This is a genomic window from Stenotrophomonas sp. TWI587 (assembly GCF_039674145.1).
GTDB lineage: Bacteria > Pseudomonadota > Gammaproteobacteria > Xanthomonadales > Xanthomonadaceae > Stenotrophomonas > Stenotrophomonas maltophilia_AY.
The window spans coordinates 115,344-171,936 of sequence record NZ_JBDJMW010000003.1; the positions used below are offsets into that span (position 1 = coordinate 115,344).

The following is a 56,593-nucleotide window of genomic DNA, read 5'->3' on the forward strand; positions in this document are numbered from 1 at the left end:
TTGCAGTCGCTCGGCCTGGGCTATCTGTCGATGGACCGCGCCACCCCGACGTTGTCGCCGGGCGAACTGCAGCGTCTACGCTTGGCCACCCAGATCCGTTCCAGTCTGTTCGGCGTGGTGTATGTACTCGACGAGCCCACCGCCGGCCTGCATCCCGCCGACGGCGAGGCCCTGTACGACGCACTGGCCCAGCTCAAGGCTGGCGGCAACACGCTGTTCGTGGTGGAGCACGATCTGGAGATGCTGCGCCGCGCGGACTGGCTGGTGGATGTCGGCCCGGGTGCCGGTCAGCACGGCGGCCAGGTGCTCTACAGCGGACCGCCCGAGGGCCTGCGCACGATCAAGGCCTCGGTCACCGCGCCGTATCTGTTCTCGAACAGCGCCGGTCCACGCCGCACGCCGCGCGCGCCGTCCGGCTGGCTGGGGCTGCAGGGCATTCATCGCAACAACCTGCATGGCGTGGATACACGTTTTCCGCTTGGGGCGTTTACGGCGGTGACCGGTGTCTCCGGCTCGGGCAAGTCGAGTCTGGTCAGTCAGGCGCTGGTCGAGCTGGTCGGCGAGCACCTGGGGCAGGAGCCGGTCATCGAAGAGACCGACAGCGAGCTGCCTCAGCCCAGCCGCATCGAACGCACCCGTGGCCGGTTGACCGGCGCCAAGGCAATCAAACGCCTGGTCAACGTCGACCAGAAGCCGATCGGGCGCACGCCGCGCTCCAACCTGGCCACCTATACGGGGCTGTTCGATCACGTGCGCAAGCTGTTCGCCGGCACGCGCGCGGCCAAGGCGCGCCGCTACACCGTTGGCCGCTTCTCCTTCAACGTCGCGGCAGGCCGCTGCGAAACCTGCGAAGGCGAGGGCTTCGTCCATGTGGAGCTGTTGTTCATGCCCAGCGTCTATGCACCGTGCCCGACCTGCCATGGTCAGCGCTACAACGCCAAGACGCTGGAGGTGCAGTGGAACGGCCGCAACATCGCGCAGGTGCTGGCGATGACCGTGGAAGAAGCCTTGGCCTTCTTCGGCGAGGAGCCGCCCATACAGCGGCCGCTGCAGCTGCTGCGGGATATCGGGCTGGGCTATCTGCGCCTGGGCCAGCCGGCGACGGAGCTTTCGGGCGGTGAGGCGCAGCGGATCAAGCTCGCCACCGAGCTGCAGCGCAGCCAGCACGGCAACAGCCTGTATGTGCTGGATGAGCCGACCACCGGCCTGCATCCGGCCGATGTGGACAAGCTGATGACGCAACTGCACGGCCTGGTCGACGCAGGCAACACGGTGGTGGTGGTCGAGCACGACCTGCGCGTGGTGGCCGACGCGGATTGGGTGATCGATGTGGGGCCAGGCGCGGGTGAGGAGGGCGGCCGGATCGTGGCTGAAGGCACGCCCGCCCAGGTCAGTCGCGCCAGGCAGGGTGCCACCGCGCGCTATCTGCGCCGCTGGTTTCCCTGAGCGGCGCAGTACAGCTCAGTACACGTCGCGGCGGTAGCGCCCGTCGTTGAGCAGGGCATCGACCGCGTCGTTGCCCAGCACCTCGCGCAGCACCCTATCGACGCCCTCGGCCATGCCGTGCAGCGAGCCGCACACGTAGATGCTGCCGCCCAGATCCACCCACGCGCGCAGTGCCTCCGGCGCGGCACGCAGGCGGTCCTGCACATAGCCGCCGCCGTCCGGATCGCGCGAGAACGCCAGGTCCACCCGGCGCAGATGCCCCTGCGCCTGCCACGCTTCCATCTCCCCGCGATACAGGAAGTCGTGCGCACGCGTGCGCTCGCCGAACACCAGCCAATGCCCGCGGTCGCCGCGCGCGTCTGCTTCGCGCAGCAGGCTGCGCAGGCCAGCGATGCCGGTACCGTTGCCGATCAACAGCATCGGGGCATGTTCGGGATGGCGATGGAAACCGCTGTTCGGGCGCACCCGCGCGTGGATGCTGTCCGCCTCAGCCGCATGCACGCACAGCCAGCCCGAGCCGAGTCCATGGCGGCCGTCGGGCAGGTCGGTCAGACGGACCACGAGCTGCACGACATCGTCGCCCGGCACCGAGGCAATGGAATACTCACGATGCGGCAGCGCAGGCAGACGCGCCAGCCAGCGTGCGGCGTCGGGCGCTGCAGTTGTATCGGGCGCCTCCGTTGTCTCCGGCAGCACCCGCGCGGCGGCGGCCTCGACCAGCGTCGTAACGCGTCCATCCACCGTCACCGGTGCCTGCGGATCCAGACCGTTGCGGGTCAGCACCGCCAGCACGTGTGCACGCGCATGGCGGGGGGCGATCTCCAGGATGTCGCCGGCCTGCCAACTGGCGTGTGCCGGTGGCCGCAGTGCCACCTGCCAGATCGCACCGGCAGCACTGCCGGCATTGAGCCGGGTGCGCGTCTGCAATGCCCACGGCTGCAGTTCAATCGGCGCGGGCAGCGGCGTGTGGTCCTCCACCCCGGTCACCGTGGCCAACTGCTGCTGCCACTGCCCCAGCGCGACGGCATCGGTGCGGTCCACGTCGATGCTGGCAAACAGGCGCTGGGCGCCCTGCGTGGCCAGCCAGGTGTCCACCTGCCGCGAGAAGCCGCAGAAGCGCGCGTACTCGCGGTCGCCCAGCCCCAGCACGGCGTAGGCCAGCCCCTGCAGCGGCGCCGAATGCGCCAGCACCCGTCGCTCGAACGCACGCGCGGCATCGGGCGCTTCGCCATCGCCGAAGGTGCTGATCACGAACAATGCCTTGTCGGTGTGTGCCAGCAGCGCCGCATCCACCTGCGCGAGCGGGCGCACCTGCACCGGCAGGTCGGCCGCCTGCAACTGGGCGGCAGCACGCCAGGCCAGCTGCTCGGCAAACCCACTCTGGCTGGCGAACGCGACCAGCCATGGCTGCCCGGTGCCGAGGGCCGTGCCCAAGGGCAGGCGTGAGGCGCGCACCTCGCGTTTCCTGCGGCGGCGGTCCAGGTACAACATCCAGCCGGTGATGAAGAACACCAGCATGCCCAAGCTGGACAGCATCACGATGATGCGCCCGGGCAGGCCGAAGAAGCTGCCCGAATGCAGCGCAAACATGCTGACGATGATCTTGCCGCCGGGGTTTTTGGCGGCGTATGGCTCCAGCGAGAGCAGTGCGCCAGTCGCCGGATCCAGTTGCACGATGTCCTGCGCGCGGTCATGCACGGCATTCCCGCCCTGCACGCGGCTGGTCAGTGCACGCCCGGGCTTGGCCGGGAAGCGCAGGTCGATGTAACCACGGCGCACGCCGTCCAGTCCGTACAGGGTGGCCTGCACCTTGTGCAGATCCAGTGGGCCGCCATGGGTGCTCGGTGGAGTCTGCTCGGCTGTTGCGCCGCCAAGCAATGCAGTCACGCCCTTGCGGTACCAGTCGAACGACCACCACAGCCCGGTGAGCGCGATCAGCAGGTACACCAGCAGCACCCAGGTGCCGACCACCGAGTGCAGGCTCCACAGGAAGCTGCGCCCACTGCGCGACCACTCCACCGCCAACCAGGTGCGCCAGTGCCACCAGCGCCGCGGCCAGCGCAGATACAGCCCGGACAGGCAGAAAAACACCAAGGCGATCGCGCAGCTGCCGGTGATCAGGCTGCCACGCTTGCCGCTGACCAGGTGGCGGTGCAGGTCTTCGACGAAGGCGAAGAACGCCAGCCCCCGCAACCCGGTGAGTACGGTGCCGGTGTACGGATCGAAGTAGCGCCAGCTGGCTTGGCCGCCTTCGAAACGCGCGACCGACAGGCGCTGCCCGGTGGCATCCACGCGCAGCCGCTGCAGCGCGTGCGGCATGTCCTGCTGCAACCGGGGCAGCAGCTCGGTGAGCGCCAGCGGCTGATCACCGGCTGCATGGCGTTCCACGACCTGGGCAAGCGCCGGATTGGCCGCGCGCATCAGCTCATCTTCAAAGGACAGCGTGGCGCCGCTCAGCCCCATCACCGCCAGCACGGTGCCGGCGGTGATGCCCAGCAGCCAATGCAGCTGGAAAAGAACGGTCTTCAACATGGGGCGGTTCCGGCGGCAGAAGGCAGCGCGGTCAGCCACGCAGGCGGCGTGACACTGCCCGGCAGCAGATGAGAATGAATCTCGTCATTGTTGGGTGTGGTGCAACGGCGGTCAATACCTTCGGCGCTGATGAACCCCTGTTATGACGATGACGGGCGGCCGGTGAGGCCCTCGCATCAGTGCAGTGCCCACGCCTCAATTTCGCCAGCCGCGAACGGTCCCAGCTTCTGTTTCACGATGCGCCCCTCGGCATCGACCAGCACCGAATACGGCAGCAGGCCCTGCGCATTGCCCAAGCGCACGCTGGCATCGGCAGGGCCGGGCGTGTCGAGCACGATCGGGTAGGTCACGGGTATGCGGGCCAGGAAATCGCGGACGCCTTCAGGCGTATCCAGCGCCAGCCCGAGCACCTGCACACCGCTGTCACCCTGGGCGTCGGCAAACGCGGTCAGCGCGGGCATCTCTTCCACGCAGGGGCCGCACCAGCTGGCCCAGACGTTGATCAACAGCGGGCGGCCACGGAAGCCAGCCAGATCCACCGCTTGCCCGTGCACATCCGGCAGGGTGATCGCCGGCATCGGATCGCCCGGCTGGGCCGCGGCCACCACCGGGCGCGGCGGCAACGGGGCGACCGCCGGGCCGATGTCATGCCCGGCAAACCATACCCCCGCGCCGATGCCCAGCACGGCCGCGATCACGACCACCACGATCGTCCGCCGTGGTGGCCGCAGGCTCATCGCGCGGTCCGCAGCAGGGCTTCTTCCACCAGCGCCTGGGTCAGCACGGTCGGCAGCACGGTCGGCGGTGCGCCGGGGCCGTAAACCACATACAGCGGCACGCCGACGGCTTTGTGCTCATCCAGGAAGGCGGTGATCTGCGGGTCGACATTGGTGTAGTCACCGCGCATGTAGACCGCGTTGGTCCGCCGCAACGTATCGCGGAAGGCATCAGTGCCCAGCACCGCGCGCTCGTTGGCCTTGCAGGTCACGCACCAGTCGGCGGTCATGTTGACGAACACCACGCGGTTGTCCTGGCGCAGGCGGTCCAGCATCTGCGGCGAGTACTCCACCACGTTGTCGCTGGCCGGCTGGGCGGCCTTGGCCGGCGGATCCAGGCGGGTCACGCCCCAGATCGGGTACAGCGCGCCAAGCACCAACAGCAGGGCCAGCAGGCCGCCCACGCGCTGGCTGCGCCAGCGGCTGCGCTCGAACCACCACAGTGCCAGCGACAGGATCACCAGGCCGCCGAGCACCAGCGCCATCGCATCCACGCCGCGCTGCTTGCCCAGCACCCACAGCAGCCAGATCGCCGTGCCGTACATCGGGAAGGCCAGCACCAGCTTGAGCGTTTCCATCCACGCGCCGGGGCGCGGCAGGCGGCGGGCCAGCGAGGGCACGAAGCCGATCAACAGGAACGGCAGCGCCAGGCCCAGGCCGAGTGCCAGGAACACCAGCATGGCCTGGAGGCCGGGCGCGGCGAAGGCGTAGGCCAGGGCCGGGCCCATGAAGGGGGCCACGCACGGGCTGGCCACCACGCAGGCGAGCACGCCGGTGAAGAAATCGCCGACCGGGCCACTGCGCGAGGCCAGCGACTGGCCGACACCGCCCATGCTGCCACCCAGCGTGAACACGCCCGACAGGCTCAGGCCGACGGCGAACATCAGATACACCAGCGCGGCGATGAACCACGGGTGCTGCAGCTGGAAGCCCCAGCCTGCGGCCTGGCCCGCGGCACGCAGCGCGATCACCAATGCGCCGATGGCGGCGAAGGCGACCAGCACACCGGCGGTGTACCAGAGCGCATGGCTGCGCGCACGCTGGCGGCTCTCGCCGCTCTGCGCCACGCCCAGCACCTTCAGTGACAGGATCGGCAGCACGCATGGCATCAGGTTGAGGATCAGGCCACCGGCCACGGCAAACAGCAGCAGCACCAGCAGGTTGCCCGGTGCGGCAGCCGGTGCGGTCGGTGGCGGCGTGCGCTGTGCGTTGTCGGCGCTGGCATCCGGAATGGCGGCCGTGTCGCCCGGCACGACCAGGGCCGGCTCATTCGGGCGGATCAGCATTGGCTGGCTGCCGGTGCCACCGTCGCCGCGGGCCAGTGCGCGCTTGTCGCGGTTGGGCAGCGGCGCGATGACCTCGGTCTTCTGTGCGACCTCATCAGCCTTGGCATTGATCGCGCCGGCCGGCAGCGCCAGCTTTACCCGCCGCGTCATCGGGGGGTAGCAGATGCCATCGGTCTGGCAGCCCTGGAAGGTGATCACCAGGGTGGCATCGGTGGCATCGGCACGGCTGCGGCGCAGCGGCAGGGGCACGTCGATCTGGTCGAAATACACCGCCACATCGCCGAAGTGCTCATCGCGGTGCGATTTCGCCGCCGGCCACCTGGGCTTGTCCGCGCGGATGCCCGGTGCGCCTTCCAGCGCCAGCGAGGTGCGGTCGCGATACAGGTAGTAGCCCGGTGCCGGGGTGAAGCGCAGCAGCACGGTGTTGCCATCGCCGACGATGGCATCGAAGCCGAACGCGCGCTCGGACGGAAGCGGCAGCGCCTGGCTGTTATCGGTGCCGGGCAGGCGCAGGCCAGTGCCGGTGTTGCCTGCCAGCGGGTTGTTGAACGGTGAGGTGGCGCTGCTGGCGGCGGCAGGTGCCGCGCTGGCAGTGCCACTTCCACCGGCCGGCAGCTTCACCTGCAGCGTGCGCTTCTGCGGCGGGTAGCAGACGCCCGCATCGGCGCAGCCCTGGTAGCGCACTTCCAGCGTGACGGTGTCGGTGCCATCGGCGGCCTTGCCTGGCAGCACGCCGGTCAGGCGTTCGCGGTAGGTCTCGACCTCGCCGAAGAAATCATCGTGGTGCTTCTTGCCGGCCGGCAGCTGCAGCGCCTCGGCGTCGAAGCCGGCATCGGCTTTGACCGTGGTGCGATGGCGATACAGGTAATAGCCCGGGGCGATCTTCCAGCTGATCTCCACGCGGTCACGGTCGCGTGCCTGCGCAGTGAGCCCGAAGGCCTCATCTACCGGGAGCAGGTCCTTTTCGCTGACTGCCCAGGCCGGCAGGGAGACCACGAGCAACGCGCACAGCGCGGCAACACGACGAAACAGCGTCATCAATCACTTTCCTCACGGGTCTGCGCCCGAATCCAATCCAGATACGCCGGCAGGCCGGCGCGGGTTTCGACCGCGATGCACTCGGGGAGTTCATACGGGTGCAGGGCCTGTACGCGCGCGATCGCCGCGTCCAGGCGGCTGCCGGTGGTCTTGATCAACAGTTGGACCTCATGGTCCTCGGTGACCTCGCCCTGCCAGCGGTAGGTCGAGTGCGCCCCGTCCAGGCGCGTCACGCAGGCCGCCAGGCGTTCGTCCACCAATGCGTGTGCGAGCCGCGTGGCGCAGGCCACGTCGGGGCAGGTGGTGAACAGCAGGAAGACGGGATCGGCAATCGACATGACCGCCGAGTATAGGACCGCCAGAGGCCAATGGTCCGACCGGCGCCGCGAGGGGGCGCCGGTCGGCCGGGCTCAGTTGGCCAGCTGGCAGGTGGCCGGCTTGGCCGAGGTGAACAGGGCCGGGGTCGCCCATTCGGGGTGGTCGATGAACGGATTGCGGTTGCCCTGGAAACTGAAGATCACCTCGTTGCGAGCGCGTTCTGCCGCGTCCGGCGGGTCGGACAGGTGCCAGTCGATCAGGGTCGAGAGCAGGCCCATGTACGCCGGCGAGGCCGACGTTTTGACGATCTTGCTGCGGTCGTCGGTCAGCTCCAGGTCCGGCTCGGACTGCCCGGTTTTGGCATCTTTACCGCCTTCATAACGGATCGCCATGTACATCACCGCACGCGCCATATCGCCTTTGCGGTGGCCCCACACTTCGAACGAGCCGCCATTGCCATCCGGCGTACGCACCCAGTTGGAGGTGCCCGGGTAGCCGCCGCTGCCGCCGCCGAAGCCATTGTTGGCCTCGGTCGCGCGTTCACCGCAGTTGCTGTCGCATTTGGCAAACGGCTTGTTGCCGCGGTCTGCATTCCACTGCGCATCGGTCAGATACAGCATGTGGGTGTCGGTGTAGGGCGCATACGGCAGGCCCTTGTCGCCGGTGGTGCTGGCAAAGCCCAGCGAGTTCGGCCAGGTGTGCTCGCGGTTGTAGGTCAGCCCGCTGCCGGTGCCCGCGCGGCCGCTGACCTTGGTGTAGCTGCGGTTGCGGTAGGCATCGAGAATCTTGCCGCTGTTGTTGGGATCCTCGTCGGCGATCTCCAGGATGGTCCAGGTGCTGGTGCCCGAGCCGCTGTAGGGGTAGGCGGTGTGCCCCTTGATGGTCTCGTGCAGCGAGCAGCGCAACTGGCTGGGGGTGGAGGTATTGACCCGGGCGTAGTACTCGCCGGGAGTGCCAGGGTTGCCCGGATCGGGCGTGCTGGCGGTGGCCACGGTGAAGGCGATGCGCGTATCGGCGGCCGGGCGTGCGCCCTGGGCATCCTTCACGCGGGTGGCGCGGATGTCGAAGCGGCAGGCTTCCCCCGCCACCAGCGCGATGTTGGTGGCCAGCGTGAAGCGGGTGCCGGTGGTCGGGTGGCTCAGTGCCACCGTGCCGGACTGCCCACAGCTGAGCGCGAACGCGCCGCTGGACAGGGTGACCGGCTCACTGAACGTGACGCTCAGGTCGGCGGCGGCCGGGAAGGTGCTGGCGCCCTGCTCGGGCGTGGTGGCGGTAACCGAGGGCGCCGTATTCGGGCCGGTCGGGCCGCCGCCGCTGAAGGTCTGGCCAGTATTGCAGGCGCCGAAGGTCTGCGGGGCCGATTCGGCCCAGGTGAAATGGGCGTACTGGCTGCCGCTGCCGGTCAGCTGCAGGGAGGTGCCCGGGGCGGTGCTGTTGGTCTCGCTGACCGGAATGTTCTGGCTGGTCAGGCCCGCGGCGGGGCCGCCGGCGGCCGTGATGGTGCCCTCATAGCTGAGGAACTGGACCACCTTGCCGGTGGGATCGACCACCGCGATGCCGTCGTTGGGACCGTTCTGGATCCCGTTGGTCGGGTAGCTGACCGTGGCCAGCCGGGCGCCGCCGCAACTCGCTGTGGCCGCCGGGACCGCGTTGTTGGCGTAGACCGTGGCGGCCGAGGGAGTGCTGCCGTTGTAGAGATAGAGCCGGTAGCCGGACAGATCTTCACCGGCGGTGGCGACCACTTCGATCGCCTCGCCGACGTCCCCGGCCGGGGTGCTGTCGTCGTAATGCAGTTCATTGATGAATACATCGGCCCGGGCCGGGCTGGTGGCCAGCACCAGCAGGCAGGCCAGGGACAGCGGCGTCAGCAACCTCATCTACGGCTCCTTGTGATTGGTCAGTGCCGCTCGAATCTACGCACTCCAGATGACACATCCGTAGGTCTGTCGGATTCGACCTTTCGCATTGAGAACTGCGTCAAACATTCACATCCAGGCCGGGGTCGGCGAAAAAATCCGGCCGACTGCCCTTGAAAGGGGAGGGGCCAGCACCATCTCTGCTCTGTCCCGCACCGTCGGGTTTTTTCGTGAGCGTGGCTGGCAGTCGCCCTGTGCGAGTGCTAACATCGCCAGACTTTCCTAGACCAATCAACAACTTAAAAGGGTCTCACATGAGCATCAAGCCGCTTCATGACCGCGTCGTAGTCAAGCCGATCGAAGCCGACGAAATCTCGTCCGGCGGCATCGTGATTCCGGATTCCGCCAAGGAAAAGTCGACCAAGGGTGAAGTCGTGGCCGTCGGCCCGGGCAAGCCCCTGGACAACGGCAGCGTGCGCGCGCCGTCGCTGAAGGTCGGTGACAAGGTCATCTACGGCCAGTACGCCGGCAGCAGCTACAAGTCCGAAGGCGTCGAGTTCAAGGTTCTGCGCGAAGACGACATCCTCGCCATCGTCGGCTGAGTGGGCCGCGCCGGGCCTTGCCCGGTGCTGCCGGATGTTGCTTCGTTCCGTCATTCATGAAGCCGGGCATCGCCCGGCTCTACAAAAAAGGTAATCGCAATGGCTGCCAAAGATATTCGTTTCGGTGAAGACGCCCGCGCCCGCATGGTTCGCGGCGTCAACGTTCTCGCCAATGCCGTCAAGGCTACCCTGGGCCCGAAGGGCCGCAACGTCGTGCTCGAAAAGAGCTTCGGCGCGCCGACCATCACCAAGGACGGCGTGTCTGTCGCCAAGGAAATCGAACTGGCTGACAAGTTCGAGAACATGGGCGCGCAGATGGTGAAGGAAGTTGCGTCGCGCACCAACGATGACGCCGGCGACGGCACCACCACCGCCACCGTGCTGGCCCAGGCCCTGATCCGCGAAGGCGCCAAGGCCGTCGCTGCCGGCATGAACCCGATGGACCTCAAGCGCGGTATCGACAAGGCCGTGATCGCCGCCGTCGCCGAGCTGAAGAACATCTCCAAGCCGACCGCTGACGACAAGGCGATTGCCCAGGTCGGTACGATCTCGGCCAACTCGGACGAGTCGATCGGCAACATCATCGCCGAAGCGATGCGCCGCGTGACCAAGGAAGGCGTCATCACCGTTGAAGAAGGCTCGGGCCTGGACAACGAGCTGGACGTCGTGGAAGGCATGCAGTTCGACCGTGGCTACCTGTCCCCGTACTTCATCAACAACCAGCAGTCGCAGACCGCTGACCTGGACGATCCGTACGTGCTGCTGCACGACAAGAAGATCTCCAACGTGCGCGACCTGCTGCCCGTGCTGGAAGGCGTCGCCAAGGCCGGCAAGCCGCTGCTGATCATCGCTGAAGACATCGAAGGCGAAGCGCTGGCCACCCTGGTGGTCAACACCATCCGTGGCATCGTGAAGGTCGTGGCCGTCAAGGCACCGGGCTTCGGCGATCGTCGCAAGGCGATGCTGGAAGACATGGCCGTGCTGACCGGCGGCACCGTGATCTCCGAGGAAATCGGTCTGTCGCTGGAAAAGGCGACGATCAAGGACCTGGGCCGCGCCAAGAAGGTGCAGGTCTCCAAGGAAAACACCACGATCATCGATGGCGCCGGCGAGAAGGCCAACATCGAAGCGCGTGTCACCCAGATCAAGACCCAGATCGAAGACACCTCCTCGGATTACGACCGCGAAAAGCTGCAGGAACGCGTGGCCAAGCTGGCCGGCGGCGTTGCCGTGATCAAGGTCGGTGCCTCGACCGAAATCGAAATGAAGGAAAAGAAGGATCGCGTCGACGACGCCCTGCACGCGACCCGTGCAGCCGTTGAAGAAGGCGTGGTCCCGGGCGGCGGCGTTGCGCTGGTCCGTGCGGTCACCGCGCTGAGCGGCCTGAAGGGTGCCAACGAAGACCAGAATCACGGCATCCAGATCGCCCTGCGCGCGATGGAAGCCCCGCTGCGCGAAATCGTGGCCAATGCTGGCGAAGAGCCGTCCGTGATCGTCAACAAGGTCAAGGAAGGCACCGGCAGCTTCGGCTACAACGCCGCCACCGGCGAGTTCGGCGACATGCTGGAATTCGGCATCCTGGACCCGACCAAGGTGACCCGTTCGGCGCTGCAGAACGCTGCCTCGATCGCTGGCCTGATGATCACCACCGAAGCGATGGTTGCCGAAGCCCCGAAGAAGGACGACGGCGCTGGCGCAGCTGGCGGCGGCATGGGCGGCATGGGTGGCATGGGCGGCATGGACTTCTGATGTAGATGCCGGCCTTCGGTCGGCACGCATCGGAGCGGTAGGTGCGGACCGTTTGTCGGCACCCGCCATGCGCCAACGCAGTACGAAAAACCCCGCCGGAAGGCGGGGTTTTTTTGTGCGCGTATCACGGGCTCACAGCGCGCTGGTCGGCGCCTCGACCTCCTCCTGCAGCCAGTTCAGGAACGCCGCGATGGCCGGGTTTTCCTCGGCGCCGGGCAGGGTGACGGCGTAGTAGGCGAACCGCGTCGGCCAGGGCTGATCCAGCACCACCGCCAGCCGCCCGCTGGCCACCTCCGATTCCACATACAGGTCACGCACCAGCGCGATGCCCTGGCCTGACTCCGCGGCGCGGATCAGCAACACGTCGTCATCGAACGCAGGGCCACGCTCGACGCGTGGATCCGGTGGCAGACCGAGCGCGCGGAACCACAGTGCCCAGTCGCTGCGGTCTGAATCCTGCAGCAGCGGGTACTGCAGGCAGTCCACGGCCGAATGGATCGGCGGACCGTCGGCAAGCAGCGCGGGGCAGGCCACCGGCAACAGTACCGGCGCCGCCAGCGGGCGTGAGACCAGCCCGGGATACTCACCGAGACCGTGGCGGATGGCGATGTCGATGCGATCACGGCGCAGATCCACCAGTGCGGACGAGGCCTCCACGCGGACCTCGATGTCCGGGTGGCGTTCGGTGAACCGCCCCAATCGCGGCACCAGCCAGGACGCGGCGAAGGTCGGCACGGTGCTGATGGTCAGCGTCTGCCGGGCATGGATGGCCTCCAGCGTGGCCATGCTGTCCTGGATCTGATCGAACGCGCGCAACAGGGCAGGGTGCACCTGCGCGCCGGCCGGCGTGAGCGCAACACCCTGTGGGGTGCGGGTGAACAGCGCAACGCCGGTGCGCGCCTGCAGCAGCTTGAGCTGCTGGCTGATCGCCCCCGGGGTGACGCCCATCACCGCGGCAGCGGCCTTGAGGCTGCCATGACGCCCGGTTTCGACGAAGGCGCGCAGTGCGAGCAGGGGAAGGACGGCGCCCATGACCTTAGATTTTCTCTCTTGGTAGTGCAGGAAGAATCGTTCTACAGGGCGCGTTTGCCTGCGTAGCATCGTGATCATGTTGAATCAATGCCGTTTAGTCCAGCTGCGTTGATTCAACACCGCTACGCGAACCCCGCCCACTGTTCCGCCTGCCAAGGAGACCGATGTGTCCCCCGCTTCGCTGCACCTGTACACCGACAGCTCGCCTAACGGCTTCAAGATCACCATCGCGCTGGAAGAGCTCGGCATCCCTTACGTACTGCACCACGTGCGCATCGACGAAAGTGAGCACCGTCAGCCCGATTTCCTGCAGCTGCATCCGCACGGTCGCATTCCGGTGCTGGTCGATGACGCGACCGGTATCACCGTATTCGAATCCGCGGCCATCCTGCTGTACCTGGCCGAGCAGAGCGGACGCCTGTTGCCCGACGCGCCACGCGCGCGCTGGGAGGCGATCACCTGGTTGATGTTCCACTCCGCCAGCGTCGGCCCGATTCTGGGGCAGCGCGTGCACTTCGAGATGTTCGCCGAGGAGCGGTATGCGCCTGCGATCGAACGCTACCGGCGCCTGAGTGCCGAGTTCTTCGCCACGCTGGATCAGCGCCTCGCAGACCGTCCATGGCTGGCAGGTGAGGCGTACTCCATCGCCGATATCGCCGGCTACGGCTGGACCCACATCGCCACGCTCATTGATTTCGACTTCAGTGCCTACCCGCACCTGAGTGCGTGGCACGCGCGCATGTCGCAGCGGCCCGCCGTACAGCGTGGGGTCCTGCTCCCCGAACCGGCCACCGGCCCCTGACCCAGGAACGACCACGATGACCCTGTTGACTGATATCACCCCGACGCAGGCGCCACTGACCGGCGCATCCGCACCGACGTTCGCCCGCCATGCCGGCTACCAGCGCATGTTCCGCGAAGGCGCACTCACGCTTGGCGTGTTCCTGCCGTTGCGCTTCTACCAGGGCGAGATGGAGGTGCTGGCCGGGCAGGCGGATCTGGTGAGCCAGCTGGACCGCGATGGTTTTGCCGCGACCTGGGTACGCGATGTACCCCTGTTTGATCCGTTGTTCGGCGATGCCGGGCAGGTGTTCGACCCCTTTACCTACCTGGCCTTCCTGGCCGCGCGCACCGAGCGGCTGGCACTGGCCACGGGCAGTGCGATCTTCTCGCTGCGGCACCCGATCGATCTGGCCAAGTCGGCGGCCTCGATCGACCAGCTCTCTGGTGGGCGCCTGGTGCTGGGCATCGCCTCCGGCGACCGACCGGTCGAGTTCCCGGCATACGGCCTGGAGCATGCAGACCGTGGCGAGCGCTTCGCCGCATCGGTGGCGTATGTCCGCCAACTCGTGCAGCACGGTTCCTTGCGTATCGATTCACCCCTGGGTGTGCTGCAGGGCGTGGAGCTGCTGCCCAAGCCGGTGGCCGGTGCGATTCCGCTGCTGGTGACCGGCACCTCGCGGCAGACGCTGGACTGGGTCGGGCAGCATGCCGATGGCTGGCTGACCTATCCCGAGGCGACCCATCATGCCGGTGGACCGCAGCGCCTGGCCGACAAGATCCGGGCATGGCGCCGTCTGATCCCCGACGGTGGCTTCCGCCCGCACGTCACCAACGAATGGCTGGATCTGGTCGACGATCCGAACCATCCGCGCACCCCGATCAATGGGGGTTACACATTGAAGACGGGGCGCAACGGGTTGATCGATCTGCTGGGCGAGTGGCAGCGCGCCGGGGTGAACCATGCCGCGCTGGGCATCCAGTTCTCGCAGCGCCCGGCGGCAGAGGTGCTGCAGGAACTGGCCGAGTACGTGCTGCCGTTGTTCCCTTCGCATGACGGGCCGTTGCCGGCATGTGTGCGCTGGTAAAAGGGGCCGGCAGGATTTCCTGGGCTATGGCTGGGCGTGCTCGCCGCTGCGGATCGCGGCGTCCGCGCTGCGTGCGCGCCGGTCCAGCCAGAGTTTGGTGGGGAAATACGTCAGCGCCGCGCCGATCACCACGCCCTGCGAAAACGCCATCGGAAACTGGCTGGCCACCACAGCGCTGGTTGCCATACCGATCAGGCTGGCCCCTGCAGCCACGCGCTGACGCTTCAGTTGTGCGACGTTGACAAGATGCCGCGCCCGCACGGCCTCGCGCCGCGGATCAGGTTGCAGCATGGCGTGGGCAACGGCGTCAGCTTGAGAGCGGTCCATCGGCGTGTCCTTGCGTCGGTGGTAGTGGTTCCATGCTGCCGCGTGACGGTTCCCGCGTAAAGCCCTCGGCCCATCCCTCAGTGGGTTGAGTGACGCTGAAGGCAGATGCGCGCCGCCCCCGCACGGATGTCCACCTGACTGTCGAGCATCGCATCGGCGCCCAGGATCAGCGCAGGCTGGTCCTCCAACCCGATCGCCTTGAACACCGGCAGCGCACTGATCCGTACCTCGAACGCGGGATGCTGCCACGTGCCGCTGCGCAATGCAGGCAGGGTGTACAGCCAGCTTGGCTGAGGCTGTCCGCCCAACCCTTCCGTGCCCTTCTCGCGAGGCGTGACCCGCGCATCGCTGCCATCGGTGCGCAGCCCCAATGCGCGTGCGGCCGCGGCATTGAGCACGGTCTGCGCTGCACCGGTATCCACTACCGCGATGGCATCGATGGCGGTGTCGCCCAGCCGCGTGGTGATGAAGCCGAAGCCCTCCAGCCCACGACGGCGATCCGGCAACGCATTGGCCTGGCAGTGAGGTCCGTCGGCCAGTTGCCCCGGTGTCCACAGTTGCAGCTCATGCACGAGGAAATCCCATCGGGTATCCCAGCGGCGGGTGAGGTCGTTGCCGAGGATGCCATCGACGGTGATCGCTTTTTCGGCATTGGAGAGCCGCGACAGGTCCGAGTGCATGCCGACGATCGTGAGATTCAGCGTGCCGATCGCCCAAGCGGTCTGTCGCATCCGGTTCGCCGTAGCGCTGCTGGCTGACGCACCGCGGATCTGGCCGGTGGTCGCATCGTCGGTATTGTCCAGGCCGTAGCGACGGGCGACCCGGCTGTCGACCAGCGTAGCGCCCGCCGCGCTGTCCACCACGAATCGAAGGGGTTCGGCCTGGCCATCCAGGCGCACGGCAACGCTGGGATGCATGGCCTGCATCCACATCGGCAGGACATGTTCGGGTACAGGTGCCGATGCCGGTGCCGCGTCCGCAGCAGGGATGACCGCGATCGTGGAGGCGAGGAGCGGGAGCAGGGCAGGATGCATGGGGAAGCGCCGTGAGGAGGAGCTGCCATTGATCCCTGTCGACGTATCGCAGGAATGTCCGCATTGATACCGTGCGGATACAGACCTGCCCGATACTGCCTGCATGAACACTGCCGCCGACATCATCGTGGTCGACGATGACACCAGCATCCGTGATGCACTCGCCGAGTGTCTGGAGCGGCATGGTTTCCGTGTGCGCGTGGCGGCCGACGCGGTCGGCCTGGACCTCCTGCTGCAGTCTCATCGACCCGATGCGATCATCCTGGATTGGATGATGCCGGGTGAGGACGGCCTGTCGGTCTGCAGACGGTTGCAGACACGTGCGATCCCGATCCTGATGCTGTCCGCGATGGGGGCGACGCCCGATCGCGTGATCGGTCTGGAGATGGGCGCCGACGACTACCTTGCCAAGCCGTTCGATCCGCGCGAACTGATCGCGCGTGTGCGCGCGCTGTTGCGCAGGCAGGAGAAGCTGCGGGGACGGACCGTCGCTGAACTGCGTTTTGCGGGCTGGCGTCTGCTGCCGGACCAGCGCCGCCTGCTCGCGCCTGATGGCGCCGACGTGGTGCTGAGCCGGGGTGAGTTCGCGCTGCTGCAGGCCTTGGCTGAGCGCCCGGGGCGGGTACTGGATCGCGAGCGCTTGATGCAGCTCACGCGCGGCGATGCGCACGACAGTGTCGATCGCGCGGTAGACCTGGCGATCAGCCGTCTGCGCCGCAAGTTGGCGCAGGCAGCGGCCGGTGGCGATGCACTCGTGCAGACACTGCGCGGCGAGGGCTACCGGTTCGATGCGACGGTGGAGGCGCTGTGACCCGGCGCTGGTCCACCACCACCTGGATCGTGATGCTGGCCGTGAGCAGTCTGCTGCTGGCCACGTTGGTCAGTCTGGCGGTGATCGGCTGGATGCCCCGGCCGGCGCCGCCCCAGATGCGCCTGGATCACGCGGTGCAGGTGCTGCGCGGTGAACGGTCGGCGGAGGCCGAGGGCATGCGGGTGACGGTGCGTGATGCGCCCCCCAACGGCCATGCCAGTCCCTGGCTGACACAGTTGACCGCGTACCAGCTGACGCAGCCTGTCGAGCAGGTCAGGCTGGTCTGGACAGGGGCGGGGAACGCACCGGATATCAAAGTGTATTCGCGTGGCGCATCGGTGGAGGCGCAGGCCGATCCAGAAGTGCTGCGCGCGCAGGGCCTGGCACTGGCGACGCTGCAATGGCCTCCCTTCGAGCTTGGCGTGCGGCGCGGCGATGGCCGCTGGCAGGTGGTGAGCAGTGACCACGGCGACGTGGTGGCCTGGCGACGCCAGGTGCTGTTGGCGCTGCTCGGTGGCACGCTCCTGCTGGCCCCCCTGACGGCATGGGCGGCGCTCCGGATCGGCCGTCCGCTGCGCCGGCTGGCCGATGCCAGCGCTGCTGTAACGCTGCAATCGAGTACGCCGCTACCGGACGACGGTCCGCGCGATGTCCAGATGTTGGCCAAGGCCATCAATGCAGGCCGTGATCGTCTCCGTGACCAGGCACAGGACATGACGCGCATGCTGGCCGCGGTCGCGCACGATCTGCGCACGCCATTGACCGGCCTGCGCCTGCGCGCCGAGTTCGCGCCGCCAGTGCAGGCGGCGCGGATGGTGGCCGATATCGAGCGCATGAACGCGATGATCGAACAGGTGCTCGACTACGCCCGTGGCGAACTGGAGCCCGCCTCGATGCAGCCGCTGGACATGGCGGCGTTGCTGGATGAGTGCGTGCAGTCCGCGCGACTTCGCGGAGTGGACATCCACAGCGCTCTGCCCGGGCCTCTGCCGTGGCGCGGTGATGCCCTCCTGCTGAGGCGCGCACTGGACAACCTCATCGACAACGCGGCGCGCTACGCCGGCACGGTGGAATTGGGCGTGCACCACAAGGGCGACGCGCTGTGGCTGGAGGTCGCCGACCGTGGGCCAGGCATACCCGAGCAGGAAAAGGTGCGGTTGCTGCAGCCGTTCCAACGGCATGAAACGTCACGCAATCGCAGTACCGGAGGCACCGGCTTGGGGCTGGCGGTCGTCCAAGGGGCGGTTCGTCAGCATGGCGGACACCTGGACCTGCTGGATCGCCCGGGTGGCGGGCTGATCGTGCGGATGCAGCTGCCGCTGAAGTGGCCAGAGTAGGCGTCCGCCTTCCGCTACGACGTTGATGGCGATATAGTTAGCCGCCGTACTATTCCGGATCCGCCTGCATGCTGGAAACCAAACACCAGGCCTTTCTGACCGAATTGGAGCGTCGCGGCCAGCCGGATACGGGTGAGTTGGCGCTATGTTTCCAGGTGTTGTCGCTGGCCAGCGCGATCGATCAGGACTGCGCGAGTCGTCTGGCACCGCTGGGCCTGAGCGAAGGACGTTTCGTACTGCTGTTCCTGCTGCGTGGTGCGGATACGGCCTTGTCGCCTCACCAGTTGGCCGAGCGCGCTGGCGTCACCCGTGCCACCGTGACCGGCCTGCTGGATGGCCTGGAGCGCGAGCACCTGGTGAGCCGCCACAGTGATCCGGACGACAAACGCCGCATCCACGTGCGGCTGACCCCGGCGGGTCAGGCACTCGCTGCGCAACTGTTCGACCAGCAGACCGACTGGATCGCCTCGCTGTTCGCCGACATCAGCCCCAGGGAACGGCGCACGCTCAGTACGCTGCTGCAACGCGTGTGGTCGCGCACCGACGCAGGGCGTGCCGTATGAAGCAGCCCGTCAACCGCGAGCGACGCGGTCAGCTGGATCGCGGTGAAGCCGAAGCCACGCATCTGGCCGAAGTGCTGGCCGTCGATTTCGCCAAGCTGATGGCCAATGTCGCCCCTGGTTTGCCCGCTTCGGCGATCACCCCGATGCGCAACGCAGCCAAGCGCGGCATCACCCTGCGCATGCAGGGCGCCGCCACGCTGCTGCGCGTGCATGGCCACGGCGATCATGCGCAATGGTCGCGCCATGCCAGCGACACGGTACGTGGCTGGGCCTGCTATCTGATCGGCAGCGACCCGGCGTTGTCACTGGAGCACAAGCTGGATGCGCTGCGCGCGCTGGCCGACGATGCGCACTTTGGCGTGCGCGAGTGGGCGTGGCTGGCCGTGCGACCGCATATCGTCTGCGAACCGCTGCGCGTGCTCACGCACCTGCACGGCTGGACCACCGACGCCTCACCCAACGTGCGCCGCTTCGCCTGCGAAGCGCTGCGTCCGCGGGGTGTGTGGGCCGCCCACATCACGCTGTTCAAGCAGGAGCCCCACCACGCCCTGCCGCTGCTGCAGGCGCTGTGCTGCGATGCCTCGCGCTACGTGCAGGATTCGGTGGGCAACTGGCTCAACGACGCCGGCAAAAGCCAGCCCGACTGGGTCCGCGCGCTGTGCAGCGAATGGCAGCAGCGCCACGCCGATGATCCGGCCAACACCTATATCCGCAAGCGCGCACTGCGCTCGCTCTGACCTCAAGGAATGCCATGTCGCACATGTTGATCGAGCTGTATACCGCCACCCCTGCCTGGACCGCGCTGGACCCGGTATCACGCGGGGCGCTCTTCGCCCGCATCGGAGCGGGTATGCAGAACGTGGACCCCGCACGCGTCACACCGGTAGCGATGGGCCGTATCGAGCAGGACGTGCCGCACACCACGGCCGAGCAGTTCTATGCGGTGTGGCAGTGCGCCGAACGGCTCGATGCCGATGCCTTGCTGGCCGCGATCGGCGCCACCGGCTGGCATGAGTACTTCACCACGACGCACGCGGTGGGTGCAGCGGGCACCCTGCAGCAGCATCTGGCTGAGCTGGCGGCGTTGCCGCGGGGGTGAGCGTGCATGGAGGATCGGTGGCGGCTGCATGCTCTTCGCAGTTGCGAATGAAACAGTTGGCACCTCCAAACCCCTGTGTTATCAATACTCCCCAATGAACGCACGCCCCGCCAATTCCTACTTTTGGTATTACTTTCCGAAGCCACCGGCGGAGGAAGGCATGCGCTCACCCTGAAGAAACCTTCAGACGCATTCCCGAAAGCCGCCAGCGCACCTGGCGGCTTTTTTGTTGCCGCCGCGCTGGGGACCCCCACTTCCAAGGAGTTACCCCATGCCCCCCCATACCGACGACCTGCGCATCCGCAAGATTGAACCGTTGACCCCGCCGGCGCAGCTGCTGGCGATGCTGCCCTGCGACGACGAAGCCTCCGATACGGTCAGCGCCTCCCGCGCGGCCCTGCATGAGATCCTGCACGGCCGCGATGACCGCCTCGCGGTGGTGATCGGCCCGTGCTCGATTCACGACCCGGTGGCCGCCATCGAATACGCCCAGCGCCTCAAGCCGCTGCGCGACGCCTATGCCGATGAGCTGGAAATCGTCATGCGCGTGTACTTCGAAAAGCCCCGCACCACGGTGGGCTGGAAGGGTCTGATCAACGATCCGGACCTGGACGGCAGCTTCAACATCAACAAGGGCCTGCGCGTGGCGCGTGGTCTGCTGCGCGACATCAACAAGCTGGGCCTGCCCGCCGGCGTCGAGTTCCTCGATGTGATCTCGCCGCAGTACATCGCCGATCTCGTGGCATGGGGCGCCATCGGCGCGCGCACCACCGAAAGCCAGGTGCACCGCGAACTGGCGTCGGGGTTGTCGTGCCCGGTCGGGTTCAAGAACGGCACCGACGGCAACATCAAGATCGCCGCCGATGCGATTGGTGCCGCGTCGAATCCGCATCACTTCCTGTCGGTGACCAAGGAAGGCGGCACCGCCATCGTCGCCACTGCCGGTAATCCGGACTGCCACGTGATCCTGCGCGGCGGCAAGACGCCGAACTACGATGCCACTCACGTGGAAGCGACCAGCCAGACCCTGGCCAAGTCGCACCTGGCCGCGCGCATCATGATCGATGCCAGCCATGCCAACAGCAGCAAGAATCCGGAAAACCAGCCCAAGGTCATCGCCGACATCAACGCGCAGCTGGCCAACGGCGAAGAGCGCATCGTCGGTGTGATGGTCGAGAGCCATCTGGTGGCGGGCCGACAGGACCTGGTCGACGGTCAGCCACTGACCTACGGCCAGAGCATCACCGACGGCTGCATCGGCTGGGAGAGCTCGCTGGCGGTGCTGGAGAGTCTCGCTGAGGCAGTGCGGGCACGGCGGGCAGTGCGGATCAGCGAAGCGGCATGAGGGTGGGTGCGCCCCCCCTGCGCGGGGTGCTCCGGCCTGCGGCTTTCCGGGGAAAATCCCTATTTTTCATGGCAAACCAACGGCATACCCTTGCCTCACCGTTTGGAACGAGGGCGTGCCGTTGAGCGATCATCCGCGTGTGTGTACATTGTATGCACAGACCTCCGGAGTGCTTCCCATGGCCCTCGCCAGCAAAGTCATCAATTTCCGGGCGCCCGCCGACAAGCAGGCGCTGATAGATCGTGCCGTCGAGGTTGCCGGCGTAAGCCGAACCGAGTTCATCCTGGACGCTGCCTGTGAGAAGGCGCGGGAGGTACTGGCGGACCAGACACAGTTCTCCCTGAGTCCTCAGGAGCTGCGACGCTTCAATGCGTTGCTGGATGCACCGCTGGAAAACAACGCGGCCATCAGGAAGCTGTTGAGTACGCCTGCACCTTGGGAGCGCTGAACATTGCGGTTGTCTGCGCCGCAAGCGCTTGCCCAAAGGCATCGACTGGAGCAGTTCCGATGCAGCGCGGTGGAGCTGACCTCGTGGTTGGTGGAGCGTGCGCATCAGAACCAGGCGTCGGGTGGATCGCGGTGCTTTGTTGTCTGTGACGCGCATCACCACGTGGTCGGTTACTACGCACTTGCCGCCGGTGGCGTTTCACATCACCTGGCTCCCGGCCGCATTCGCCGGAACATGCCGCATCCCATTCCGGTCGTCGTGCTGTGCAGGTTGGCCGTCCATGCTGACTGGGTCGGCCAAGGCGTCGGCGCGGGGCTGCTGAAGGACGCTGTACAACGCACGCTGCAGGTGTGCGGGCAGATCGGCGCGCGTGCCTTGTTGTGCTATGCGTTCGATGAGACGGCCAAAGCGTTCTATCTCAAGCACGGCTTCATCGAGTCGCCGATGGAAGGGATGACGCTGATGCTCCCGGTGGCATAGGGCGTCCAGCCGAGTAGCCACCCCATGGGTGGCTGCGCGCAGTACCGCAACGCCGTATGCAGAGGCAGCCACGCATGGCGTGGCCCTACCCCTGGGGTGTCGTGCGTCCGATGATCACGCCACCCGTCGCAGCTTCGCCAACGCCAGATAGATTGCCGGCGTGGTGTAAAGGGTCAGCCACTGGCTGACCAGCAGGCCACCGACAATCGCGATGCCCAACGGCTGGCGCATCTCCCAGCCTTCGCCGGTTGCCAGCATCAGCGGCAACGTACCCAGCAACGCGGCCACGCTGGTCATCAGGATCGGCCGGAACCGCAGCCGTGCGGCTTCGCAGATGGCCTCATACGACGACAGCCCGCGCTCGCGTTCGGCCGACAGCGCGAAATCGATGATCAGGATGGTGTTCTTCATCACCACGCCCACCAGCAGGAACAGGCCGAGCAGCGAGATCAGGTTCAACTCGTTGCCGAAGGCCATCAGCGCCAGCAAGGCGCCAACGCCCGCCGAGGGCAGCGTGGACAGGATCGCCAGCGGCTGCACGAAGCTTTCGTACAGCACGCCCAGCACCAGATACACCGCCAGCATCGCGCCCAGGATCAGCCACAGCTGGCGCTCGCGCAGCTTCTCGAAGCCACCGGCCTCGCCACTGAGCCGCGCCTGCACATGGGTGGGCAGCATGATCCCGGCCATCGCGCGGTCCACGGCTTTCACGGCCTGGTCCAGGGTTACGCCGGGTGCGAGCGCGAACTCGATCCACACCGAGGCGAACTGCTGGCTGTGGTAAATGCGGTCCGGTGCCATGCCGTAGGACCAGCTGGCAATGGAGGATAGGGGCAGGCGCTGACCGTCCTTGCCGATCACGTGGATCTGGTCCAGCGTGGACGGGTCCTGGGTATAGCGCGGGTCCAGTTCCATCACCACGCGGTACTGGTTGAGCGTGTCGTACAACGTGGCCACCTGGCGCTGGCTGAAGGCGTTGTTGAGCACCGAGGCGATCATGCGCATGTCCACGCCCAGCCGTGCGGCGGCGTCGCGGTCGATGTCCAGCACCACCTGGCGCATGCCTTCATCGCCCTTGGATTCCACGTCCACCAGCTCGGGCAGGGCGCGCAGGGCGTCGGCCACCCTGGGGGCCCATTGCCGCAGGGGCTCCAGCTCGCCGGACAGCAGCTGGAACTCGTATTGGCCACTGTCGCCGCTGCCTTCCAGCTTGATGTCCTGGTCCACCCACAGGAACATGCCGCCGCCGGGAATCTTCGGCATGTTGCTGCGCAGGCGGTCGATCACCTGCTGGCTGGACACCTTGCGCTCGGCCAGTGGCTTCATCTTGATCATGATGAAGGCGTTGTTGACCCCGCTGCGCCCGCCGATGTACCCGATGATGTCGCTGATCGCCGGATCGGCCAGCAGCAGTTTGCGGTACGCCTCGATCTTGGGCTGCATGACCTGGAACGAGAGGCCGTCGTCGCCACGCGCGAAGCCACGCAGCTGGGCGGTGTCCTGCTTGGGCACGATGCCCTTGGGCACCTGCTGGAACAGCCACACGTTCAACGCGATCACGCCGGCGAACAGCAGCAACGGCACCGCCAGCCAGCGCAGCATCGTCTGCAGGCTGCCCACATAGGCGCCGCGCAGGCGTTCGAACAGCGCGGTACCGGCGCGCTGCAGCCCATTGCCCGGGCCGGGTCGCGGCTGCCCGAGCAGGCGTGCGCACAGCATCGGGGTCAGGCTGAGCGAGACCAGCAGCGAGACGCCCATCGCCGCCACCAGGGTCAGCGAGAACTCGCGGAACAGCTTCTCGACGAAGTCATCCAGGAACAGGATCGAGATGAACACCACGGCCAGCGCGATGTTCATCGACAGCAGCGTGGCACCGACTTCCCCCGCGCCCCGCAGCGCGGCGGTCATCGGCGAAGCGCCTTCTTCGCGGTGGCGGGCGATGTTCTCCAGCACCACGATCGCATCGTCGACCACCAGCACCGCTGCCACGATCAGCGCCATCAGCGAAAGCGTGTTGAGCGAGAACCCGAGCAGGGCGATGATCGCCAGCGCGCCCAGCAGCGAGACCGGAATCGCCACGGTCGGCACCAGCGCCGCGCGCCAGTGGCCGAGGAAGGCCAACACCACCAGCACCACCAGCGCGATCGCCAGCAGCAGCGTCAGCTCGGCCTCGCGCAGGGTGGCGCGGATCACCGGCGAGCGGTCCATCACCACCTGCATGTCGATGGCGGCCGGCAGCAGTGCCTGCAGCGTGTCCATCTGCGCCTGGATGGCATCGACGGTCTCGATGATGTTCGCGTCCGGCTGGCGGCTGACGATCAGCAGCACCGCCGGGCGCTCGTTGTGGAAGCCGCTGGCATAGCGATCCTCCACGCCTTCGCTGATCCCGGCCACATCCTCCAGGTACACCGGGCGGCCGTCGCGCATCGCCACGATCAGGCGGCGGTACTCAGCCGCGGTGCGCAGCTGCAGCGTGGCCTCCAGCTGCCACTGCTGGGCCTGGCTGGCCACCGTGCCCAGTGGCTTGAGCGCGTTGGCGTTGCGGATCGCCGCAGCGATGTCGTCCAGCGCGATGCGGTGATGGTTCAGGGCATTGGGATCGAGCGAGACGCGTACCGCGGGCAGTGAGCTGCCGCCCACCTGCACCTCGCCGACGCCGGGAATCTGCGCCAGCTTCTGTGCGATCACGGTGGAGGCCACGTCGTAGATCTGGCCCGGCGCGAGGCTGTCCGAGCTCAGCGCCAGCGCCATGATCGGCGCCTGCGAGGGATTCACCTTGCGGTACTGGGGCATGCCCGGCATGCCGCTGGGCAGCTGCGCGCGCGCGGCATTGATCGCCGCCTGCACGTCGCGCGCGGCATCGTCCACGTTGCGGCCGAGCGCGAACTTGAGCTCGACCTGGGTCGAGCCCTGGGTGCTGGCCGAGTCGATCCCGGTCAATCCCGGGATGGTGCCCAGGGCACGCTCCAGCGGCGTGGCGACGTTGGCCGCCATCGATTCCGGACTCGCGCCCGGCAGGCTGGCACTGACGTTGATCGCCGGGTAATCAACCTGCGGCAATGGCGCGACCGGCAGCAGGCGCAGCCCGAGCAGGCCGGCCAGCACCACCGCGACCGCCAGCAGCACGGTCGCGACGGGATGCTGCACGAACCAGCCGATCGCCCGCGACAGCGGACTCACGCCAGCGCCTCGTCAGCCTCGTCGCTCACCGGCGCGGGGCGCTGGCGGAAGCGGTCGAAGAACAGGTAGATCACCGGCGTGGTGAACAGGGTCAGCACCTGGCTGACGATCAGCCCGCCCACCATCACCAGGCCCAGCGGCTGGCGCAGCTCCGCGCCCGAGCCACTGGCGAACATCAGCGGGATCGCGCCGAACAGCGCGGCCAGCGTGGTCATCAGGATCGGACGGAAGCGCAGCAGCGCGGCCTGGTGGATCGCCTGGCGCGGCGCCATGCCGTACTCGCGCTCGGCCTCCAGCGCGAAGTCGATCATCATGATCGCGTTCTTCTTGACCAGCCCGATCAGCAGCACGATGCCGATCACCGCGATCAGGTCCAGGCTGCGCCCGCTGACCAGCAGCGCCAGCAGCGCACCCACCGTGGCCGAGGGCAGGGTGGAGAGGATGGTGATCGGGTGGATGAAGCTCTCGTAGAGCACGCCCAGCACCAGGTACATCACCACCACCGCCGCCAGCACCAGCCACAAGGTGCTCGACAGCGACGCGCGGAACGCATCGGCCGCGCCCTGCAGGCGCAGTTCGACGCTGGTCGGCAGGCCGATCGCGGCGCGCGCGCCCTCGATGGCATCCACCGCTTCGCCCAGCGATGCCTCCGGGGCGAGGTTGAACGAGAACGTCACCGCCGGGAACTGGCCGACGTGGTTGATCAGCAGCTGCGCGGGCCGCTGCTCGATCCGCGCGATGCCGCCCAGCGGCACCTGCTGTCCGTCCGGACCGGTGACGTGCAGGCGCGCGATCGCATCTGGGCCGAAGGCTACGTCCGGGCGCGCTTCCAGCACCACGCGGTACTGGTTGGCCTGGGTGAAGATGGTCGAGATCTGCCGTTGCCCGAACGCGTCGTACAGCGCATCGGCGATGGTCTCCACGCTGATTCCCAGGCGCGCCGCGGCGACCCGGTCGATCACCACATGCGCCTGCAGGCCCTGGTTCTGCAGATCGCTGGCGACGTCGGCCAGCGCCGGTGCCTGCTGCAGATGCTCGAGCAGGCGCGGCGTCCACGTTTCCAGCTGCGCGATATCCGGGCTGGTCAGGGTGAACTGGTACTGGGTCCGGCTGATCCGGTCTTCGATGCCCAGTTCCTGCACAGGCTGCAGATACAGTTTGATGCCCGGAACATGCGCCACGCGCTGCTGCAGCCGCGCGATGATCGCCTGCGCATCGGCAGCGCGTTGTGCGTGCGGTTTCAACTCGATCAGCAGCCGCCCGCTGTTGAGCGTGGCGTTGTTGCCGTCCACGCCGATGAACGAGGACAGGCTGGCCACGTCCTCATCCTCCAGTAACGCTGCGGACAGCGCCTGCTGGCGCTGCGCCATCGCCTGGAAGGAGATCGATTGCGGTGCCTCGCTGATGCCCTGGATCAGCCCGGCATCCTGCACCGGGAAGAAGCCCTTGGGCACCCACACGTACAGCAGTGCCGTCAGCACCAGCGTGGCGACGGTGGCGGCCAGCATGAGCGGCTGGCGTTGCAGCACCCAGTGCAGCTGCCGATCGTAGACCGCTACGACGCGATCGAACGGGTCACCCTGCTGCGCCGATTCCTGCCCATCCGCGTCGCGGCGGGTGGCGTGACCCGCCTTGAGCAGGCGCGCGCACATCATCGGCGTCAGCGTCAGCGAGACCAGCAACGAGATGCCGATCGCCACCGCGAGCGTGATCGCAAACTCGTGGAACAGCTTGCCGACCACATCGGCCATGAACAGCAGCGGGATCAACACCGCGATCAACGACAGCGTCAGCGAGATCAGGGTGAAGCCGATCTGCCTGGCGCCCTTCAGTGCTGCCTGCATCGGCGTGGCACCGCGCTCCAGGTGGCGGGCGATGTTCTCCAGCATGACAATCGCATCGTCCACCACGAAGCCGGTGGCGATGGTCAGCGCCATCAGGGTGAGATTGTTGAGCGAGAAGCCGGCCAGCAGCATCACCCCGAACGTGCCGACCAGCGACAGCGGGACCGCGATGCTGGGAATGATCGTGGCCGGAATGTTGCGCAGGAACAGGAAGGTGACCATCACCACCAGGGCGATCGCGATCAGCAGCTCGTGCTGTACGCCGCGGATGGATGCGCGGATCGATTCGGTGCGATCGCTCAGGATGGTCACATCCACCCCGGCCGGCAGTGAGGCCTGCAGCTGCGGCAGCAGCGCACGCACCTGGTCGACCACGGCGATCACGTTCGCGCCTGGCTGACGCTGGGTGTTGATCAGCACCGCCGGGGTGGTGCCCGACCACGCGGCCAGCTGGCGGTTCTCGGCGCCATCCTCGATGGTGGCGACATCGCCCAGGCGCAGCGGTGCGCCGTCCTTCCAGGCCAGGATCAGGGCGCGATACTCGGCCACCGAGCGCATCTGATCGTTGGCATCGAGCATGATCGCGCGGGTCGGGCCGTCGAAGCTGCCCTTGGGCATGTTGACGTTGGCCGTGCCGATCGCGGTGCGGATGCTGGCCATGCTCAGGCCGTTGGCGGCGAGCGCGGAAGGATTGACCTGGATGCGCACCGCCGGGCGCTGCCCACCGGCCAGGCTGACCAGGCCGACGCCGGGCAGCTGCGAGAGCCGCTGCGCCATGCGCGTATCGACCAGGTCGTGCACCTGCGGCAGCGAGAGGCCCTGTGAGGTCACCGCCAGGGTCAGGATCGGTGTATCGGCCGGATTGACCTTGCGATACACCGGTGGCACCGGCAGGTCGTCGGGCAGGAAGCTGTCGGCGGCGTTGATCGCGGCCTGCACTTCCTGCTCGGCCACGCCGAGCGCCACCTCCAGCGAGAACTGCAGCGTGATCACCGATGCGCCGCCCGAACTGGTCGAGGACATCTGCTTCAGGCCCGGGATCTGGCCCAGCTGTCGTTCCAGCGGCGCGGTGACCGCGCTGGTGGTGACATCCGGGCTGGCGCCGGGATACAGCGTGGTGATCTGGATGATCGGGTAATCGACCTGCGGCAGTGCCGCGACCGGCAGCAAGCGGTAGGCCATCACGCCGGACAGCAGCAGCGCCACCATCAGCAGCGTGGTCGCGACCGGGCGCTCGATGAAGGGGCGCGAGAGGTTCATGCGCCGGTCCGCGGCGGGTCCTGCTCCACCACCTCGACCTTGGCGCCTTCGCGCAGCCCGTCGATGCCTTCCACCACCACACGCTCGCCGGCCTTGAGGCCTTCGCGCACCGAGACGCGTTCGCCATCGGCCGGGCCGAGCACCACGCTGCGCAGGGACGAGGTGTCATCGGCCGCGATCACGTAGACGTAGCTGCCCTTGCTGCCGAACTGCACGGCGGCATTGGGAATGACCACCGCATCGCTGCTGCTGACCTGCAGGCGCACGTTGACGAACTGGTTGGGGAACAGCGACTCATCCGCATTGGCGAACTGCGCGCGCAGCTTCAGCGTACCGGTGGCGGTATCGATGCGGTTGTCCAGGCTGGAGAGCACGCCGTCACCCAGCGCGGTGCGCTCCTCGCGGTCCCAGGCTTCCACGGTCAACCGGGGATCGGCGCGTGCGGCAGCGACCACCGCCGGCAGGTCCGGCTCTGGCACGGTGAACAGCACGCTGATCGGGGTGGTCTGGGTGATGGTTGCCAGCGGCTCGGTATCGCCACTGCGCACCAGGTTGCCGACATCCACATTGCGCAGGCCCATGCGCCCGGCCACCGGCGCGGTGATGCGGGTGTACTGCAGCTGCAGGCGTGCTTCATCCACCGCCGCCTGGTCGGTCTGGCGGCGGCCCTGCAGCTGGCGCACCTTGCTCTGCTGATCACTGAGGTCCTGCGCGGAGACGAAGTGCTTGCTCTGCAGTTCGGCGAAGCGCTTGAGCTGGCTTTCGGCATTGTCCAGCTCGGCCAGGTTCTGCTGCTGGGTACCCAGCGCACGCGAGAGCTGCACCTGGAACGGGCGCGGATCGATCTCGGCCAGCAGCTCGCCGGCGGTGACGTGCTGGCCCTCGGAGAAGGCCAACCGAAGCAGTTCGCCATCCACGCGGCTGCGGATGCTCACCGTATGCAGCGGGGTCACCGTGCCGAGCGCTTTCAGACGCACCACCAGATCTTCCTGCGTCGCGGTGGCCACACGCACCGGGGTCGGCTGCGGACCCCCGGACGGGCCGGCGGCGGGGGCGGGCGAGAGCAGCTTCCATGCAGCGATGGCGGCCAGGCTGACAGCGGCAGCGATCAACAGCGGTTTGGCCAAACGACGGCGAGACGACGGGGGCGTTGAAGCGGACATACGCATCCTGCGCACCCTCCACCGGAGCAGTGCGTCCATGGGGACCGGCCGACGGCGGCAGGTCAACGGGGGAGAGGGTGTCTGGCGGGGCAGCGGGTGGAACACCGCCGCGTGGCTGGATGCCGTTCGAAGGGAACGGGAGCGCCATGATACAGGGCCGGGCCGCTCAAGCTCCCGTGACCTTGGTCATGCCCGCCGGTGCGTCAATGTACCTCGTCGCGATACACGAACTTCGGCATTTCCCATTTGAAGTGGATCGCCAGCAGGCGGAACAGGAAGCCACCGCCCAGGCACCACAGCGTGGCCGCGTTGAGTGACACACCGAGTTCCAGCAGGGTCAGGTAGGCCGCGCCGGTGAGCAGGGTGATCACCGCATACAGTTCTTTCTGGAAGATCAGCGGCACCTCGTTGCACAGCACATCGCGCAGCACGCCGCCGAACGCACCGGTGAGCATGCCGGCGATCAGGATGATCGGCACCGTGTGCCCGCCCTCGCGCGCGACCGCGCAGCCGATCAGGGTGAACGCGATCAGGCCCAGCCCATCGAGCACCAGGAAGGTGCGCCGGAAGTGGTGCATCCAGCGTGCCACCCAGGTCGCGATCAGCGCCGCGCAGATGGTAAAGCCCAGGTACTCCGGGTGCTTCACCCAGCCCAGCGGGTAATGGCCGAGCACGATGTCGCGCAGCGAGCCGCCGCCGAGCGCGGTCACGCAGGCGATGATGACCACGCCGAACAGGTCCATGCGGCGGCGGCCGGCCGACAGCGCGCCGGTCATGGCTTCGGCCGAGATGGCGATGAGGTAGATCAGGGAGAGCAGCATGGGGTGGCTCCGGGGGACACATCAGGCGGGGACGGAAACGCACACGCATCACGCCAGCGCCGCTGCACTGTCGTGAGGTGGGATTCCGTTGCCGCTCCCGCTGTCCTTTTGCCTGAGAGTTCGGTGGCCAAGGCCACGTGCCCCTTCGGCGGGTCATTGAAGACCTCTCTCCAGATCGGCGTGTCGGATGCATGGTTGGTGGCTGTGCAGCCACCGGCCTGAGCGATTATGGGAGCCTGCGCCTTCGGCGGGCGCCAGCGCGGCGCCTCTCTCCTGCATCCGGGGCGGATTCTAGCAGCCGCCGGGCCCGTGCCGGGGGATAATCCCGGTATGCCCGCTGAACCCGCCCTCTGGTACCTGTACCTGCTTGAATGCCGCAACGGCAGCTATTACGCCGGCATCAGCAACGACGTGGACGCGCGCTTCCAGGCCCATCTCGCCGGCAAAGGGGCGAAATACACCCGCGCCAACCCACCGGTGAAGGTGCTGGCGATGCGCGCCTACCCGGACCGGGCAGCGGCGTCGAAGGCCGAGTGGCAGCTCAAGCGGCAACCGCGGGAGCGCAAGCTGGCGTGGCTGCAGTTGGGCGACCCCATGTAGCGCGGCACCCGGCTTGTTCGCGCCTTCGCCGGCGGCATACCATCGACCCTCGTTTGTTGATCCGCTTGCCCAAGCCCTGGAGTGCCATGTCCCGCGATCTGTCGTTGTACCCGGAAGATGAGAATGGCGATGTGCTCTGGAACATGCTGCAGGACGGCGATGACCTGTCGGTTCCGCGCGAGGTGGATTTCGCGTTGATCTTCCCGACCCAGGACGTGGCGATCGCCTTCGCCGTGCACCTGCTCAAGAACGACCAGAAGGTGTCCTTCGCCGCGTATGAGGGCAACGATGAGTTCCCGTGGCAGGTGGTGGTGCATCCGCTGATGCTGCCGACCCACCAGAACATCGCCGGCTTCGAAGGTCTGCTCGCGAGTGAGGCGGTGTCCTACAGCGGTCAGGTGGATGGCTGGGGATGCCTGTCGCAGGGCTGATCAGGGCGTCGGCGGCCGTTTCGGCCGGCGATCCTCCTGAGCATCGCCGAAGATGATCCGCGCGCTGCGCTGGTAGCTCCAGTACGCCACTGCCCAGTTCAGCAGCACCACCACGCGGTTGCGGAAGCCGATCAGGAAGAACACGTGCGCGGCCAGCCAGAACCACCACGCCAGCACGCCGGAGAGCTGCAGGCGGCCAAGGTGGACGATCGCGGCCATGCGCCCGATGGTCGCCAGGTTGCCGAAGTCCTGGTACTTGAACGGGCCCGGCGCAGGCTTGCCGGCCAGACGCGCCTGGATCGTGGTCGCCACGTGCTTGCCCATCTGCTTGGCCGCCGGGGCGACCCCGGGTACCGGCTTGCCATCGGCCTGGGTCAACGCAGCCAGATCACCGGCAACGAAGATCTCCGGGTGGCCCTCCAGTGTGAGATCGGGCTGTACCGGCACGCGGCCGGCGCGGTCCAGTGGCACGTCCAAGGTGCGTGCCAGCGGAGAGGCGGCGACACCCGCGGCCCAGACCACGGTACGGGCCTCGACGAAGCGTTCGCCCAGCTGGAAGCCTTCCGCATTGATGTCGCTGACCGGCATGCCGGTGAGCACTTCCACGCCCAGCTTTTCCAGCTGCCGCCGCGCCTTGAGCGAGAGCACCTCGGGGAAGGTGGACAGCACGCGCGGGCCGGCCTCGACCAGGCGGACCTTGGCCGAGGCGGGATCGATATGGCGGAACTCATTGCGCAGCGTATGCCGTGCGATTTCGGCCAACGTGCCGGCCAGCTCCACGCCGGTGGGGCCGCCACCGACGACGGCGAAGCTGAGCCAAGCGGCTTTGCGCGCGGGATCGGGTTCGGCCTCGGCGCGCTCGAAGGCGAGCAGCAGCTTGCGGCGCAGCGCGATGGCATCGTCCAGCGTTTTCAGGCCCGGCGCATCGGCGGCCCATTCGTCGTGACCGAAGTAGGCGTGAGTGGCGCCGGTGCACAGCATCAGGGTGTCGTAGGTGATCTGCGTGCCATCGGCCAGCGTCGCAGTGCGTGCGGCCTTGTCGATGTCAGTGACTTCACCCAGGCGCACTTCAACGTTGCGCTGGTGACCGAGGATGTGGCGCAGCGGGGCGGCGATATCCGGCGCCGACAGGCCCGCGGTGGCCACCTGGTAGAGCAGCGGCTGGAACAGATGGTGGTTGCGACGGTCCACCAGGGTGATGCGCACGTGCGCCGAAGCCAAGGCACGGGTGGCCCAGAGGCCGGCAAAACCACCACCGATGATGAGCAGGTGGGGCGTGGGATCGCGGGTCATGCTTCACTCCTTGGCGGGCGCCGGAGGGGGGCGGCGCAGGTCGTCTCGTGATGCCGCCCATGGTCGCACGTGATGCGCGATGTTCACGTCGATGGCCGATACTGGGTTCAGGGGCCATAGCGCTTGCCCGATGGCCGATCCGATTCCGCCCTGGAGACCGAGATGTCCGAACCGGAAAAGCGCATCGCCCTGTTGATCGATGCCGACAACGCACCTTCTTCCAAGATCGACGCGGTGCTGGCTGAAGTCGCCCGCTACGGCGTGGCCAATGTCCGCCGTGCCTACGGCAACTGGAAGAGCCCTCGGTTGAAAGGGTGGGAGTCCGTGCTGCACGAATACGCGATCCGCCCGATCCAGCAGTTCGCCTACAGCCGGGGCAAGAATGCCTCGGACATGGCGATGGTGATCGATGCGATGGACATGCTGTACGCCCGCAATCTGGACGGCTTTGCGATCGTCTCCAGCGATGCGGATTTCACCCCGCTGGTGATGCGCCTGCTGACCGACGGGGTGAAGGTGTACGGCTTCGGCGAGAAGAAAACGCCCGAGCCGTTCGTCAACGCCTGCTCGAAGTTCACCTACATCGAAGCCCTGGGTCAGCCGCATCCGGCCGACCAGGAGGTGGAGCAGGACAACGAGGAAACCCGCCCGCGCAAGAGCGGCCCGGAGCTGCGCAACGATACCCGGCTGGTGCAGATGCTGCGCCGCGCGGTGACCTCGGCCGAAGCCGAGGATGGCTGGTCGCACCTAGGCCCGGTCGGCAGCCAGATCGGCAACCAGGCCTCGTTCGATTCGCGCAATTACGGGTACAGCAAACTCAGCGATCTGTTGGCCGCGACCGGCCTGTTCGAGATGAAAAAAGAGGGCAAGTCGACCTATGTACGCGCCCTGCCCAAGAAGAATGCGGCGAAGGCGGCGAAGTAACCGCCGGCCTCAGCGCAGCAGCACGGCCAACGGGCGGGCCGTGCTGCCGTTGAAGCCATCGGAGAAGCCCCGGACAGCCTCCGGCAGCGCGCCGCTGGCCAGCAGCAACAGGGCAGCGCTGAGCATCAGATTGCGATGGTGGCGGCGATAACCAACCACGAGCGTGCCGATCCCGGCAATGAGCAACACGATTTCGAGCGCGTAAAGGATCATTGTTTTTCATCCATGAAATGACGGTCGGCCCGCCTATAGGCGTATCGTAGCGGCACCGCGCGGCCCCGTGGCGCGCCTCGCCCGATACGAGACACCGATCATGCTGAAAATCTGGGGCCGTCGCAATTCCAGCAACGTGCGCAAAGTGCTGTGGTGTGCCGAGGAGATCGGAGCGCCGTACGAGTCGATCGAGGTCGGCGGCGCATTCGGCGGCACGCAGTCGCCGGAATACCGTGCGATGAACCCGAACGGGCTGGTGCCGGTGATCGAAGACCACGGCTTGCCGCTGTGGGAATCCAACACGATCGTGCGCTACCTCTCGGCGCGCTATGCGCTGGGCACGCTGTACCCGGAAGACGTGGTGGCGCGCGCGCAGTCGGAAAAGTGGATGGACTGGACCACCTCGACCTTCGCCGGCGTGTTCCGCGATCTGTTCTGGGGCACGTTGCGGACCGCGCCGGCCGATCGCGATGAGGCGCGTATCGCCGCCGCGCTGGTGCGTTCGGGCGAGTTGCTGGCGATGGCCGATGAGGCCTTGTCGCGGCAGCCGTATCTGTCCGGTGAGCAGTTCGCCATGGGCGATATCCCGCTGGGCGCCTTCATCTATGCTTGGTTCGAGATGCCGATCCAGCGCCCCGACCTGCCACATCTGGCCGCCTGGTACGAACGGCTGAAACAGCGGCCGGCGTATCAGCGTGGGGTCATGACGGCGTTGACCTGAGCAGCCGTGCCGACCCACGGTCGGCACCTGCCGGGCTAATACAGATCCATCGGATCCACATCCAGCGACCAGCGCACCTTGCGTGCCTGAGGCAGTCCGGAAATCTGCGGTGTCACCTGATCCAGTACGCCGTGCAGCGGGCGCCGCGCGGGTGAGGACAACAGCAGCTGGGTGCGCTGGTAGCCGGCGCGGCGTGGCATCGGTGCCGGCATCGGGCCATAGCGCTCTACCGCGGCATCGTCGGGAATCAACGCACGCACCGCACTGAGCATCGCATTGGCATGCTCCACCTGCTGCGCTTCGGCACGCAGCAGCGCCAGATGCGCGAAGGGCGGGAAACCGGCCGCCTCGCGCTGCTGCAGCTCGGCCTCGGCGAAAGCGTGATACCCACCGTTGACCAGTGTTTCCAGCAGCGGATGCCCCGGGTGATGCGTCTGCAGCCAGACCTCGCCGGCATCCACCGCCCGCCCGGCGCGGCCGGCGACCTGAATCAGCTGCTGGGCGAGCTTTTCACTTGCGCGGAAGTCGGCCGAGAACAGGCCTTCATCGATCCCCACCACCACCACCAGGGTCAGCTTCGGCAGGTCGTGGCCCTTGGCCAGGATCTGCGTGCCGACCAAGATGCCCGCGCGATCGCCGAGCGAGGCCAACTGGGTTTCCAGCGCATCGCGCTTGCCGGTGGTGCCGCGGTCGATGCGGATCACCGGGAACTCCGGAAAGGCCTCCACCAGGTGTTCTTCCAGCCGCTCGGTACCAATGCCCTGCGGCTGCAACGCCAGGCTGCCGCACTCCGGGCAGGCCAGCGGCGCGGACTGGCGCGCGCCACAGTGGTGGCACTGCAGGCGGCGGCCGCCGGCATGCACCGTCATCGGCGCATCGCAGCGCTGGCACGGCGCGGTCCAGCCGCAGTCATGGCAGAGCAGCACGGGCGCATAGCCGCGGCGGTTCTTGAACACCAGAACCTGGTGCCCCGCCTGCAGATGCTGGGTGATGCCGGCCAGCACTTCTGGCGAGAGCCCATCGCGCAGCGGTCGTTTGCGCACATCCAGCACGCGCACCACGGGCGGACGCGCGGCGCCCGCGCGCTGCTTCAGGCGCAGATGGGTGTAACGACCGGCATGTGCGTTGTGCAGCGATTCCAGTGATGGCGTCGCGCTGCCGAGCACCACGGCCACGTCCAGCGCCTTGGCGCGCACCAACGCGAAATCGCGTGCGTGATAGCGGATGCCGTCCTGTTGTTTGTAACTGCCGTCGTGCTCTTCGTCGATCACGATCAGGCCCGCATTGGGCAGCGGGGTGAACACCGCCGAGCGTGTGCCGACGATGACCTGCGCTTCGCCCCGCGATGCGGCCGCCCACACGCGGGCACGCTCGTTGTCGTTCAAGCCGGAGTGCAGCACATGCACCGGAATGCCCAGGCGGTTGCGGAAGCGCGACAGCGTCTGCGGCGTCAGCCCGATCTCCGGCACCAGCACCAGCGCCTGCTTGCCACGCGCCAGGCAGTCGACGATGGCCTGCAGGTAGACCTCGGTCTTGCCGCTGCCGGTCACGCCATCGAGCAGGTAGGCGGCAAAGCCGTCGGCGGAGGTGATCGCGGCGATCGCCTCGGCCTGTTCAGCGTTGGGTGCGGGGCCGCTGGCCGGCGAGGCGACCGCCGGTGCATGCGCCAGCGCGATCCGTTCGACCAGATCGCGCTTGGCCAGCGCGCGCGCGGCGCTGCGCCAGTCGTCCATCAAGGTGTCGAGGCGGTCTTCATTCACTACACCCTCGGCCAGGCACTCGGCCAGGCGCTGCGGGCGGGTACCGCTGCGCAGCTTGGGCTGCGGGTCGCGCCCGGCCGCCGTGAGCTGCCAGCCCCACTGATGGGTGTCCGGCACCGCCTCACCCCGCCGCAGCGGACCGGGCAGGGCGGTGCTGATCACCTCCCCCAGTGGCGCATGGGTGTAGCGCGCCAGCCACTGCAGCGAACGCCACAGTTCACCGGTCACCAGCGGCGTGGTATCGATCCACTCGATCGCGGCGCGCAGGGTCCCCGGATCCTCGACCTGGCCGATCCCGGCCACCACCCCGACCAGCTCGCGGGAGCCGAAGGGCACCCGGATCCGTTGCCCGGTCATCTGCGCATCCGGGGCCGGGCCGGGCGGCGGAGCGTAGTCGAACAATTGCGGCAGCGGCACCGGCAGGGCGACGCGCAGGGTGGAAGACAAGGAGGTCATCGGGTCAGTGTAGCGGGCAGGAGCGGGCCCGATCACGCCCATTCACCGTCTCAACCGGGTACGCGCCGAATCATAAATCCCACCTAAATATCCGACTTGATTGGAGATTCAGGCTTATCCACATCTTCTGTGGATAAGTCTGTGTGCCACTGCGTATGTGACCGCCTTGCGTCAGGAACTTCCGACGTTCTCCTCAGGTTGGTCAAAAAATAGCCACGCAACAATGATCAATAAAAACAACAAGATAGCTGTGAAACAAAGTTGAAACAGACTTGACGGGAGCCTCGCCTCTCGTTCCGCCCCGGTTTTACGTGGTGCTGTGCACAACCTTTTGGGCCGGAAGGCTTTGCAGACCGTGGCCGCTCACAGGAAGTGAACATCCGCGCGCCGCTGGAGTGACGCAATCGCTATCATTTCCACACAATGATGGAGTTGCTATGACGGCTGCGCCCGCCCCCGTTTCTTCTACCGCAGCCGGCGCGCTGTCGGCGTTTCTTCGTGGCGTTGAACGCCGCGCCCTGGTCGTGGCCGAGCTGCAGTGCGGTGATCCGACGGTGGCCGAGCAGGCCCTGGTCGCGGTGATGCGCGCCTTCGCCGGGATCGCCAGCGACCTGCCCATGGCCCAGTGGCCGGAACGGTTCTGGTCGTTGCTGGTACACCGTGCGCCGTTGCGTGAGCCGGCTGGAGGCCATTGGCCGGCCCCCTTGGAGCACCTGGCCGGGCTGGCCCCGTCGGCGCGATTGGCGTTTCTGCTGCGGATCGGCGGCGGTCTGGATGAAGCCGCAGCCGCGCAGATCCTGGATCTGCCCATGGCTGACTACCAGCACGCGCTGGCCGATGCCTGCCCGCGCGATGCCCATGGCAACCCCGATGCCGCCGGCTGGCGCGCGCTGGCCGAACAGGTCCAACTGCGCATCCGTGATCTGCCGGCCACCCGCCTGCAGCGTCTGCAGCAGCCGGTGGCCGCTCCGGCCAGCCAGCAGCCCGATGCCGCCTCCTGGCGCACCCCGGTCAAGTCCGATGCCCCCACGCAGCGCCGCCCGCTCAAGCGCCAGCGTGGCCGTCGCTTCCCCTGGAAGGGCGTGCTGATCGTCGCGGTGACGGTGGGCGTGCTGCTTGGCGGGGCGGCCTGGTGGAAGCACGCCCGCCAGGCCGGTGAGCCCGCAGCAGAGATCCCCGAGGGCGCGGTCGCCGATGACGCCCAGGTCACCGTGGAAGACCTGCCTGCCGACGACCTGCCGACCGTGGCCCCGACCGCTTCGCCCTACGCAGCCACGGACGCGGCCATGCTGGCCGATCCGGATCTGCCGACGGCCCGCGATGCCGATCTGTACGCCTGGTTCGCCGCAGGCGGTCCCGTGCCCGTGGACGAATCCCAAGCCCAGCCAAGCCGCCCTGAACCCGCTACCGCCGGCCTGGAGACGGCTGCCGCCGATGAGTAAGCCTGCCTTCCTGCTGATCGCCCTTGGGCTCTCCAGTGCGGCGCTCGCCGCCCCCAACCGGGTCGAGGTGCCGCTGGCGGTGCCGGCCCCGCCGAGCGCCACCGCGCCGGCCATCCCGGCAACCCCGGCGGCGCTTGATCCGGCCCAGCTGCGCGAGCTGCGCAGCCGCTATGCCGCCTGGCAGGCCATGAGCGAGAGCGAGCGCGCCCGCGTCCGTGCGGCAGCGGCACGCGTGGCAGCACTGCCGCCCGCCCAGCAGCAGGCCCTGCGCCAGCGCTTCGCCGAGCAGGACCAGCGCTTCCGCGACGGCTGGCTGCTCGGTCCCCAGCTTGGCCATGAATTCACCAAGCTGCAGGGACTGTTCGGCTATCTGCCGGCCGAACAGCGCCCGGCCGCGTTGGCGGTGCTGCGCCAGCTCACGCCCTCCCAGCTCACCCAGCTCACCTTGGTGGCCCAGCGCACTCCGCCGCAGGACCGCGACCGCGTGCGCGCCGAGTTCCTGGGCGTGGCCCCGGCCGCACGGGACACCTGGCTGCGCGAGAACGTGGGCCACTGACGGCATCGCCCCGTTTACCTCAAAGCGCGGCTTTTCCCCGGCCGCGCGCGTAAGATGTCGGGCCGCAACCCGGTGCCTGTGCCTTCCGCGCGCGACCGTAGTTGCCGTCTGTGACGTCCATGTCTACCGCTTCCTCCACGCCGCGCCTCTCCCGGGAAGTGCGCGCCACCGGTCTGCTCGCGCTGCCGCTGGTTCTGGGCCATGTCTCCACCGGCCTGATCTCCTTCGTCGACAACGTGATCGCCGGTCACCACGGCACCCACACGCTCGCCGCCGTCACCATCGGTACGGCGCTGCTGTGGCTGCCGATGCTCATCCCGATCGGCACCCTGATCTCGCTGACCGCCTCGGTCTCGCAGCTGCACGGCGCGGGCCGCGAGCGCGAGATCGGCCCGCTGTTCCGGCAGGCGTTGTGGCTGGCGCTGGGGCTGGGCCTGATCATGTTCACCTTCCTCACGGTGGTGCCGCCGCTGCTGCCGGCGTTCGGCATTGCGCCGGACATCGTGCCCGGTGCGACCGCGTTCCTGCACGCGGTGCGCTGGGGCGGCCCGGCGCTGACGCTGTATTTCTGCATGCGCTACCTCAGCGAGGGCATGCACTGGACGCTGCCGACGATGCTGCTCGGCTTTGGCGGCCTGCTGGTGCTGGCACCACTGGGTTACGTGCTCTGCTACGGCAAACTCGGCTTCCCCGAGCTGGGTGCCGAAGGCCTGGGCATGGCCTCGGCGATCATGATGTGGCTGCAGGCGCTGTGCTTTGCCGGCTATCTCTGGAAGACCAAGCGCTTCGCCCACCTGCAGCTGTTCTCGCACTTCGAGGCGCCACGCTGGAGCGCGATCTGGGACCTGCTGAGGACCGGACTGCCGATCGGCATCACCGTGCTCATGGAAGGCGGGCTGTTCATCGTTACCGCACTGCTGATCGGTCGCCTCGGTGCCACCGAAGCAGCCTCGCACCAGATCGCCATCAACGTCGCGCAGCTGTGCTTCATGATCCCGATGGGCGTGGCCGAGGCCACCACGGTGCGGGTCGGCCATGCGGTCGGCAGCGGCGATGGGCTGGGCGTGCGCCGCGCAGCGATCGCCGGGCTGCTGATCATCCTGGGCACACAGACGCTGTCGGCGCTGGTGCTGCTGTTCGGCCATGACGCCATCGTCGGCGTCTACACGAACGATCTGGGCGTGGCCGCACTGGCCTCGACCCTGCTGTTGTACGCGGCGGCGTTCCAGTTCCCGGATGGCATCCAGGTGCTCTCGGCCGGCGCGTTGCGCGGGCTCAAGGACACCCGCGTGCCGATGTTCATCGCCATGTTCTCGTACTGGGGCCTGGGCATGCCGCTCGGCGCCGGGCTGGGCCTGGGGCTGGGCATGGGCCCGCAGGGCATGTGGCTGGGGCTCATCCTGGGCCTGACTGCCGCCGCCATCCTGATGGCCTGGCGCCTGCGCGTGAGCAGCGCCCGCGCCGGTCTCCCTTCGACACCCTGACTTGTGTCCGATGCCGGCGCGCCCGGCACCGGCTATTCTGGCACCACGGCAAGAAGCCACTTTGGAGTTACCCCATGAATCAACCCGCGCGTCGCAATCCCGTCGCCAGCTTCTTCATCGGGCTGTGGGATGTGATGAACTTTACCCGCCGGCTCATCCTCAACCTGGTGTTCTTCGGGCTGCTGTTCCTGATCCTGATCGTGTTCATCGTCGCGATGGGCAAGAGCGCGACCTCGAAGACATCGCTGCAGGACCGCACCACGCTTGTGATCGCACCGGAAGGCCGCCTGGTCGAGCAGTTCAGTGCTGATCCGGTCAGCCGCGCGCTGGGCAAGGCCGTGGGCGACAAGAGCGCCGAAGAGATCCAGCTGCGCGATCTGATCCGCGCCTTGGAGGCTGCCAAGACCGACAAGAAGATCGAGCGCGTGGTGCTGGAGCTGGACAAGCTGCAGCCGAGCGGTTTCGCCTCGATGCGCGAAGTGACGGTCGCGCTGCAGGAACTGCGCGCCGCCGGCAAGCAGGTCGTGGCCTTCAGCGAGAACATGAGCCAGTCGCAGTACCTGCTCGCCGCGCAGGCCAATGAGGTCTACCTGGACCCGATGGGCGGCGTGGTGCTCGAGGGCCTGGGCCGCTACCGCCAGTACTTCCGCACCGGCCTGCAGGACAAACTCGGCGTGGACGTGCACCTGTTCAAGGTGGGCGAGTACAAGTCGGCCGCCGAGCCGTATGTGCTGGATGCTGCCTCGCCGCAGGCCAAGGAAGCCGATCTGTTCTGGATGAACGACGTGTGGCAGCGCTATCTGGCCGACATCGCCAAGGCGCGCAAGCTCGACCCGGCACAGCTGGCCGCCGGCATCGACACCATGCCCGAGGGCATCGCCGCCGCCGGTGGCGACCTGGCCAAGTTCGCCCTGCAGCAGAAGCTGGTGGACGGCCTGAAGACGCGCGAGGAAGTGGACACGCTGCTGACCGAGCGCGGCATCGCCGACGATGACGCCGACGGTGGCTACCGCAACGTCAACCTCGATGCGTACCTGAGCGTGCTCGACAGCCGTCGTTCGCCGATGGATTCGCGGCCGCAGGTGGCCGTGATCGTGGCGTCCGGTGAAATCTCCGGTGGCGATCTGCCGGCCGGGCGCATCGGTGGCGAGTCGACCTCGGCGCTGCTGCGTGAAGCACGCGACGACAAGGACGTGAAGGCCGTGGTGCTGCGCGTCAGCTCGCCGGGCGGTGAAGTGTTCGCCTCCGAGCAGATCCGCCGCGAAGTGGTCGCGCTGAAGGAAGCCGGCAAGCCGGTGGTGGTGTCGATGGGTGATCTGGCCGCCTCGGGCGGGTACTGGATCAGCATGAATGCCGACCGCATCTACGCCGACCCGTCCACGATCACCGGTTCGATCGGCATCTTCGGCATGATCCCGAACGTGGCCCGCTCGCTGGACAAGATCGGCGTGCATACCGATGGCGTGGGCACCACCCGCTTCGCCGGTGCGTTCGACATCACCCGCCCCATGGACCCGGCCGTGGGCCAAGTCATCCAGTCGGTGATCAACAAGGGCTACGCCGATTTCACCGGCAAGGTCGCCGCCGCGCGCAACAAGCCGGTGGAAGCGGTCGATGAAGTCGCCCGCGGTCGCGTGTGGAGCGGTGCGCAGGCCAAGGAACGTGGCCTGGTCGATGACTTCGGTGGCCTGAAGGCCGCCGTGGCCGATGCCGCCAGCCGTGCCAAGCTGGGCGCGGATGACAAGTTCCGTGTGCGCTACATCGAGAAGGGCGCGACCCCGTTCGCGCAGTTCCTCAGCGGCTTCGCGGGCAGCCATGCTGGTGCCTGGATGCTGGGCGAGTCGGGCATGGCCCGCCTGATGCTGGCCCGTTCGATGCCGGAGCTGGATACCCAGCTGCGCTTCGTGGAAGAGGCTGCACGTGACCCGCGCAACAATGCGGCGCCGGTCAAGACGCTGGTGTACTGCTTCTGCGGTCTGTAACCGGCATCAGCGGTTCTGTGTGACACAAGAACGCCCGGCCTGTGCCGGGCGTTCTGCTATCTGGCCGTTGGCATCACGGGCTGGGGGGCGGCGTATCGCCGCTGGCGCGGTCGGCTTCGGCGGCGCGGGCATCGGCGGACTGCTGCAGGGTGTCGCTGACCGACCTGGCGCGGTCGATCGGTTCCTGGATCGCCTTGCGCAGTTCGGTGGCCTGCGGTTCCGGCGGTGTATCCGGTGCCGGGGGCACCGGGCGGTTGCAGGCGCTCAACACGATCATCGCGAGCAGCGGCAGGACAGTACGGATCATCATGGCAACCTCCCTCGTTCAGCCGGTGGCGGAGGACCAGTGTCCCACCGCCTCGCGCAACGCGCGTGATGGCGTCCGGCGTGCCGGCCATCGCGCGTTATCCTATCCGGGCTGCACCGTGGGTGCTGCATCCCATGGATCACCGCAGGAGAAGCACGTGAGCGCGCAACGTTGGCGACTGGATGGACAGACCGCATTGATCACCGGTGCGAGTGCCGGCATCGGCTTGGCGATCGCACGCGAACTGCTCGGCTTCGGCGCGGACCTGCTGATCGTCGGCCGCGATGCGGATGCGCTGGAGATGGCGCGCGATGAACTGGCCGATGCCTTCCCGGACCGTGAGATCCATGGCTTGGCTGCTGATGTGTCCGATGACGAAGACCGCCGCGAAATCCTCGACTGGGTGGAAGACCACAGCGATGGCCTGCACATCCTGGTCAACAATGCCGGCGGCAACATCAGCAAGCCGGCCACCGAATACACCGAAGACGAGTGGCGCGGGATCTTCGAGACCAACCTGTTCTCGGCATTTGAACTCTCGCGCTATGCGCACCCGCTGCTGGCCCGGCACGCGGCCTCGGCGATCGTCAACGTCGGCAGCGTGTCCGGGCTGACACACGTGCGCAGCGGCGCGGTCTACGGCATGACCAAGGCCGCCATGCACCAGATGACCCGCAACCTGGCGGTGGAGTGGGCCGAGGACGGCATCCGCGTCAACGCCGTGGCGCCGTGGTACATCCGCACCCGGCGCACGTCCGGCCCGTTGTCCGATCCGGACTACTACGAGCAGGTGATCGAGCGGACCCCGATGCGCCGCATCGGCGAACCGGAAGAGGTGGCGGCGGCAGTTGGGTTCCTGTGCCTGCCGGCCTCCAGCTACGTCACCGGTGAGTGCATCGCGGTGGATGGCGGATTTCTGCGTTACGGGTTCTGAGCCGGCCAGCGGCCGGCACTACCGGTTACAGGGGGCGCGGCAGAACCCTGTCATGGCACCGCGCAATCGCTCTCGGCCAACACCGCTTCAAGACGCGCGCGCTCGGTGGTCGCGGCGGCCTGATTGTCCGGCGTGGCGAAACGCTCGCGGCCCCGTGCATCGCGGAAACGCTGCTGCCAGCTGCTGCAGCGCTGTGCTTCGGCTACGGGCTCGCAGGCATCGCGCACCACTTCGCAGCTGGCCGCATTGCTCGGCGCATGGCTGCCCCCCAGGCCGGTGAGGGCCAGCGATTCGCAGCGTGACGGGGCGGGCTCGCGTTCGTGCAGGTAGCGGCCGCCATCGGCGGCGATGCACTGATAGATCTCCGGCAACGGTGGCTTGGGCGGGGCGGTCTGGTCATGTTCGGCCGCCGACGTCTGCGGGCGCAGCGCTGCGCTGTCGAGCAGGCCGCTGTCCTCGTCACCGGCCTGCGGCAGCGGCGGCATGGTGTGTTCGGTGGTGGGGGCCGCCGGGGCACTGTCGACCACGGCCGGGGCACGCACCGGCGCACTGATCCGTTGCATGCGCTGTTCGCTGCCAGCCGGACAGGCCACGCTCTGGATGGTCAGGTTGCCGCCCGCATCGGTGCAGCGGAAGAACACCGCCTCGTCGGCGGCGGCGGGCAGGGTCACAAGCAGCAGGGACAGCAGGTACCGTCGTTTCATCGCATCAGTGTAGGGCGCGGCGCGCTCAGTGGCCGCCGCAGTCCTGGTCCAGACGCGCGTCGATCCCGCGCTGCTCGCGGGTCAGCGCATCGCGCTCACTCTGCAGCGCACTGTTGTAGCGGCGGATCAGGTCCCAGCGCCGGTCTTTCAACCGCGAGCAGACCTCCTGCGCAGGCAGGGCATGGCACTCATCGCGCACCAGCACGTTGCCGGCCGGCACCACCACGCTGTTCTCCACACCCGGGTACGGATAGCCCCCACCTTGCCACTGCGAGCTGCCACCGCCGATGTTGATGCTGCCGCCGACCCGTGAGCCGCCGCCGCTGACCGAGAGCGAGCCGCCACTGCTGCGCACCGAACCGCTGCCCATCGGCATGATCGGTGGCAGCGGACGCGACGGTGGATAGCCACCCGATGGCGGCCGCGGGCCGGGCCGATAGGGCAGATAGGCATTCGTCCAGATCGGCACCCAGCGCGGATTGCCTTCGTTGCTGTCGCTGACGTAGGTATCGCCCTCGCTGGTGGTGCACTCGTACATCGGCTGCGGTGGCTGCACGTGCACGTAGCGCACCTCGCGCTCGGGTGCCCGCGCTGCAGGCGTCGGGTCGGGCGCGCGGTCGCTGCGTATCACGCGCGGGGCAGGATCGCGTGGGCGCTGCATGTCGCGCACTTCCTGGCGACCCTCGCGGCACGGGGCATCCTGCAGCGAGACGGCGCCGTTGCTGCCGACGCAGCGGTACACGCGCACGTTGTCGCTCTGCGCTGCGGCAGGCGTGACAGGGCCGAGCACGGCGAACAGGGACAGCCACAGGGCGGGGCGCAGGGTCATGCGCGCAGTGTGCGGGTTTGCCCGCCGCCACGCAAAAGCACGCTCAGCTGCGCAGCACCTGGCCAGTGAGTGCATCGCGGATCGGGGTGGGCTGTGCGAGACCACCGGTCTGGCCGTCGATCAGGCCATCCAGCAGGGCCAGCAGGCGTGGGTCCAGTTCGGCGCGGGTGCGTGCCGGTGGCTCGCCCGCGAGGTTGGCACTGGTGGAGACCAGCGGGCCGCCCCAGGCGCGGCACAGCGCGGCAACCAGCGGATGTGCGCTGATCCGCACCGCGATGCCACTGTGTTCGCCGGTGATCCATCGCGGCGCACGTTCGCCGGCGGGCAGGATCCAGGTGTTGGCCCCGGGCCAACTGGCCAGTACCGCGCCTTGGCGATCCAGCGGCAGGGCGTCCATCCGCACCCAGCCATCCAGCTGGGCCGGATCGGCGGCGACCAGGATCATCCCCTTCTCGACGGGGCGCTGCTTGAGCTGCAGCAGCTTCATCACCGCGGCCTCGTGCGCGGGGTCGCAGCCCAACCCCCAGACCGCTTCGGTGGGATAGGCGATCACCCCGCCGGCGCGCAGCGCAGGCAGGGCAGTGTCCACAGTGAGTTCGTTCATGACAGGCGGGCCGGATGCATGGCCGGCATTATCCTCCCGCCGTGGCGGGAGGGGTCAACCAGACTCAGCTGGCAGCGACCTTCTTGACGGCCTTCTTCACGGCTTTCTTGGCCACCTTCTTGGTCGCTTTCTTCGCCGTGGCCTTCTTGGTGGCGGTCTTCTTGGTCGCTTCGCCAGCGGCGGCTTTCTTGGCCGGTGCCTTCTTGGCCACCACCTTCTTGGCGGCCTTCTTGCCGAAGCCCTTGCGTACCGGCTTGCCGGTTTCTTCCATCAGCTTCTGCACTTCTGGCAGGGTCAGCGAGGCCGGCTCGCGATCCTTCGGGATCTTGCCGTTCATCTTGCCATCGCTGATGTACGGGCCGAAGCGACCATTGAGGACCTGGATCTCGCTGCCCTCGAACTCCTTGATGATCCGGTTGCGCGCGATCTCTTCCTTCTCTTCGATCAGGAACACGGCGCGGGCCAGATCGATGGTGTAGGGGTCGTCTTCCTTCTTCAGCGAGGCATAGGTGCTGCCACGCTTGGCGAACGGACCGAAGCGACCGATGCCGACGCTGACGTCCTCCTCCTTGTCCTGGCCGAGCGCACGCGGCATCAGGAACAGCTCCAGCGCGTCTTCCAGGGAGATGGTGTGCATCGACTGGCCGGGGCGCAGCGAGGCGAACTTGGGCTTGTCCTCGGCGTCCTCGGCGGTGCTGCCGATCGCCGCGTACGGCCCGAAACGGCCCAGGCGCACGCTGACCGGCTTGCCGGTCTTGGGATCGGTGCCGAGCTCGCGCGCGCCACTGGCCTCGGCGCGGTCGACCGATTCGTTCTTTTCGCCGACCAGCTTGTGGAACGGCTCCCAGAAGCGTGCCATCAGCGGGATCCAGTCTTCCTCGCCACGCGACACCGCATCGAGCTCATCTTCGAGCTTGGCGGTGAAGTCGTAATCCACGTACTGGGTGAAGTGGCTGGACAGGAACTTGGAGACAGCACGGCCCACGTCGGACGGGCGGAAGCTGCGGCCTTCCATCTCCACGTACTTGCGGAACAGCAGGGTCTGGATGATCGAGGCGTAGGTCGAGGGGCGGCCGATGCCGTACTCCTCGAGCGCCTTGACCAGCGCCGCTTCGGTGAAGCGCGGCGGCGGCTGGGTGAAGTGCTGTTCGGCCAGGATGCGCTCGAGCGGCACGCGGTCGCCGGGCTTCATCGCCGGCAGCTTGCGGCCTTCATCGTCATCCTCGGCACTCTTGTTGTCCTTGCCTTCTTCGTACACGGCCAGGAAGCCGGGCACGACCACGGTGGTGCCGCTGGCGCGGAACACATGCTCGCTGCCGGCCGACAGGTCCACGCTGACGGTGTTGAGCGTGGCCGGGATCATCTGGCAGGCGACAGCGCGCTTCCAGATCAGCTCGTACAGCTTGCGCTCGTCATCGGTCAGGAAGCGCGCCACCTGGGCCGGTGTGCGCAGCGCCGAGGTCGGACGCACGGCTTCGTGCGCTTCCTGGGCGTTCTTGGATTTGGTCTGGTAGGTGTTCGGCTGGTCCGGCAGCGAGGCGATGCCGAAGTCGCGCGCGATCACGTCGCGGATCTCGGCCAGCGCGTCCTGCGAGAGGTTCACCGAGTCGGTACGCATGTACGAGATCAAGCCGACGGTGCCTTCTTCCTCACCGATCGCCACGCCTTCGTACAGCTTCTGTGCGACCTGCATGGTCTTGCGCGTGGTGAAGCCCAGCTTGCGCGAGGCTTCCTGCTGCAGCGTGGAGGTGGTGAACGGCGGGGCCGGGCGACGCTTGCGCTCCTTGCTGACCACGTCGGTGACGTGCAGGGCGCCCTGGGCGGCCTGTTGGATGCGCATGCGCGCGGCCTCGGCGGTGTCGCCGTCGGTCACGGTGAACTGTTCGAACTTCTGGCCGTCCAGCTTGATCAGGCGCGCATTGAAGTGCTGCGAAGGATGCGCGCACAGCGCATCGATGCTCCAGTACTCGCGGGCGATGAAGGCTTCGATCTCTTCTTCGCGCTCGACGATCATGCGCAGTGCCGGGCTCTGCACGCGGCCGGCGGACAGGCCGCGCTGCACTTTGCGCCACAGCACCGGGGACAGGTTGAAGCCGACCAGATAGTCCAGCGCGCGGCGCGCCTGCTGGGCATCGACCAGGTCGCCGGCGATCTCGCGCGGGTGACCCATCGCTTCCTTGATCGCGCGCGGGGTGATCTCGGTGAAGACCACGCGCTGCATCGGCTTGTCCTTGACCAGCCCGCGCTCGCGCAGGATCTCGGCGATGTGCCAGCTGATCGCTTCTCCCTCGCGATCCGGATCGGTCGCCAGGAAGATGTCGTCGGCGCCCTTGGCGGCCTTGACGATGGCATCGACGTGCTTTTCGTTCTTCTCGATGAGGTCGTAGCGCATCGCGAAGTTGTTGTCGGGATCGACCGCACCTTCCTTGGGCACCAGGTCACGCACATGCCCATACGAGGCCAGGACGGTGAAGTCCTTGCCGAGGTATTTGTTGATCGTCTTGGCCTTGGCGGGCGATTCGACGATGAGCAGGTGCTTGGGCATGGCGTCAGGATTCTATGGGCAGGGCCCCGGGGAGGGCCGCTAGGGTGGAGCAAATGGCCGCATTAGTGAAGCGGCGCGGGCGATATACATAAACCGAACGCCCGGGGGTGGGCCGGGCGTTCAGCTTTCTTGCCTATTAGTGGAATCACGCCGGGGCCGCTCGTGTCAAGCGGCCCGGTGTGAGGATTGCCCGGTTCAGGACATCGACGCGATCACGCCGATCATGGCCAGCATCACGCCGAACAGGGCCACCACGGCCAGTGCGGCAATCACCAGGATCACGATGGTGACCGTGCCCAGACCACGCTGCTGAAGCTCCGGATGCTCGGTGAACGCCCACTTGTCGACCACCAGGGTGTCGCACATCATGTCGTGGAGCGCCTGCTTGCGCTCGGTGAAGGCCGCCATGATGAAGCCGATCATCAGAATCAGGCTGCTGACGATGGTGGCCAGGTAGCGGCAGAACGCCCGCAGGAAGCTGATGCGCTCGCCGTTGCCGCGCACGACCTTGATGCCGACGGCCATCTTGCCCAGCGTGGCACCACCGCGCGAGGCGTGGAAGCCGGCGTAGTAGCCGATGCTGATCACCATGCTGAGCAGCATCACCACCAGCGTCAGCGCGACCTGTACACCTTCGTTGCCGGAGCTGACCCCCATCACGTTGATGATCATGCTCAGCGGCAGGGTGACCACGGTCAGCAGGATGTAGTCGATGAAGTAGGCCGCGTAACGCTTCCAGAAGCCGGCATAGACCACGTCCTGGCCGCTGACCACGGCCGTGCTGGCATAGCCGGTGGCTGCGGCAGGTGCGGTGTACGGCGAGTAGGTGCCGCCACCGGTGCCCGGCAGCGGCGCGGTGCCGTTGTCGATGGCGGTGTAATCGCCGCGCAGGTCGATGCCATTGCCGACCGTGCTGGCCGCGCTGGCCAGATGCTGCAGCTGCAGCTCATCGACGGCCTCGGACAGCGGTGCCCACTGCGCGAACCCTTCCCGCCACACCAGCGTGGTCAGGGCGATCTCACCCTGCTGGAAGCGCTGGCGCATATCGTCTGCGCTCAGCGGTCCCTGACGTTCCTGGCCATCGGCGAAATACCACTCAGTCATTGCTTCAATCCCCTGTTGGGTGCATCCATGGACGTGTGTCCGTTATCAGCCGCGGCAATCCAGCGGCAGGTACGTGTCATCAGGCTCGCCACTGCATGTCCAGTGCTGTTGCTCGCCGTCGTAATCCAGCCACAGCAGCTTGCCGTCCAGCGAGGTGCTGCCCGGCACGGTCAGTTCGGCTTCGACGCCGCAGTGGCCATTGTCGAAACGACCGATCCGCACAGCGCCGACCGCACCAGCGGCGTAGCCTTCGGCCGGCTGGAAACCCTCGTCATCGTTGACCGGGCAGCGGCCATGTTCGCTGGCGAACTCGGCCACGGCGGACTTGATCGGGGCCAGCGTGGCGAGCGCCTCGGTGGTCTTGCCACGCGCGACATAGTCGCGGTATGCCGGTACCGCTAGCACCGCCAGCACGCCGCCGACGATCAGCACCAGCACGGCGAACACGGCCGCGATGATGCCCACGATCGCACAGCCGCTCAGGCCCTTGCGGGGCGGCGGCACGACGGTAGGGTCGATGCTCGGAGCGGGCGTGATGGGCGCGGCTGGCAGTGCCGGCGGGACAGCGGGATCAGACGTAATCGCCTCCACCGCCTCGGCGGCAGGAGCGATGTCCAAACCGATCTCAGCCGCCACGGATTCCAAGGGCTGCCACTGCGCCATGCCGTCGCGCCACACCAACGTATCCAGTGCGATGCGGCTGGAACGGTAGAGCGCGATCAACTCGTCAGCAGGCAGCGGACCGCGCTGCTGACTGTTTCCTTCTGCAAAGAACCACTGGTCCACCGGCCCGCTCCTGAATGCGCAAGGCGCTCAGTGTAAGGTCAGTGGAGCGGTTCCGGTTCGTCCACGAACATCTGGGTTTCCATCCAGGCGTACGCGGCTTCGGCCCCGGGCTGGTTGAACAGCACCATCAGCACGACCCATTTGAGGTCGTCCAGGTCCAGTTCGTCCTGGTCCAGCGCCATCGCGCGGTCCAGCACCAGCTCACGCTGGCTGGCATCGAGGATGCCGTGTTGTTCCAGGAACATCAAAAAGCCACGGCCTTCCACGTCGAGCTTGTCCAGCTCGGGCCCATGGAAAATCCGCACCGGGCCATTGACGCGGCCCAGCACCACGGCCGGGCGCTGCTCGGCGAGCGCGTCCAGCCAATCGAAGGCTTTGTTGATCTCGGTGGGGCTGAAGCCGGCCTGGATCAGGCCGTTCTGGAGGGAGTCGCGGTCGCGGATGAGATCCGCGTCTTCGCTGAAATAGTGTTCGAACAGGTACAGCAGGACATCCAGAATGCTCTCTTTCATTGCCCCTCGGCCTGCGTCAACGACGCTGTGGAGGTGAAGAAACTAGGGTTTTCGACAGTAGCGACCATAGGCGGCCATTACCTTTCCATCCAGTTCCATGACCAGCAGCATGGCCGACAGCTGGGCCGCCGTCAATCCGCTGCGCTGGATCAATGAATCCATACCCGTTGGGTCGTCATCCAGGGCTTTCCACAAGCACTGGTAGTCCGGGTCGGTGTAGGAGGGGGCGCTCTTGAGCGCCGGTCGTGCCTGTTCAGTGGGGGCGTCCAGCCGGCTTCGCAAGGCCCCGGCCAGGGTCTGGGCCAGCGCGGTCAGGCCGGTGGTCACCTCGGCCGGTTCTTCCACCAGCGCCGCCCCCTGACGGATCAGACGGTGGCAGCCGCGGGCACGCGCGTTGCGGATCGAGCCGGGCAGGGCGAACACCTCCCGCCCTGCCTCGGCGGCGCAGCGGGCGGTGATCAGCGCGCCGCTGCGCTCGGCGGCCTCGATCACCAAGGTGCCCAGGCTGAGCCCGGCAATGATCCGGTTGCGCGCGGGAAAGTGCGCCTGGATGGCCGGCATGCCCGGCGGATACTCGCTGACCACCGCCCCGTTCCCCGCGATGCGGCCATGCAGAGCGGCATGTTGGCGCGGATAGGTCTGCTCCAGGCCGGTGGCGACCACGGCAACGGTCATTCCGCCTGTCACCTGCAGCGCGGCATCGTGGGCCTGCGCGTCCACACCGGTGGCCAGCCCGCTCACCACCGACCAGCCGTCGAGGGCCAAGGCCGTCGCAAATGCGTGCGCGTGTTCCCGGCCGCCGGGAGTCGGCGAGCGGCTGCCGACCACGGCCACCGCGGGATGCCAGAGCCGGGCCGGCTCTCCATCCACGAACAACGCCAGGGGCGGCTCGTCGATCTGGGCCAGCAACGCCGGGTAGTCGGGATCGGTCAGGCCCAGAAGGTGATGTTGATCCTCGGCCAACCACGCCAGGCCACGCGCGAGATAGTGTTCGTCCGGCAACGCCAGCCGTGCGCGTTGCGCGGGGGTGCAGCCGGCGGCGCGCCAGGCACTTGGACCCGCCCGCAGCGCGGCCGCCGCATCCGGAAATGCCCGGAGCAGGCGCAGACGGGGTGGCAGGGTACCGCCGGCAAGAACCAGGGTGAGCAGGGCGGTGGACGTCGCAAGGCAGGGAATCGGCATCCCGACAGCCTGGGACGCAAACGACGACGGCGCCCTAGGGCGCCGTCGGATGGCAGGGTAGGACTCTGCCGCGGTTACTTCGTATCGGGATGCAGTGCCGAATACCCGACCCTGACCGGCTTCACCCCTTCCATCACCAGCGCATAGCTGACGTTCTCGAAGGTGCGGAACACCATCGCATGGGCGGCGTACTCGTCCGGCAGGGTGACCCGGCCGGCACCGCTGGTCAGCGCATCGTCCATCCGCGACGAGTTCGGGTAGTCCATGCGGTGCGCCACATGACGGCCCTGGCGCCACAGCGAGAACACCGTGCCGTTGTCCACTCCATTTGCGCTGCCGGCGGAAATCGCGATCACGTCGCGCGGGCCGCCCGCGGTGAAGGTATCGGCCACGGCCAGTACGCGGACGTCCAGATCGGCGGTCTGCGGGGCGGGCACGTGCGGCACGAACTGCAGATCGTACGGGCGGGCCTCGACTGGGACCAGACGGTCGCCGGCGCGGACTTCACGGCCATCGACCTGGCCCTGCAGAACCAGCGAGGTCACCTCGACATTGCCGCTCTGCACCCGGCTCACCGTGCCGACATTGATCTGGGCCAGCTCGTAGCCCAGCGTCTGGTGGCGCTTGCTCGGGACGATGAAGGTCTTCCAGACGTTGCCGCTGCCGGGCGTGGTATCGCCCCGGGCGTTCAGGTCTTCGGTCGGCTTGGGCAGGGCGTATTGCACGGTCGGGCGGACCACTGCGTAGCGCTGGCCGACCTGGGCATTCTCCAGGCCCCGCACATAGGCGGTCTGGCCGGTGGTGGCGCGCAGGCGGTTGTCTTCCAGATTGACCACGTAGGGCAGCGACTTGACCTCGTCGACCACGCTCAGCTGCTTCAGGAAGGGCTCGACCTGCTCCAGCGGGACGCCGTTGATCGGGGCCTCCCGGCGCGGGCCGGGCTGGGCCACGACGCGGTCCAGATAGGCCAGGCTGAGCACGTCACCCGGGTAGATCAGGTGCGGATTCTTGACCTGCGGGTTGGCCTGCCAGATTTCCGGCCACAGCCAGGGCTTCTGCAGGAAGCGCGCCGAGATGTCCCACAGCGTGTCCCCTTTGCGCACGACATAGGTATCCGGGTGCCCGCCATTCATTTCCACGGCGGTAGCATAGGTAGCGACGGTCAGCATCGCTACGGCGACGACCGTACGAGTTCGTTCAAACATAGATGTGGTGCCTGATTCCCCAACAGGTTCGCGCACTATAGTCCAGAAACCGGGGCGCGGGGCAAGCGTTGGCGATAGAATCGCCCTGTACGCCGCTTCGACCGGCGCCCCCTACCGGTATTTGCCATGGCCCTCCTGCCCATTCTCGAATTTCCCGATCCGCGCCTGCGCACCAAGGCCGCGTTGATCGATGCAGCCGACGTGACCGCGCCGGCGTTCCAGACCCTGATCGATGACATGTTCCAGACCATGTACGACGCCCCGGGCATCGGCCTGGCCGCCAGCCAGGTGGACGTGCACAAGCGCTTCATGGTGATCGACGTCAGTGAGGAGAAGGACACCCCGATGGTGTTCATCAACCCGGAGATCGTCGCCAACGAAGGCGGCCAGGTCTACCAGGAAGGCTGCCTGTCGGTGCCGGGCATCTTTGCCGATGTCACCCGTGCCAACCAGATCACCGTGCGCTTCCTGGACCGCCACGGCGTGGCCCAGGAGCTGACCACCGACGGCGTGCTCGCCGTCTGCGTGCAGCACGAGATGGACCACCTGGACGGCAAGCTGTTCATTGATTACCTCTCCCCGCTCAAGCGCGAGATGGTGCGCAAGAAGCTGGCCAAGCAGCGCAAGCACGTTGCCTGAGGTGATTGCAGCGACCGCCGCGCGGGCTGACCGCGCGACGTGTGCTGTCGCGCGGCGCCGGACATCGGCGCCGTTTTACGTTCTGTTAGTGGGGTCGCCATGAAGATTGTCTTTGCCGGTACGCCGGCGTTCGCCGTGTCCTCGCTGCGTGCCGCAGCCCGCCACCATGAAGTGGTCGCGGTGTACACCCAGCCTGATCGGCCCGCCGGCCGCGGCCGTGGCCTGGCGCCCTCGCCGGTCAAGCTGGAAGCGATCGCGCGCGGCATCCCGGTGTTCCAGCCGGAAAGCCTCAAGACCCCCGACGCCCAGCAGCAGCTGCTCGACCTGCAGCCGGATCTGATGGTGGTGGTGGCCTATGGCCTGATCCTGCCCAAGGCCGTGTTGGCGATCCCGACCCACGGCTGCTGGAACGTGCACGCCTCCCTGCTGCCGCGCTGGCGCGGTGCCGCGCCGATCCAGCGGGCGATCCAGGCCGGCGATGCCGAGACCGGCGTGTGCCTGATGCAGATGGAAGCGGGGCTGGATACCGGTCCGGTACTGCTCAAGCAGCACCTTGCCATCGGTGCCAACGACACCGGCGGTCAGCTGCACGACCGCCTGGCCGCGCTCGGTGAGCAGGTACTGTCCGATGGCCTGGGCCTGCTGCGTGCCGGCATCAAGCCGATCGCGCAGCCGCAGCCCGAGGCGGGCGTCACCTACGCGCACAAGCTGGACAAGGCCGAAGCCCGCCTGGACTGGTCCGGCGATGCCCAGGCGCTGGCCCGTACCGTGCGCGCCTTCAACCCGTGGCCGATCGCGGAGGCGACATTGGCCGGCGAGCGCGTCCGAATCCACGGTGCGATCGCGCTGGAGGACAATCAGGGCAAGGCGCCCGGCACGCTGCTGGCCGCCTCGCGCGATGGCATCGACATCGCCTGCGGCCAGGGCGCGCTGCGCCTGCGGGTGCTGCAGCGTGAGGGTGGCAAGGCGATCACCGCCGCCGACTACCTCAATGCCCGTCGCGATCTTGGCGTGGGTGCCTGAGATGACCAACGCGCGCCCCGGCAAGCCTGCAGGCCCCTATACCGCCCATACCGCCCCCGGCGTGCCGACCCGCGTGCTGGCCGCGCGCGTGCTGGCCCAGGTGATCGGCCGCGGCCGTTCGCTCAAGGCCGAACTGGCCACCGCCCTGCCCACCCTGGACGACAGCCGCGACCGCGCGCTGCTCGAGGCGCTGTGCTTTGCCGTGCTGCGGCGCCGCGCGGCCTATGACGCCGCACTGGCGCAATGGATGCCGCGGCCGCTGAGCGTGCGCGAGGATGAACTGCGCGCGCTGCTGCTGGTGGGTTTTGCCCAGCTCGATGCGCTGGAACTGCCTGCCCACGCGGCGCTGTCGGCCACGGTCGATGCCGCGCGCGCGATGGGTCGTGACCGCCAGGCCGGCATGGTCAATGCGCTGCTGCGCCGCGCCCAGCGCGAAGGTATCCCGGCGTTGCCCGCGCGCGATGCGTTCCCGCTGTGGATGGCCGAGAAGATCGAACAGGATTGGCCCGAGGAGGCTGACGCCGTATTCGCCGCCAGCCTGCAGGCCGCGCCGCTGTGGCTGCGGGTCAACCGCCAGCACAGCAGCCGCGATGCCATGCTGCAGCAGCTGGAAGCCGCCGGTATTGCGGCAGAGGCGTCGGCCATCGGTGCCGATGCGATCTGCCTGCCGGTGCCGGTGGCTGTCTCCGCGTTGCCGGGTTTCGCCGACGGCGCGCTGTCGGTGCAGGATCTGTCTGCCCAGCAGGTGGCCGATGCGCTGGCACCGCGCCCGGGTTCGCGGGTGCTTGATGCCTGCGCCGCACCGGGCGGCAAGGCCGCACATCTGCTGGAGCGCGATCCCACCCTGCAGCTGTTGGCGCTGGACATCGATGCGCGCCGGCTCAAGCGGATCAGCGAAACGTTCGTGCGTACCGGCGTGGGCCAGAATGCGAAGGTACTGGCCGGCGACGCGACCGATCCGGCCAGCTGGTGGGACGGGCAGTTGTTCGACACCATCCTGCTCGATGCCCCCTGTTCGGCCACCGGCATCATCCGCCGCCAGCCGGACGTGCTGGCGCATCGCCGCGCGACCGACATCGAGGCGCTCATCGCCTTGCAGGCACGCTTGCTGGATGCCTGTTGGACGATGCTTACCCCGGGTGGAACCCTGCTGTATGCGACATGCTCGATCCTGCGCGATGAAAACCAGTTCCAGGTGGAAGCCTTCCTGCAGCGCACCCGTGATGCCGGCTTCCTGCCGCTGGGCGAGGCGTATGGCCACGATTCCTGGGCGGGGCGCCAGCGCCTGCCGGGTGAGAACGGTGCTGACGGCTTCTTCTACGCGCGTCTGTTAAAGAAGGGCTGATCCGAACCCGGCTAGAATTCCGCCCCATGCTAAAAAACCGCGCATCCCGAGAGTTCTGGCTGCTTGCCCTGATGGCCCTGCTCGTTCTCGGGGCTGGCCTGGGCATGCGTGACCCGTGGCCGTCCGATGAGCCGCGCTTTGCGCTGGTCGCCAAGCAGATGGTGGAGAGCGGCGACTGGCTGTTCCCGCATCGCGGCACCGAGCTGTATTCGGACAAGCCGCCCATGCTGATGTGGTCGCAGGCGACCTTGTACACGTTGATCGGCGACTGGCGCGTGGCGTTCCTGTTGCCCTCGTTGCTGGCCGCGCTGGGGACCCTGGCCTGTGTCTATGACCTTGGCCGCCGCCTGTGGACACGGCGGGTCGGGTTGTACGCGGCGTGGGCGCTGCTGTTCGCGCTGCACTTCACCTTCCAGTCCAAAAAGGCCCAGATCGATCCCCTGGTGGTGTTCTTCATCACCTTGGCCAACTACGGCCTGTTGCGGCATCTGCTAAGTGGGCCGGCGTGGCGATGGTGGTGGCTGGGCTGGTTCGCCGCCGGGCTGGGGGTGATCACCAAGGGCGTGGGGGTGATCGCGCTGCTGATGATCGTGCCGGCCGCGGTGGCATCACTGCTGGGCTGGCCGCGGGTCAAGCTGCACATCCGTGACTGGCGCTTCTGGGTCGGTCCGCTGGCCTTCGTGCTGGCGATTGCGTTGTGGCTGGTGCCGATGGTGGTGACCGCATTGGGCAGCGGCTCGACCGAGTACCGTGCCTACCTGGATGACATCCTGTTCCGGCAGACCGCCAAGCGGTAC

The 56,593-nt window shown here is 67.5% G+C and carries 51 protein-coding genes and 2 riboswitches (2 of these 53 only partly in view); of the genes, 26 read left to right on the forward strand and 25 right to left on the reverse strand.

The features are described from left to right. On the forward strand, positions 1-1,446 hold the 3' portion of the coding sequence (locus tag ABE464_RS06175) for an excinuclease ABC subunit UvrA (RefSeq protein ID WP_346471215.1). It extends 1,179 nt beyond the left edge of the window; 1,446 of the gene's 2,625 nt are visible here — the last part of the coding sequence; the start codon falls outside the window, past its left edge; its stop codon occupies positions 1,444-1,446. Positions 1,447-1,461: 15 nt separating this feature from the next. Here the strand turns inward: ABE464_RS06175 and ABE464_RS06180 are convergent, their stop codons facing one another. From ABE464_RS06180 to ABE464_RS06200, 5 genes are all read right to left on the reverse strand, one after another. Next, positions 1,462-3,978 (reverse strand): sulfite reductase flavoprotein subunit alpha, encoded by a 2,517-nt coding sequence (locus ABE464_RS06180; RefSeq protein WP_346471216.1) that lies wholly within the window; start codon positions 3,976-3,978, stop codon positions 1,462-1,464. A 176-nt stretch (positions 3,979-4,154) separates the two neighbouring features. Then, entirely contained in the window at positions 4,155-4,715 is a 561-nt protein-coding gene (locus tag ABE464_RS06185; protein ID WP_346471217.1) for a TlpA disulfide reductase family protein, read from the reverse strand. Next, positions 4,712-7,078, reverse strand: a complete 2,367-nt coding sequence (locus ABE464_RS06190) for a protein-disulfide reductase DsbD domain-containing protein (RefSeq protein WP_346471218.1) — start codon at positions 7,076-7,078, stop codon at positions 4,712-4,714. Before ABE464_RS06190 ends, ABE464_RS06185 begins: the two co-directional genes overlap by 4 nt. Further along, positions 7,078-7,416: a divalent-cation tolerance protein CutA gene (gene cutA / locus ABE464_RS06195; RefSeq protein WP_019183549.1), complete on the reverse strand. Its 339-nt coding sequence runs from the start codon at positions 7,414-7,416 to the stop codon at positions 7,078-7,080. The genes ABE464_RS06190 and cutA overlap by 1 nt, the downstream gene beginning before the upstream one ends. Before the next feature lie 72 nt (positions 7,417-7,488). Beyond that, complete coding sequence (locus tag ABE464_RS06200) at positions 7,489-9,273, reverse strand: endonuclease (RefSeq protein WP_346471219.1); 1,785 nt, start codon at positions 9,271-9,273, stop codon at positions 7,489-7,491. A 293-nt stretch (positions 9,274-9,566) separates the two neighbouring features. Here ABE464_RS06200 and ABE464_RS06205 point away from each other — a divergent pair, with 293 nt between their 5' ends. Beyond that, positions 9,567-9,854: a co-chaperone GroES gene (locus ABE464_RS06205; RefSeq protein ID WP_019183551.1), complete on the forward strand. Its 288-nt coding sequence runs from the start codon at positions 9,567-9,569 to the stop codon at positions 9,852-9,854. A gap of 99 nt (positions 9,855-9,953) precedes the next feature. Then, positions 9,954-11,603: a chaperonin GroEL gene (gene groL / locus ABE464_RS06210; protein WP_019183552.1), complete on the forward strand. Its 1,650-nt coding sequence runs from the start codon at positions 9,954-9,956 to the stop codon at positions 11,601-11,603. A 132-nt stretch (positions 11,604-11,735) separates the two neighbouring features. Here groL and ABE464_RS06215 read toward each other — a convergent pair whose 3' ends face one another. After that, positions 11,736-12,635: a LysR substrate-binding domain-containing protein gene (locus ABE464_RS06215; protein WP_346471220.1), complete on the reverse strand. Its 900-nt coding sequence runs from the start codon at positions 12,633-12,635 to the stop codon at positions 11,736-11,738. Positions 12,636-12,801: 166 nt separating this feature from the next. On the opposite strand from ABE464_RS06215, the gene ABE464_RS06220 reads away from it, so the two are divergent. Further along, the gene (locus ABE464_RS06220; protein ID WP_346471221.1) at positions 12,802-13,437 is read left to right on the forward strand and encodes a glutathione S-transferase family protein; all 636 of its coding nucleotides are present in this window, start codon (positions 12,802-12,804) and stop codon (positions 13,435-13,437) included. A 16-nt stretch (positions 13,438-13,453) separates the two neighbouring features. Continuing rightward, positions 13,454-14,503 (forward strand): LLM class oxidoreductase, encoded by a 1,050-nt coding sequence (locus ABE464_RS06225; RefSeq protein WP_346471222.1) that lies wholly within the window; start codon positions 13,454-13,456, stop codon positions 14,501-14,503. 24 nt (positions 14,504-14,527) lie between these two features. Here ABE464_RS06225 and ABE464_RS06230 read toward each other — a convergent pair whose 3' ends face one another. Continuing rightward, positions 14,528-14,830, reverse strand: coding sequence for a hypothetical protein (locus ABE464_RS06230; RefSeq protein ID WP_346471223.1), 303 nt, complete (start codon positions 14,828-14,830; stop codon positions 14,528-14,530). Positions 14,831-14,907: 77 nt separating this feature from the next. Continuing rightward, positions 14,908-15,864 (reverse strand): pepsin/retropepsin-like aspartic protease family protein, encoded by a 957-nt coding sequence (locus ABE464_RS06235; protein ID WP_346471224.1) that lies wholly within the window; start codon positions 15,862-15,864, stop codon positions 14,908-14,910. 103 nt (positions 15,865-15,967) lie between these two features. Here ABE464_RS06235 and ABE464_RS06240 point away from each other — a divergent pair, with 103 nt between their 5' ends. The 8 genes from ABE464_RS06240 (at position 15,968) to ABE464_RS06275 (ending at position 21,947) form a co-directional block, all read left to right on the forward strand. Continuing rightward, the gene (locus ABE464_RS06240) at positions 15,968-16,675 is read left to right on the forward strand and encodes a response regulator transcription factor (protein WP_346471225.1); all 708 of its coding nucleotides are present in this window, start codon (positions 15,968-15,970) and stop codon (positions 16,673-16,675) included. Between the two features lie 32 nt (positions 16,676-16,707). Beyond that, positions 16,708-18,012: an ATP-binding protein gene (locus ABE464_RS06245; protein ID WP_346471436.1), complete on the forward strand. Its 1,305-nt coding sequence runs from the start codon at positions 16,708-16,710 to the stop codon at positions 18,010-18,012. A gap of 68 nt (positions 18,013-18,080) precedes the next feature. Further along, positions 18,081-18,575, forward strand: a complete 495-nt coding sequence (locus ABE464_RS06250; protein WP_346471226.1) for a MarR family transcriptional regulator — start codon at positions 18,081-18,083, stop codon at positions 18,573-18,575. Continuing rightward, positions 18,572-19,312 (forward strand): DNA alkylation repair protein, encoded by a 741-nt coding sequence (locus tag ABE464_RS06255; protein WP_346471227.1) that lies wholly within the window; start codon positions 18,572-18,574, stop codon positions 19,310-19,312. The genes ABE464_RS06250 and ABE464_RS06255 overlap by 4 nt, the downstream gene beginning before the upstream one ends. Before the next feature lie 14 nt (positions 19,313-19,326). Further along, positions 19,327-19,674, forward strand: a complete 348-nt coding sequence (locus tag ABE464_RS06260) for a DUF6616 family protein (RefSeq protein WP_346471228.1) — start codon at positions 19,327-19,329, stop codon at positions 19,672-19,674. 271 nt (positions 19,675-19,945) lie between these two features. After that, the gene (gene aroG, locus ABE464_RS06265; RefSeq protein WP_346471229.1) at positions 19,946-21,019 is read left to right on the forward strand and encodes a 3-deoxy-7-phosphoheptulonate synthase AroG; all 1,074 of its coding nucleotides are present in this window, start codon (positions 19,946-19,948) and stop codon (positions 21,017-21,019) included. A 178-nt stretch (positions 21,020-21,197) separates the two neighbouring features. Continuing rightward, positions 21,198-21,467, forward strand: a complete 270-nt coding sequence (locus ABE464_RS06270) for a DUF1778 domain-containing protein (RefSeq protein ID WP_346471230.1) — start codon at positions 21,198-21,200, stop codon at positions 21,465-21,467. Between the two features lie 69 nt (positions 21,468-21,536). Next, on the forward strand, positions 21,537-21,947 hold the full coding sequence (locus ABE464_RS06275; RefSeq protein ID WP_346471231.1) for a GNAT family N-acetyltransferase: 411 nt from the start codon (positions 21,537-21,539) through the stop codon (positions 21,945-21,947). 114 nt (positions 21,948-22,061) lie between these two features. Here the strand turns inward: ABE464_RS06275 and ABE464_RS06280 are convergent, their stop codons facing one another. The 4 genes from ABE464_RS06280 to ABE464_RS06295 form a co-directional block, all read right to left on the reverse strand. Continuing rightward, the gene (locus ABE464_RS06280; protein WP_346471232.1) at positions 22,062-25,127 is read right to left on the reverse strand and encodes an efflux RND transporter permease subunit; all 3,066 of its coding nucleotides are present in this window, start codon (positions 25,125-25,127) and stop codon (positions 22,062-22,064) included. After that, positions 25,124-28,231 (reverse strand): MdtB/MuxB family multidrug efflux RND transporter permease subunit, encoded by a 3,108-nt coding sequence (locus ABE464_RS06285; protein WP_346471233.1) that lies wholly within the window; start codon positions 28,229-28,231, stop codon positions 25,124-25,126. Before ABE464_RS06285 ends, ABE464_RS06280 begins: the two co-directional genes overlap by 4 nt. Further along, positions 28,228-29,343, reverse strand: a complete 1,116-nt coding sequence (locus tag ABE464_RS06290; RefSeq protein WP_346471234.1) for an MdtA/MuxA family multidrug efflux RND transporter periplasmic adaptor subunit — start codon at positions 29,341-29,343, stop codon at positions 28,228-28,230. The genes ABE464_RS06285 and ABE464_RS06290 overlap by 4 nt, the downstream gene beginning before the upstream one ends. A 254-nt stretch (positions 29,344-29,597) precedes the next feature. Further along, positions 29,598-30,215 carry a trimeric intracellular cation channel family protein gene (locus tag ABE464_RS06295; protein WP_019183564.1) on the reverse strand — a complete coding sequence of 206 codons (618 nt, stop codon included), beginning with the start codon at positions 30,213-30,215 and terminating at the stop codon, positions 29,598-29,600. A 92-nt stretch (positions 30,216-30,307) separates the two neighbouring features. After that, a riboswitch (glycine riboswitch) is annotated at positions 30,308-30,399 on the reverse strand. Positions 30,400-30,407: 8 nt separating this feature from the next. Next, positions 30,408-30,501: riboswitch (glycine riboswitch) on the reverse strand. Between the two features lie 44 nt (positions 30,502-30,545). Between ABE464_RS06295 and ABE464_RS06300 the strand changes: the two genes are divergently transcribed. Together ABE464_RS06300 and ABE464_RS06305 are read left to right on the forward strand one after the other, a co-directional pair. Continuing rightward, positions 30,546-30,815: a GIY-YIG nuclease family protein gene (locus tag ABE464_RS06300; protein ID WP_346471235.1), complete on the forward strand. Its 270-nt coding sequence runs from the start codon at positions 30,546-30,548 to the stop codon at positions 30,813-30,815. Between the two features lie 86 nt (positions 30,816-30,901). After that, positions 30,902-31,246 carry a ribonuclease E inhibitor RraB gene (locus ABE464_RS06305; protein WP_346471236.1) on the forward strand — a complete coding sequence of 115 codons (345 nt, stop codon included), beginning with the start codon at positions 30,902-30,904 and terminating at the stop codon, positions 31,244-31,246. Here ABE464_RS06305 and ABE464_RS06310 read toward each other — a convergent pair whose 3' ends face one another. Next, positions 31,247-32,539 (reverse strand): NAD(P)/FAD-dependent oxidoreductase, encoded by a 1,293-nt coding sequence (locus ABE464_RS06310; protein ID WP_346471237.1) that lies wholly within the window; start codon positions 32,537-32,539, stop codon positions 31,247-31,249. A 162-nt stretch (positions 32,540-32,701) separates the two neighbouring features. Here ABE464_RS06310 and ABE464_RS06315 point away from each other — a divergent pair, with 162 nt between their 5' ends. Then, on the forward strand, positions 32,702-33,463 hold the full coding sequence (locus tag ABE464_RS06315) for an NYN domain-containing protein (protein WP_346471238.1): 762 nt from the start codon (positions 32,702-32,704) through the stop codon (positions 33,461-33,463). 9 nt (positions 33,464-33,472) lie between these two features. On the opposite strand, the gene ABE464_RS06320 is transcribed toward ABE464_RS06315, so the two are convergent. Continuing rightward, positions 33,473-33,676, reverse strand: a complete 204-nt coding sequence (locus tag ABE464_RS06320) for a hypothetical protein (RefSeq protein WP_346471239.1) — start codon at positions 33,674-33,676, stop codon at positions 33,473-33,475. Between the two features lie 100 nt (positions 33,677-33,776). Here ABE464_RS06320 and ABE464_RS06325 point away from each other — a divergent pair, with 100 nt between their 5' ends. Next, on the forward strand, positions 33,777-34,397 hold the full coding sequence (locus ABE464_RS06325; RefSeq protein WP_346471240.1) for a glutathione S-transferase: 621 nt from the start codon (positions 33,777-33,779) through the stop codon (positions 34,395-34,397). A 35-nt stretch (positions 34,398-34,432) separates the two neighbouring features. Here the strand turns inward: ABE464_RS06325 and ABE464_RS06330 are convergent, their stop codons facing one another. Beyond that, positions 34,433-36,613, reverse strand: coding sequence for a primosomal protein N' (locus tag ABE464_RS06330; protein WP_346471241.1), 2,181 nt, complete (start codon positions 36,611-36,613; stop codon positions 34,433-34,435). Positions 36,614-37,050: 437 nt separating this feature from the next. Between ABE464_RS06330 and ABE464_RS06335 the strand changes: the two genes are divergently transcribed. The 4 genes from ABE464_RS06335 to sppA all read left to right on the forward strand — a co-directional run bounded on the left by ABE464_RS06335 (position 37,051) and on the right by sppA (position 42,077). Next, the gene (locus ABE464_RS06335) at positions 37,051-38,055 is read left to right on the forward strand and encodes a hypothetical protein (RefSeq protein WP_346471242.1); all 1,005 of its coding nucleotides are present in this window, start codon (positions 37,051-37,053) and stop codon (positions 38,053-38,055) included. Further along, positions 38,048-38,611 (forward strand): DUF3106 domain-containing protein, encoded by a 564-nt coding sequence (locus ABE464_RS06340; protein ID WP_346471243.1) that lies wholly within the window; start codon positions 38,048-38,050, stop codon positions 38,609-38,611. Before ABE464_RS06335 ends, ABE464_RS06340 begins: the two co-directional genes overlap by 8 nt. Positions 38,612-38,730: 119 nt before the next feature. Next, on the forward strand, positions 38,731-40,095 hold the full coding sequence (locus ABE464_RS06345; RefSeq protein WP_346471244.1) for an MATE family efflux transporter: 1,365 nt from the start codon (positions 38,731-38,733) through the stop codon (positions 40,093-40,095). A gap of 74 nt (positions 40,096-40,169) precedes the next feature. Next, complete coding sequence (sppA, locus tag ABE464_RS06350) at positions 40,170-42,077, forward strand: signal peptide peptidase SppA (RefSeq protein ID WP_346471245.1); 1,908 nt, start codon at positions 40,170-40,172, stop codon at positions 42,075-42,077. A 73-nt stretch (positions 42,078-42,150) separates the two neighbouring features. On the opposite strand, the gene ABE464_RS06355 is transcribed toward sppA, so the two are convergent. Further along, the gene (locus ABE464_RS06355; RefSeq protein ID WP_346471246.1) at positions 42,151-42,384 is read right to left on the reverse strand and encodes a hypothetical protein; all 234 of its coding nucleotides are present in this window, start codon (positions 42,382-42,384) and stop codon (positions 42,151-42,153) included. A 157-nt stretch (positions 42,385-42,541) separates the two neighbouring features. Between ABE464_RS06355 and ABE464_RS06360 the strand changes: the two genes are divergently transcribed. Next, complete coding sequence (locus ABE464_RS06360) at positions 42,542-43,318, forward strand: SDR family oxidoreductase (protein ID WP_259258949.1); 777 nt, start codon at positions 42,542-42,544, stop codon at positions 43,316-43,318. A gap of 50 nt (positions 43,319-43,368) precedes the next feature. Here the strand turns inward: ABE464_RS06360 and ABE464_RS06365 are convergent, their stop codons facing one another. The 9 genes from ABE464_RS06365 to ABE464_RS06405 all read right to left on the reverse strand — a co-directional run bounded on the left by ABE464_RS06365 (position 43,369) and on the right by ABE464_RS06405 (position 52,789). Further along, on the reverse strand, positions 43,369-44,022 hold the full coding sequence (locus tag ABE464_RS06365) for a DUF4124 domain-containing protein (RefSeq protein WP_346471247.1): 654 nt from the start codon (positions 44,020-44,022) through the stop codon (positions 43,369-43,371). 25 nt (positions 44,023-44,047) lie between these two features. After that, the gene (locus ABE464_RS06370; RefSeq protein WP_346471248.1) at positions 44,048-44,851 is read right to left on the reverse strand and encodes a DUF4124 domain-containing protein; all 804 of its coding nucleotides are present in this window, start codon (positions 44,849-44,851) and stop codon (positions 44,048-44,050) included. Between the two features lie 43 nt (positions 44,852-44,894). Next, on the reverse strand, positions 44,895-45,455 hold the full coding sequence (locus ABE464_RS06375; RefSeq protein WP_346471249.1) for a Sua5/YciO/YrdC/YwlC family protein: 561 nt from the start codon (positions 45,453-45,455) through the stop codon (positions 44,895-44,897). A 64-nt stretch (positions 45,456-45,519) separates the two neighbouring features. After that, a complete protein-coding gene (locus ABE464_RS06380; RefSeq protein ID WP_346471250.1) occupies positions 45,520-48,000 on the reverse strand; it encodes a DNA topoisomerase I in 2,481 nt (826 codons plus the stop codon). Positions 48,001-48,195: 195 nt separating this feature from the next. After that, positions 48,196-49,104 (reverse strand): RDD family protein, encoded by a 909-nt coding sequence (locus ABE464_RS06385; protein ID WP_346471251.1) that lies wholly within the window; start codon positions 49,102-49,104, stop codon positions 48,196-48,198. Positions 49,105-49,149: 45 nt separating this feature from the next. Beyond that, positions 49,150-49,890 (reverse strand): pilin, encoded by a 741-nt coding sequence (locus ABE464_RS06390; RefSeq protein WP_346471252.1) that lies wholly within the window; start codon positions 49,888-49,890, stop codon positions 49,150-49,152. Between the two features lie 38 nt (positions 49,891-49,928). After that, the gene (locus ABE464_RS06395) at positions 49,929-50,402 is read right to left on the reverse strand and encodes a DUF494 family protein (RefSeq protein WP_088433666.1); all 474 of its coding nucleotides are present in this window, start codon (positions 50,400-50,402) and stop codon (positions 49,929-49,931) included. 42 nt (positions 50,403-50,444) lie between these two features. Beyond that, entirely contained in the window at positions 50,445-51,584 is a 1,140-nt protein-coding gene (dprA, locus tag ABE464_RS06400) for a DNA-processing protein DprA (protein WP_346471253.1), read from the reverse strand. A gap of 74 nt (positions 51,585-51,658) precedes the next feature. Then, a complete protein-coding gene (locus ABE464_RS06405) occupies positions 51,659-52,789 on the reverse strand; it encodes a LysM peptidoglycan-binding domain-containing protein (protein WP_346471254.1) in 1,131 nt (376 codons plus the stop codon). 126 nt (positions 52,790-52,915) lie between these two features. Here ABE464_RS06405 and def point away from each other — a divergent pair, with 126 nt between their 5' ends. From def to ABE464_RS06425, 4 genes are all read left to right on the forward strand, one after another. Continuing rightward, a complete protein-coding gene (gene def, locus ABE464_RS06410) occupies positions 52,916-53,428 on the forward strand; it encodes a peptide deformylase (RefSeq protein ID WP_346471255.1) in 513 nt (170 codons plus the stop codon). 99 nt (positions 53,429-53,527) lie between these two features. Then, positions 53,528-54,451, forward strand: a complete 924-nt coding sequence (gene fmt / locus ABE464_RS06415) for a methionyl-tRNA formyltransferase (RefSeq protein ID WP_346471256.1) — start codon at positions 53,528-53,530, stop codon at positions 54,449-54,451. Between the two features lies 1 nt (position 54,452). Next, positions 54,453-55,796, forward strand: coding sequence for a 16S rRNA (cytosine(967)-C(5))-methyltransferase RsmB (gene rsmB / locus ABE464_RS06420; RefSeq protein WP_346471257.1), 1,344 nt, complete (start codon positions 54,453-54,455; stop codon positions 55,794-55,796). A gap of 26 nt (positions 55,797-55,822) precedes the next feature. After that, positions 55,823-56,593 carry the beginning of a glycosyltransferase family 39 protein gene (locus ABE464_RS06425; protein ID WP_346471258.1) on the forward strand. It continues 951 nt past the right edge of the window, so 771 of the gene's 1,722 nt are visible here — the first part of the coding sequence; it begins with the start codon at positions 55,823-55,825; its stop codon lies off the right edge, out of view.

Excerpts from the sequence above, each read along its gene's own strand:
- ABE464_RS06240 (WP_346471225.1), top strand. The coding sequence starts at position 15,968 with ATGAACACTGCCGCCGACATCATCGTGGTCGACGATGACACCAGCATC.
- dprA (WP_346471253.1), bottom strand. The coding sequence starts at position 51,584 with ATGCCGATTCCCTGCCTTGCGACGTCCACCGCCCTGCTCACCCTGGTT.
- ABE464_RS06375 (WP_346471249.1), bottom strand. The coding sequence starts at position 45,455 with ATGAACGAACTCACTGTGGACACTGCCCTGCCTGCGCTGCGCGCCGGC.
- ABE464_RS06355 (WP_346471246.1), bottom strand. The coding sequence starts at position 42,384 with ATGATCCGTACTGTCCTGCCGCTGCTCGCGATGATCGTGTTGAGCGCC.
- ABE464_RS06370 (WP_346471248.1), bottom strand. The coding sequence starts at position 44,851 with ATGACCCTGCGCCCCGCCCTGTGGCTGTCCCTGTTCGCCGTGCTCGGC.
- ABE464_RS06250 (WP_346471226.1), top strand. The coding sequence starts at position 18,081 with ATGCTGGAAACCAAACACCAGGCCTTTCTGACCGAATTGGAGCGTCGC.
- ABE464_RS06385 (WP_346471251.1), bottom strand. The coding sequence starts at position 49,104 with ATGACTGAGTGGTATTTCGCCGATGGCCAGGAACGTCAGGGACCGCTG.
- ABE464_RS06310 (WP_346471237.1), bottom strand. The coding sequence starts at position 32,539 with ATGACCCGCGATCCCACGCCCCACCTGCTCATCATCGGTGGTGGTTTT.
- ABE464_RS06235 (WP_346471224.1), bottom strand. The coding sequence starts at position 15,864 with ATGCATCCTGCCCTGCTCCCGCTCCTCGCCTCCACGATCGCGGTCATC.
- ABE464_RS06365 (WP_346471247.1), bottom strand. The coding sequence starts at position 44,022 with ATGAAACGACGGTACCTGCTGTCCCTGCTGCTTGTGACCCTGCCCGCC.
- ABE464_RS06320 (WP_346471239.1), bottom strand. The coding sequence starts at position 33,676 with ATGATCCTTTACGCGCTCGAAATCGTGTTGCTCATTGCCGGGATCGGC.
- ABE464_RS06315 (WP_346471238.1), top strand. The coding sequence starts at position 32,702 with ATGTCCGAACCGGAAAAGCGCATCGCCCTGTTGATCGATGCCGACAAC.
- ABE464_RS06185 (WP_346471217.1), bottom strand. The coding sequence starts at position 4,715 with ATGAGCCTGCGGCCACCACGGCGGACGATCGTGGTGGTCGTGATCGCG.
- ABE464_RS06340 (WP_346471243.1), top strand. The coding sequence starts at position 38,048 with ATGAGTAAGCCTGCCTTCCTGCTGATCGCCCTTGGGCTCTCCAGTGCG.
- ABE464_RS06335 (WP_346471242.1), top strand. The coding sequence starts at position 37,051 with ATGACGGCTGCGCCCGCCCCCGTTTCTTCTACCGCAGCCGGCGCGCTG.
- ABE464_RS06215 (WP_346471220.1), bottom strand. The coding sequence starts at position 12,635 with ATGGGCGCCGTCCTTCCCCTGCTCGCACTGCGCGCCTTCGTCGAAACC.
- ABE464_RS06345 (WP_346471244.1), top strand. The coding sequence starts at position 38,731 with ATGTCTACCGCTTCCTCCACGCCGCGCCTCTCCCGGGAAGTGCGCGCC.
- ABE464_RS06260 (WP_346471228.1), top strand. The coding sequence starts at position 19,327 with ATGTCGCACATGTTGATCGAGCTGTATACCGCCACCCCTGCCTGGACC.
- ABE464_RS06245 (WP_346471436.1), top strand. The coding sequence starts at position 16,708 with ATGCTGGCCGTGAGCAGTCTGCTGCTGGCCACGTTGGTCAGTCTGGCG.
- sppA (WP_346471245.1), top strand. The coding sequence starts at position 40,170 with ATGAATCAACCCGCGCGTCGCAATCCCGTCGCCAGCTTCTTCATCGGG.
- rsmB (WP_346471257.1), top strand. The coding sequence starts at position 54,453 with ATGACCAACGCGCGCCCCGGCAAGCCTGCAGGCCCCTATACCGCCCAT.
- fmt (WP_346471256.1), top strand. The coding sequence starts at position 53,528 with ATGAAGATTGTCTTTGCCGGTACGCCGGCGTTCGCCGTGTCCTCGCTG.
- def (WP_346471255.1), top strand. The coding sequence starts at position 52,916 with ATGGCCCTCCTGCCCATTCTCGAATTTCCCGATCCGCGCCTGCGCACC.
- ABE464_RS06190 (WP_346471218.1), bottom strand. The coding sequence starts at position 7,078 with ATGACGCTGTTTCGTCGTGTTGCCGCGCTGTGCGCGTTGCTCGTGGTC.
- ABE464_RS06200 (WP_346471219.1), bottom strand. The coding sequence starts at position 9,273 with ATGAGGTTGCTGACGCCGCTGTCCCTGGCCTGCCTGCTGGTGCTGGCC.
- ABE464_RS06325 (WP_346471240.1), top strand. The coding sequence starts at position 33,777 with ATGCTGAAAATCTGGGGCCGTCGCAATTCCAGCAACGTGCGCAAAGTG.
- ABE464_RS06180 (WP_346471216.1), bottom strand. The coding sequence starts at position 3,978 with ATGTTGAAGACCGTTCTTTTCCAGCTGCATTGGCTGCTGGGCATCACC.
- ABE464_RS06270 (WP_346471230.1), top strand. The coding sequence starts at position 21,198 with ATGGCCCTCGCCAGCAAAGTCATCAATTTCCGGGCGCCCGCCGACAAG.
- ABE464_RS06405 (WP_346471254.1), bottom strand. The coding sequence starts at position 52,789 with ATGTTTGAACGAACTCGTACGGTCGTCGCCGTAGCGATGCTGACCGTC.
- ABE464_RS06330 (WP_346471241.1), bottom strand. The coding sequence starts at position 36,613 with ATGACCTCCTTGTCTTCCACCCTGCGCGTCGCCCTGCCGGTGCCGCTG.
- ABE464_RS06295 (WP_019183564.1), bottom strand. The coding sequence starts at position 30,215 with ATGCTGCTCTCCCTGATCTACCTCATCGCCATCTCGGCCGAAGCCATG.
- ABE464_RS06285 (WP_346471233.1), bottom strand. The coding sequence starts at position 28,231 with ATGAACCTCTCGCGCCCCTTCATCGAGCGCCCGGTCGCGACCACGCTG.
- ABE464_RS06255 (WP_346471227.1), top strand. The coding sequence starts at position 18,572 with ATGAAGCAGCCCGTCAACCGCGAGCGACGCGGTCAGCTGGATCGCGGT.
- groL (WP_019183552.1), top strand. The coding sequence starts at position 9,954 with ATGGCTGCCAAAGATATTCGTTTCGGTGAAGACGCCCGCGCCCGCATG.
- cutA (WP_019183549.1), bottom strand. The coding sequence starts at position 7,416 with ATGTCGATTGCCGATCCCGTCTTCCTGCTGTTCACCACCTGCCCCGAC.
- ABE464_RS06225 (WP_346471222.1), top strand. The coding sequence starts at position 13,454 with ATGACCCTGTTGACTGATATCACCCCGACGCAGGCGCCACTGACCGGC.
- ABE464_RS06230 (WP_346471223.1), bottom strand. The coding sequence starts at position 14,830 with ATGGACCGCTCTCAAGCTGACGCCGTTGCCCACGCCATGCTGCAACCT.
- ABE464_RS06395 (WP_088433666.1), bottom strand. The coding sequence starts at position 50,402 with ATGAAAGAGAGCATTCTGGATGTCCTGCTGTACCTGTTCGAACACTAT.
- ABE464_RS06305 (WP_346471236.1), top strand. The coding sequence starts at position 30,902 with ATGTCCCGCGATCTGTCGTTGTACCCGGAAGATGAGAATGGCGATGTG.
- ABE464_RS06300 (WP_346471235.1), top strand. The coding sequence starts at position 30,546 with ATGCCCGCTGAACCCGCCCTCTGGTACCTGTACCTGCTTGAATGCCGC.
- ABE464_RS06380 (WP_346471250.1), bottom strand. The coding sequence starts at position 48,000 with ATGCCCAAGCACCTGCTCATCGTCGAATCGCCCGCCAAGGCCAAGACG.
- ABE464_RS06205 (WP_019183551.1), top strand. The coding sequence starts at position 9,567 with ATGAGCATCAAGCCGCTTCATGACCGCGTCGTAGTCAAGCCGATCGAA.
- aroG (WP_346471229.1), top strand. The coding sequence starts at position 19,946 with ATGCCCCCCCATACCGACGACCTGCGCATCCGCAAGATTGAACCGTTG.